Below are 57,006 nucleotides of genomic sequence, written 5' to 3'. Positions count from 1 at the left end.
CTGTCCGCGAATTTTTTCCAGAGGCACAAGCTTGCCGTCCTCCATCTGAAGCAGCGGTTTAATATTCAACAGGCCGCCGACAAAAGCGGACGTTTTGGATATCCGGCCGCCCCTCGCGAGATATGTTAAGTCATCAACGGTAAAAATGTGTTCAAGCTGGCTGCAAAAGTTCTTTACAGACGTTTCAATTTCTTGTATTGTATTCCCGTTGATACAGAGATCGGCAGCATGCCGGACAGCCAGACCGTATCCTAATGAAGCGCATTTGGAATCAATGACCCGCAAATCGAAATCGGGGAATTCCTCCTTCACTTCATTGGCGATCATTACAGCTGTCTGATACGTGCCGGAGAGACCTGAGGAAAAGGCAATGTAAAGAGCGGGATCACCTGTTTCGGCATATTGCAAAAACACATTTTTAATCGTTTGCGGTGAGGCTTGGGACGTCTTAGGCGTTTCTCCATTTTGCATCGCTTCAAATATTTGATCCGCATGAATTGTGACTGCATCTTCGAATTCTTTATCGCCGAGAGAAACCCTGAGCGGAATAAAGCCAATGCCTTTTTCTTCAAAATAAGAACGAGGCAAATCAGTGGCGCTGTCAGCGATGAGATGAACTGTCATATTGCTTCCCTTCTTTCCGTTATCGCTCGTTATCATGAGAGTTAAGCCAACTATATCATATTAATTTGCCAAAATCGTGTTCAAATATTTGTTTTAAGGGAAAACATAATAAAGAAGAAAGAGCGGAGGAACATGCCATGGTACTAGATCAAACAAAAAAATTACTCATCGTCATCATCGGCGCTTTACTAAATGCTGCCGGGCTGAACTTATTTTTGATACCTGCAGATGTATATGCCAGCGGATTTACAGGTGTTGCCCAGCTTTTATCAAGCGTCGTTGATCAATATGCCCCCTTTTACATATCGACGGGAACGCTCTTGTTCCTCTTAAACATTCCGGTCGGTATTTTAGGATGGCTGAAGGTCGGCAAATCGTTTACAGTGTACAGCATTTTAAGTGTCGCACTCACTACTCTGTTTATGGGGATCCTGCCGGAAACAAGCCTGTCACATGACATTTTGCTGAACGCGGTGTTCGGCGGCGTCATTTCCGCAGTCGGTATCGGCTTAACATTAAAATACGGAGCTTCGACAGGCGGGCTTGATATCGTCGCCATGGTGCTTGCAAAGTGGAAGGATAAACCCGTCGGCACGTATTTCTTCATTCTGAACGGGATTATCATCTTGACGGCAGGATTATTGCAAGGTTGGGAGAAAGCATTATATACCCTGGTTACGCTGTATGTGACAACGAGGGTGATCGACGCCATTCACACTCGCCACATGAAGCTCACGGCAATGATCGTGACGAAAAAAGCGGACGAAATCAAGGAAGCCATTTACGGAAAAATGGTGCGCGGCATCACAACTGTTCCGGCAAAAGGAGCTTTTACGAACGAACAGAAAGAAATGATGATTATCGTCATCACGAGGTATGAACTGTACGATTTAGAAAAGATCGTCAAAGAAGTTGATCCGAAAGCATTTACGAACATCGTTCAAACGACAGGGATTTTTGGTTTCTTTAGAAAAGACTGACGAAAGCAGGTGGAAGTCGTGAAACGGCTGCTTGTGATGCTCCTCCCCGTGCTGCTTTTGATAGGCTGCGGGAAAGATGAGCAGACAGAACCCGATAAGGAGGTATCAGGCGGAATGGAGAATCAAGAGGTTGTTTTATCTATTGACGCAATTCAGGAGCCTGAACAAATCAAGTTTAACATGTCGCTGAAGAACCAAAGCGAACGTGCTGTTGAGTTTCAATTCAGCACAGGACAAAAATTTGAACTTGTCGTGTATGATTCTGAGCACAAAGAAAGATACCGTTATTCGAAAGACAAAATGTTTACGCAGGCTTTTCAAAACCTGACGCTTGAATCTGGAGAAACATATGATTTCTCTGATGTGTGGAAGGAAGTCCCGGAGCCCGGAACCTATGAGGTAAAGGTGACATTTAAGGGCAGGGCGGAAAATCTCAAGCAGGTTCAGGCTGTTCAGCAGTTTGAAGTCAAATAAGAGGCTATGGCGAGTCGCCATAGCCTTTTTTTATTGGAGTTTGTCCAGCTGATTTTGAAATTGATGCAGCTGTTGACGTTCCGCATCTGTCGAATTGGCATACGCAGAAGATACAGCATTTTTGGCTCTCAGAATCGCTTGCTCCTGATCGCCTTCCTCAAAGCCGTTTGTCACCATGACCGCCTGTTGAACAAATGATTTTGCCTGCTGAAACAGTTCATTTCTCATTTAATATTCAACCTGGCTTTCGGCCGAGTCTCGTGCCGCGGCATGCTGGTGAGCTTCTTCTAAAGTAGACCGATATGGAAATCTTGCGGCGTGTAGCCCGATGGAGTCTTTACCCTGCTGAATAAACCTTCTGGATTTGCTTCGTTTACCCATTTTGAGACTGCCCCCTTCCATACTTTGACGAGATGAGTCGTCTTCAATAGTATGGTGGGGCAAAGTAAGGTTTATGAGTGGGAAAAATTAATAAGGACCTTCTTTAAAGTGAGAAATATTCTTTCAAAAACCTTGCAACGCCGTCCTCTTCATTTGTAGCCGTTGTTCGGTTGGCAATCTGCTTGACCGCGTCAATTCCATTTCCCATTGCAACGCCGCAGCCTGCAAATTCAAGCATTTCCAAATCGTTATCCTCATCCCCGAAAGCAATGATCCGCTCCCTCGGCACGCCGTAATAATCGCTGATTTTCTGCAGGCCGACCGCTTTATTCATGCCGCTTTTGATAATTTCAATGACATGCCACGGTGCGGCCCATCTTCTATGGTCGATTACCTCGGCATGCACATCCGATAAATATGAGCGTATTGCCGGCACATCCTCTTCTTTTGCATGTATGAGTACAGACGTCACATCTTCACCAAGTTTTTCCCTCAAGTCTCCGACCGTTACATTTGTTGTGTTCATGTTAAAGGCATCTATCAGGTGCTCATCATGGTAATGAAAGTATACGTCGTCAATCACTTCAGCAAGCACGTTATGTACGTTGTAGCTCTCGCTGATATCCACGAGCTGTTTGACAACATCAAGCGGCAGTGACGTATGATACCGTCCCCAGCTGTCGTCTTGCGGATGATGGACAAATGCTCCGTTAAAATTGACAATTGGCGTTGTCAGCTCCATCTGCTGGTAGTACATGGAACTTGAACGATGCGGACGGCCTGTTGAGATGCAGACATAATGCCCGTCATCTTTTAGGCGCTGTATCGTATGAAGGGTGTTTTCAGATATGGTTTTATCATCCTTTAATAATGTTCCATCTAAATCTAATGCGATTAAATAGGGTTTTGTCTCCATGAAAAGCTCCTTTAACCTTAGATTTTGCTTGTTTTGCCTTACTTACAGTGTAGCTTTTTACCATCTTTATTGTCTACATGTTACACTTATGATTATGGTTATCCTAAGGAGGGGCACATTGTGATACAAATTGAGAATCAAACCGTTTCCGGTATTCCGTTTTTACATATTGTAAAGGAAGAGAACAGGCACCGCGCTGTTCCTCTCGTGATCTTTATACATGGTTTTACAAGCGCGAAGGAACACAACCTTCATATTGCTTATCTGCTTGCGGAGAAGGGTTTTAGAGCCGTTCTGCCGGAGGCTTTGCACCATGGGGAACGGGGAGAAGAAATGGCTGTCGAAGAGCTGGCGGGGCATTTTTGGGATATCGTCCTTAACGAGATTGAAGAGATCGGCGTACTTAAAAACCATTTTGAAAAAGAGGGCCTGATAGACGGCGGCCGCATCGGTCTCGCAGGCACGTCAATGGGCGGCATCACAACGCTTGGCGCTTTGACTGCATATGATTGGATAAAAGCCGGCGTCAGCCTGATGGGAAGCCCCAATTACGTGGAGCTGTTTCAGCAGCAGATTGACCATATTCAATCTCAGGGCATTGAAATCGATGTGCCGGAAGAGAAGGTACAGGAGCTGATGAAACGTCTCGAATTGCGGGATCTCAGCCTTCAGCCGGAGAAACTGCAACAGCGCCCGCTTTTATTTTGGCACGGCGCAAAAGATAAGGTCGTGCCTTACGCGCCGACCCGGAAATTTTATGACACGATCAAATCCCATTACAGCGAGCAGCCGGAACGCCTGCAATTTATCGGAGATGAAAACGCTGACCATAAAGTCCCGCGGGCAGCTGTGTTAAAAACGATTGAATGGTTTGAAACGTACTTATAAAGCACTAAGTTATTAACAAGAGCTGAATTTACGTTATACTGTAGAAAAAAGGAGTGAGGGAACGTGGAAGAAGCATTAAAAGAAAACATCATGGGCGCCCTGGAACAGGTTGTCGATCCTGAGCTTGGCGTTGATATCGTGAACCTTGGTTTGGTATACGATGTTGACATGGATGAAGACGGCTTAACGCACGTGACGATGACACTGACATCAATGGGATGCCCTTTAGCGCCGATTATCGTGGATGAGGTGAAAAAAGCATTAGCGGACCTTCCTGAAGTGAAAGACACAGAGGTTCACATTGTATGGAATCCGCCTTGGACTAGGGATAAAATGTCCAGATACGCAAAAATTGCGCTTGGCATTCAATAAAACAAAAAAGGACAGCCTGACATGTGAGGCTGTCCTTTTTTACAGCTGAAAGGAGTGAAAGGAAATGATGTACCTGCTGGCAGTTTTATGCCCGCCGCTTGCTGTTTTGTTTTCGGGAAAACCGTTTCAGGCCTTGCTGAATCTCATATTGACCTGTATCTTTTGGCTGCCGGGCGCGATTCACGCCTGCTTTATCGTCGCCGACCGCCGTGCCGAAAAACGGGCAAGAAGATAATTTGGAAAAATGAGGACGCAGTCATGGTATAATGGTCATAAAAAACAGCAGGGAGAGCACTATGAAAAAGAAATTGCTTGCATTCGCGCTTTGTACTGGCGCGTATGCGGCCCTGTTTGCGTACTCTGTGAACTCAGAGCAAAAAACAGCCACAAGCGAGATGACGGATGTCAGCCGCCTGATGCCTGTAAAAATAAAGCAGACAGTGAAAGGGCAGGAAGAGGAAACGCTCATTGACACAGTCAAAGAGGCAAATCGAAAAAACATAAAAATTTCAATCGCCGGGGCCCAGCACTCCATGGGCGGCCATACATATTATGAGGACGGCATCGTTCTCGACATGACGGGCTACAACAAAATCCTGTCACTCGATCAAGAGAAGAAAACCATCAGGGTGCAAAGCGGTGCAACGTGGAATGATATCCAGAAATACGTGAATCCATACGGACTCGCGGTAAAAGTCATGCAGTCACAAAACATTTTTACAATCGGCGGATCTCTCAGCGCAAATGCACACGGACGTGATATTCGCTACGGCTCGCTGATTGATACAGTCAAATCATTTCGGCTTTTAAAAGCTGACGGGACGATTATCACTGTCACTCCAAAAGATGATTTGTTTACGGCGGTCATCGGAGGGTACGGCCTTTTTGGCGTGATTCTTGATGTAACGCTTGAGCTGACAGATGATGAGCTGTATGTCATGAAGACAGAAAAAATGAATTACAGCACATACGCAGACTATTTTTCAAAGCATGTAAAAGGAAATCCAAATGTCCGAATGCATCTGGCGCGAATTTCAACAGCGAAAAAAGGATTTCTGAAAGACATGTATGTCACAAATTACGTATTGGCTGATCATCAGGATCAACTGCCATCATACAGCGATCTCAAAGAAGATGAGTATACGGGAGCCACAAAGTTTGCACTCGGTTTGTCAAGACGGTATGAATGGGGCAGGAATTGGCTGTGGGACACACAGCAATCCTATTTCCTGAGCCAAAACGGCACAGAGATTTCACGCAATAACGTCATGCGGTCCGAATCAAAGTTTCTTGAGTATGAAAACAATGACAACACAGATGTTTTGCAAGAATACTTTGTGCCCGTGAAGGAGTATGGGTCCTATATTGATGACCTGAGACAAACGCTGTCGGACGAAGATCTGAACCTGCTGAACATTACGATCCGCTACGTGCAGAAAAATGAAAAGGCCGACCTTTCCTATGCGAAGGACGATATGTTTTCGCTCGTGCTATTAATAAACGAGGGCTTTTCAAAAGAAGACCAGGCAGATACTGCCCGAATCATCAGGCGCATGACAGACGTTGCCATCAAGCACGGCGGCAGCTATTATCTGCCTTATATGACCTACCAGACAAAAGAGCAAATGAGACAGGCATATCCGAAAAGTGAAGCGTTTTTTCAGAAAAAACGAACCTATGACCCGGATGAGCGCTTTATGAATTACTTTTATCAGAGGTATAAATAATGGGGAAAAACAAATTAAAATGGCTGACATTATCACAAAGCAGCGTGTTTTTCGCAAGCAGCTTAATCTTTCCGTTTTATATTCTGTTTGTGAAAAATATCGGCTCAAGCTACACACAGTTCGGTTTTTCCTACGGATTGTTCGGGTTGAGCGGAGCGCTCATTTACCCGCTCCTCGGACGGCTGTCTGAAAGGTTTGACAGCCGTTATTTTCTGCTTCTGAACTCGTGGGGGATGGCTGTTCTGCTTTTATATGTCCCGCATATCGGAAGCGTCGTTCAAGTGTATATCGTCCAAGTGCTGTTAGGGCTCTTTGGAGCGATGCAAAAGCATGGAGAAAAAGTGCTGATCGCTGATTTTACAGACAGCGGAGAGCGTGGAAAAAAGATTGGAAATTACCATTTTTGGACAGCTGTCTTTTCAGCAGCAGCCATTATGCTCGGGGGCTTTCTCGCTGACTTTTTTACAGTGCAAATGATTTTTTATGCAAGCTCTATTCTATATTTTTTGAGTGGATTGATGATGATGAAAACAGGCTGACGCGGTCAGCCTGTTTTTTTATGCGGCTGAAATGCGGCGCCGCATCAACGTTTTTGTGCTGGAGTTGTGCTGATTTTTTTGAGCGGAATTTCCATTGAACAGAAAATTTATAAATGAATAAAAATATTAAATATACGATTGAATTAATTTTTATTCATGTTATAATGTTAAATAATTTCACAAAGACCAAGAGGGTGAACTTGTTTTGAAAATAGGAATTGTAGGTGCTACAGGATATGGAGGCACCGAACTTGTCAGGATTCTCTCGCATCATCCTCATGCAGAGGAATGCATACTTTATTCATCTAGCGGAGAAGGGAATGTCTATAGCGAGGGTTATCCTCATCTTACCGGCTTAGCGGATCAGAAGCTGAAGCCGATTGATATGAATACGATCAAACACGAAATAGATATCATGTTTCTCGCTGCGCCGCCCGGAGTCTCAAGTGAATTGACTCCAAAGCTGGCAGATGCGGGAATTCCGGTTATTGATCTGTCAGGTGATCTGAGGATACAAGAACCGGCTGAATATGAAAAATGGTATAAACGGACAGCGGCACCGAAGGCGGTGATTCAAGAGGCGGTATACGGTCTGGCAGAACTGAATCAACAGCAAATTCAACAGGCGAAACTCATTGCCAATCCAGGCTGTTTTCCAACAGCTGTTTTGCTTGGCCTCGCGCCATTGGCTCAAAAGAAACTGCTCGATGAATCTTTTGTTATCGTTGACGCGAAGACCGGTGTTTCCGGAGCGGGAAGAAAAGCATCCATGGGAACTCATTTTTCTGAGCTGAACGACAATTTTAAAATTTATAAAGTCAATGAACATCAGCACACGCCGGAAATTGAGCAGGCGCTGAATGAATGGCAGCCAGGTCTCGGGCCCATTACATTTTCGGCTCACTTGGTTCCGATGACAAGGGGCATCATGGCGACGATGTATACCAGATTAACCTGTGATCTATCCGCAGATGGCCTGCATGATTTATATTCGGAATTTTACCAAGATTCATATTTTGTGAGAGTGAGGCCAAAAGGTCAGTACCCGCAAACGAAAGAAGTGTACGGCAGCAATTTCTGTGATATCGCCGTGACCCTCGATGAGAGAACGAACAGAGTCACGATCGTCTCGGTAATCGATAATTTAATGAAGGGTGCCGCCGGTCAGGCAGTGCAAAACTTTAATTTGATGAATGGCTGGAATGAAGAAACTGGACTCACCATCACGCCAATTTATCCATAGAACGGGAGAGAATCGAACCATGATTCAGTTAAGTGAAGATCAAATTGTAAAAGTAACAGGTGATGTATCCTCGCCAAAAGGGTTTCAGGCAAAGGGTGTGCATTGCGGGCTGCGCTACTCGAAAAAAGACCTCGGCGTCATTATCAGCGAGACACCGGCTGTGAGTGCAGCAGTTTATACCCAAAGCCACTTTCAGGCTGCTCCGATCAAAGTGACACAAGACAGCTTAAAGCACGGACCGACACTGAAAGCCGTCATCGTCAACAGCGCCATTGCCAACGCCTGCACGGGAGAACAGGGCCTAAAGGACGCATACACAATGCGGGAGAGCTTTGCTTCACAGCTTGGCATTGAGCCGGAGCTTGTCGCTGTTTCATCAACGGGTGTCATCGGCGAGCATTTAGACATGGAAAAAATCCACGCGGGGATCGAGCTGCTGAAAGAAACACCTGCGGGATCAGGCGATTTTGAGGAAGCGATTTTAACAACTGATACGGTAATCAAACAGACGTGCTATGAGCTGGCAATCGGCGGCAAAACAGTCACGATCGGCGGAGCGGCTAAAGGCTCAGGGATGATACACCCGAACATGGCCACGATGCTGGGATTTGTGACAACTGACGCGGCAATCGAAGAAAAAGCGCTGCAAAAGGCGCTTCGGGAAATCACTGACGTTTCATTTAACCAAATCACAGTTGACGGAGAAACATCCACGAACGATATGGTATTAGTTATGGCGAATGGCTGCGCCGAAAACGAGTGCCTGACAGAAGACCATCCAGACTGGCCGGTCTTTAAAAAAGCGCTCTTGCTCACTTGTGAGGATCTGGCTAAAGAGATTGCCAGAGACGGAGAAGGCGCGACAAAACTAATTGAAGCCCAAGTGCAGGGAGCGAAAAACAATCTTGATGCAAACGTCATTGCCAAAAAGATTGTTGGCTCAAATCTTGTAAAAACGGCAGTATACGGAACAGATGCCAACTGGGGGCGGATCATCGGAGCCATCGGACACTCCGCAGCACAGGTGACTGCAGAAGAAGTAGAGGTTTATCTTGGCGGCCAATGCCTGTTTAAGAATAACGAACCTCAGCCATTCTCTGAATCTATCGCCAAGGAATACCTTGAAGAAGATGAAATCACCATTGTCATCAAGATGGATGAAGGGGACGGAAACGGGAGAGCGTGGGGCTGTGACCTGACCTATGACTATATCAAAATTAACGCGAGCTATCGCACGTAATAAAGGGGAGCGAAATGAAGAAAACAATCGTTTTTAAATGCGGGGGAAGTGTCATCCGTGAGCTGTCGGAGGAATTTTTTCAAAATCTGAAAGAGCTGATGGCATCAGGCTGGAAGCTGTCGATCGTACATGGCGGGGGACCGGAAATCACAAATATGCTGAAACGGTTAAATATCAAGACAGAGTTTTCGGGCGGACAGAGGAAAACAACGAAGCCGGTGCTGGAAGTGGCGGAAATGGTTTTATCCGGTTCTGTCAATAAATTTTTCGTTGCTGAGCTTGCCAAACACGGACTGCGAGCCGCAGGCATTTCTGGTAAGGATGGAGGTCTTTTGGAGGCTGATTATCTAGATCCGGAAACATACGGAGAAGTGGGAGAAATCAAAAAAGTCGATGCGTCCATGGTGAACGCGCTGATGGAAAATGGCATCATCCCCGTTATTGCGCCGCTGTCTATGACAAGCGACTGCAAAACGCTGAATGTAAATGCTGATCTGGCTGCTTCAGCAGTCGCCGGAGCGCTTGAAGCCGATAAGCTGATGTTCGTCACGGATGTCGATGGAATCATGAAGGAAAAGCAACGTCTGGACGTCCTGACCCCTAAGGAGATTCAGATGCTGATCAAGCAGGAAGTGATCACAGGAGGGATGATCCCGAAGGTCAATTCAGCCTTGTCAGCTTTATCAGATCAGGTGTCTGAAGTCATGATCGTAAACGGAAAAGGATCATTCTTCGCAGAACAAACCTTTCAAGGGACAAAAATCGTCAAAGCAAAGGAGGCTGTTTCATGAGCAGCTTGTTTCAAACCTACGGCCGTTGGGATATTGACATCAAAAAAGCAAAGGGAACGTACGTTGAGGATCAAAACGGCAAAACGTACCTCGATTTCATTCAGGGGATTGCGGTATCAAATCTAGGACACTGCCATGAAGCGGTGACAGAGGCAGTCAAAAAACAGCTTGACAGCGTATGGCACGTATCCAACCTGTTTCAAAACAGTCTCCAAGAGCAAGCGGCGCAGAAGCTGGCAGCGCATAGTGCAGGAGATCTTGTCTTTTTCTGCAACAGCGGCGCAGAGGCGAATGAAGGTGCGATAAAGCTTGCCCGAAAAGCAACTGGAAAAACAAAAATCATCACTTTTCTTCAGTCGTTCCATGGCCGCACGTATGCAGGGATGGCTGCGACCGGACAGGATAAAATCAAAACAGGCTTCGGCCCGATGCTTGAAGGCTTTCACTATCTGCCATACAATGATCCTTCCGTTTTTAAAGCTCTTGGGGAGGAAGGCGATATTGCCGCGGTGATGCTTGAAACAGTGCAGGGAGAAGGAGGAGTCAATCCGGCAAGTGCTGAATTTTTATCAGCCGTACAGTCGTTTTGTAAGGAAAAGCAAGCCCTTCTCATCATTGATGAAATCCAGACCGGCATCGGACGGACGGGAAAAGGCTTCGCATATGAGCACTTCGGACTCTCACCGGATATCATCACAGTCGCCAAAGGATTGGGAAACGGCTTTCCGGTCGGCGCTGTCATCGGAAAGAAACAGCTTGGAGAAGCGTTTACCCCTGGTTCTCACGGAACGACTTTCGGAGGAAACATGCTGGCGATGGCTGCTGTGAATGCCACATTGCAAATTGTATTCCAGCCTGATTTTTTGCAAGAGGCTGCTGACAAAGGAGCGTTTTTAAAAGGACAGCTTGAGGCAGAGCTAAAGAGCCCTTTTGTTAAACAAATCCGAGGTAAAGGATTAATGCTTGGAATTGAGTGTGATGGCCCGGTTGCTGACATTATTGCTGAATTGCAGACATTAGGCTTGCTTGTATTGCCGGCCGGCCCGAACGTGATTCGGCTGCTGCCGCCGCTCACCGTGACTAAGGATGAAATAGCAGAAGCCGTCAGCAAGCTGAAACAGGCAATCGCTCATCATTCCGCTGTAAACCAGTGATTTTTTTTCGATATAAAGGCATAAAAATTCATTTTTATAATTAATTATTCATCAAGAGGTGGGCTGTTAGATGGAAGGTTATTTAGTGTTAGAAGATGGGACATCGTTCAGCGGCGAGCTGGACGGTCATGAAAACTGTACGGGAGAAGCTGTTTTTTTCACAGGAATGACAGGCTACCAGGAAGTGCTGACAGATCCATCGTATAAGGGACAGATTATTGTATTTACCTACCCGCTGATTGGCAACTACGGCATAAATGAAAAGGATTTTGAAAGTAAGAAACCGCAAGTAAAAGCAGCGGTTGTCTATGAGGCGTGTGATCACTTTTCTCATTATGAAGCGGTATACAGCCTCAAGGAGTATTTACAGAAATGGAACATTCCGCTGTTAACCCATGTTGATACGAGGGCTGTCGTGAAGAAAATCCGGGCAAACGGGACGATGGGTGCAACAGTCACAGCCTCTAAAGAAGGAGCTGAGATGGCCCTTCAATCAGAGAATGTGGCAGAGCAGGCTTCAGCCCAGGAAATCAGCACATTCGGCGACGGGAATAAACATATCGCTCTCATTGATTTTGGCTATAAAAAGTCAATCGCATCATCACTTGTCAAAAGAGGCTGCAAGGTTACTGTGGTGCCATACCAGCAAATGGAGGCCGTATACAACATCAAACCCGATGGCATTGTGCTATCGAACGGACCTGGAGATCCGAAAGCAATCCAGCCATATTTAGGAAAGATCAAAAGCATCATCAGCCGCTTTCCGACTCTCGGCATTTGTCTCGGACATCAGCTGATCGCGCTCGCGTTCGGAGGGAATACTTTTAAGCTGCCATTCGGACACAGGGGAGCTAATCATCCGGTCATCGACCGTGAGACGAAACGGGTCTTTATGACAAGCCAAAACCACAGCTATGTGGTTGATGAACAGTCGATTAATGAAGAAGAGCTCACGATCAGGTTTCATCATGTCAATGATACGTCAGTTGAAGGGCTTGCCCATAAAAAACTGCCTGTCATGAGTGTTCAATTCCACCCGGAAGCCCATCCCGGACCTGCGGAAAGCGAATGGATTTTTGATGATTATTTAAAGAATGTGATACCAGCAAGGAGAGAAATCGCGCATGCCTAAAGACACCAGTATTTCAAGCATATTAGTAATCGGCTCAGGTCCGATCATCATCGGGCAGGCGGCAGAATTTGATTATTCAGGCACTCAAGGGTGCATCGCGCTGAAGGAGGAGGGCTACCGGGTAATTCTCGTCAACAGCAATCCGGCGACAATTATGACTGATGAAGCCTTCGCTGATGAAATTTATTTTGAGCCTCTGACAGCAGAAAGCCTGACAGCCATCATTAAGAAAGAACGGCCTGATGGGCTTCTTGCCAATTTAGGCGGTCAGACCGCGTTGAATTTAGCGGTGGAGCTTGAAGAAACGGGTGTTTTAAAGGAGCACGGCGTCAAGCTTCTCGGCACATCTGTTGAAACGATACAAAAAGGAGAAGACCGGGAAAAATTCCGTTCGTTAATGAATGAATTAAAACAGCCCGTGCCGGAGAGTGAAATTGTTGATAACGAGGCCGATGCCCTCCATTTTGCGGAATCCATCGGTTTTCCTGTTATTATCAGACCGGCTTACACATTAGGCGGAAAGGGCGGAGGAATCGCCCCTGATAAAGAAGCCTTTACAGCTATGATTAAGCAGGCGCTATTAGCAAGCCCGATCAATCAATGCCTTGTCGAAAAAAGCATTGCCGGCTTTAAAGAAATTGAATATGAAGTCATGCGTGACAGCAATAACACATGCATTACCGTCTGCAATATGGAAAATATCGATCCGGTCGGCGTGCATACAGGTGACTCTATTGTTGTGGCGCCGTCACAAACATTGACAGACGAAGACTATCAAATGCTGCGGACAGCAAGTCTGACGATCATCTCAGCACTTGATGTCGTAGGCGGCTGCAACATTCAATTCGCGCTTGATCCATTCAGCAAGCAATATTACGTCATTGAAGTGAATCCGCGTGTAAGCCGGTCATCGGCTCTCGCATCTAAAGCGACCGGTTATCCGATTGCGAAGATGGCCGCGAAACTGGCAGTCGGATACACCCTTGACGAGCTGAAAAATCCGCTCACAGGCTCGACTTACGCAAGCTTTGAACCGGCACTGGACTATGTGATCGTCAAATTTCCGCGCTGGCCGTTTGATAAATTCAAAAACGCAGACCGCAAGCTTGGCACAAAAATGAAAGCCACCGGTGAAGTGATGGCGATTGAACGGAATTTAGAAGCGGCGATACAAAAGGCAGCCGCGTCGCTTGAATTAAAAAATATCGGGACACACCTTCCAGAGCTCAGCGGGTTGTCAATTGATACGCTATGGGATTTGGCAATCACTCCGGATGACCGCAGATTTTTCGTTGTCATGGAGCTGTTGAGCCGCAGCGTCTCGATTGATGACATCCATGAAAAAACAAAAATTGATCCGTTTTTCCTTCATACCTTTGACAACATCATCAAATTGGAAAACCGCCTGATGGAAGCAGGGAGCGATCTCTCTTTCGAATTATTGAAGAAAGCAAAGGAAAAGGGATTCTCAGACGCAACGATTGCCTCGCTGATCAGCAAAACAGAAGAAGAGGTGCGCGCGCTTCGCAAGGAGATGGGCATTACGCCTTCCTTTAAAATCGTAGATACATGCGCGGCAGAGTTTGATGCGAAAACAAACTATTTTTACTCCACATATTTCGGAGAGACCGATGGAGACATCAGCCGCAAAGAGAAAAAACGCGCGCTCATTATCGGATCAGGCCCGATTCGGATCGGCCAAGGCGTTGAATTTGATTACAGTGCTGTTCACGGTGTGCTGACACTGCAAGAGCTTGGATTCGAAACCATCATGATTAACAATAACCCGGAAACAGTCAGCACCGATTATGAAATTGCGGACCGCCTGTATTTTGAACCGATGACAACGGAGCATATTGTAAACGTGGCAGAGCAGGAAAATATTGATTTTGCAATTGTGCAATTCGGCGGCCAAACTGCAATCAATGCTGCTGAAGCGCTCGAAAAAGCCGGCATTACTCTTCTTGGCACATCATTTCAAACGCTCGACGTGTTAGAGGATCGGGATCAATTCTATCAGCTTCTTGACGAGCTGGGATTGAAGCACGCAAAAGGAGAAATTGCTTATACAAAAGAAGAAGCCGCTTCAAAAGCGAGTGAGATCGGCTATCCGGTGTTAATCCGCCCATCTTACGTTATCGGCGGAATGGGCATGATCATTGTTGACTCGCAAGACCAGCTTACTCAGCTGCTGAATGATGAGGACAGCATGCCATACCCGATTTTGATTGATCAGTATGTGTCTGGAAAGGAAGTCGAAATTGATTTGATTTCCGACGGCGAGGATGTCTTTATCCCGACATATACCGAGCATATTGAACGGGCAGGTGTCCATTCAGGGGACAGCTTTGCCATTCTTCCCGGACCGTCCATCACGAGCGGGCTGCAGCAGGGCATGAAAGATGCGGCACAAAAAATTGCCCGAAAACTTTCATTTAAAGGCATCATGAACATTCAATTTGTGATCGACAATGGAAACATACTCGTTCTTGAAGTGAATCCGAGAGCGAGCCGCACGGTTCCAGTCGTCAGCAAAGTAATGGGCGTTCCGATGATTCCGCTCGCCACACGTCTGCTGGCGGGAGCGTCCTTAAAAGATATAAATCCGGCAGTTCAAAATCATCATGGAGTTGCAGTGAAGTTCCCTGTTTTTTCTTCTCATGCGATCCAGGATGTGGATGTCAAGCTTGGGCCGGAAATGAAATCAACGGGAGAAGGCATGTGTGTCGCATATGATTCTAACAGCGCCTTGAAAAAAATCTATACAAGAGTCTGGAGTCAAAAAGGAAGCATTTATTTGCAAAACGTTCCGGAAGATGTGAAGGAGTTAGCAGAAAACGCAGGTTTTACAATTCATGAAGGGACATTTGCCTCATGGATGGAACAGGAAGGAAAATCGCTCCACATCAATCTGAGCGGTTCTGAAGAAGCATGCAAAGAACGTTTGGAAGCCATGACGCACGGCATCCCCGTCTTTACAGAAGAAGAAACTGTGCGGGCGTTTTTACAAAGCGGTTCAGGCCATCCGCAGCCTGTATCTCTCAAAGACCTCTATAAAAAGGAAGTGGCATCATGCACACAGTGACGCAAACCAGTTTATACGGAAAAGATTTATTAACGTTAAAGGACCTTAGTGAAGAGGATATAAATGCCTTGCTCGCAGAAGCCGGTGAGCTGAAACAAAACAAAATTCAGCCTATATTCCATGGCAAAACCTTGGCGATGATTTTTGAAAAATCATCAACGCGGACACGTGTTTCATTTGAAGCGGGCATGGCGCAGCTTGGCGGGAACGCCCTCTTTCTAAGCCAGAAAGATCTGCAGCTGGGGCGCGGTGAGACTGTCGCTGATACGGCAAAAGTGCTGTCAGGCTATGTGGATGCCATCATGATCCGGACCTTTGAACATGAAAAGGTGGAGGAACTTGCCAAAGAAGCTGACATTCCGGTGATCAATGGACTTACCGATAAATACCACCCATGCCAGGCGCTGGCGGATCTCTTGACGATTAAGGAGATAAAAGGGAAGCTTAAAGGCGTAAAAGTCGCATACATCGGTGACGGAAATAACGTGGCGCACTCCTTGATGATCGGCTGCGCGAAAATGGGCTGTGATATCTCGATCGCTTCGCCAAAGGGATATGAAGTGTTAGATGAAGCAGCTGAAGCGGCAAAGACATATGCACTTCAATCCGGCTCTTCTGTCACGCTGACAGATGATCCGATTGAAGCTGTAAAAGACGCGGACGTGATTTATTCTGATGTGTTTACAAGCATGGGGCAGGAAGCGGAAGAGCAAGAACGTCTTGCTGTCTTTGCGCCTTATCAGGTAAATGCGGCGCTGGTCAGCCATGCCAAGCCTGACTATACATTTTTACATTGTCTCCCTGCGCATCGTGAGGAAGAAGTGACTGCAGAGGTTATTGACGGGCCGAACTCTGCAGTGTTCCAGCAGGCGGAAAACCGTCTTCATGTGCAAAAAGCACTGCTGAAGGCCATTTTATACAAAGGGGAATCATCAAAAAACTGCTGAGCCAAACTCAGCAGTTTTTTTGATGGCAACATATTCACAGCCGCTTAGGCGCATACTACAGCAAAAAGGAAAAGGAGGAAAAACAGTGGGACAGCAGCACCAATTCCGGCCCGGACAGAAAGCGCCTAATAACGGTGTCTACGTAGAAATCGGCGAGACAGGGAGCATGGTTAAAAACCCTCAAAAGGTCCATCTGTCAGCAGGGGAAATGTTCCCCGAAACATCAAACCACAACCGGCTGTGGACCTACAAAAGAAAGCCGTGACCACAAAAAAACCCAAAACAATAAATGTTTTGGGTTTTTTGGCTTTTTAATGCTGGCTTGCATTTTTGTTCATAGGCATGATTTCTGCTAAAACCATGATTAAGACATACAGTACAACAGCAATGACAGATGATGTTTTGAAATTATACGTAACGCTGTTCATGCTTGCAACCAAGTAGCATGCCATATGTGATAAAAGGAACGTCCAAATAAAGGCAATAATATATCGCACGTTTCCACCTCGTCCTTCTCATTCTATTCTAAAAGTTATCATACCATACAAAAAGCGAAGGGGGAATCCAATTTTAGCAGAAAGTGAGGTGACAAAAGAGTCTGATTCGTCACACTTTAATGGTAAAATATAAAAAACGTCAATCAGTATAATAGCCAAAAATGTAAAAGGCTAGGACTTTACCTTATTCGTTTCTTTTCTATTTACATAAGATAGCGTGAGATGAAGTGTGAAAGGAGGCGGGCAAGCGATGGGAATAACGGAAAGATACTTTCAACTGGGAACGGAGCATAATGTCATTCATCTGCCCTATCGCCCGAACGGCTTCGGCATCTTTATCTTGGGGGACAGAACCCACTTTGTCGGACATGATTCAAGCTTTTGGCAGCAGCATTACGGCAGAAATCAGCTTCTGAGCATGTTGATGAATGAAGGATATACTCTTTTTAACAGCAATCTGTTCGGAAGGCATTGGGGGGCGGAAAAAGCAGTCACTTATGCCAAACAGCTGATACATTCTGTGCTGAAGCAGGAAATCCTCAATCCGAAGATTCATATTTTAGCAGAAGGCATGGGTGCTCTCGTGGCCGATGAACTGCTTCGTTTTTCCCCGGATCATATCCGCTCAGCCGCAATGTTGAATCCTTGTCTCGATCTTCAGGCACATTATGAATCGGAAAAAGAAAATAAATTTTTCTATAAGCAATTTTTGAAAGAAGTATCGAAAAGCTACGGAATTTCTGAAAAAGAAGCGGAAGCGATTCGTTATAAAACAATTCAAAGCTACCCGAGCGGCGTACCGGTTCATATATGGCAGCGTATGACCGGAGCTCCATATCCCTACAGCGTACATGCGGAAGTTTTCAAGGAAAAACAGCAAAAGCAAGGCTCACCGGTCGACATGACATTTCATTTATTTGAGCATCCAAGCAGAATTTATGCATCAATTTGCAAATTCTTTCACAGTCATGAAAAAGAATTATAGAGAATATAATGACAACAGCCTTCTCTTTTGCGGAGGCTGTTTTGTTTTGGGAAATGAAAAACCGGAAGGGCGGCAGATGCAATGGAATCAACGCTGATTGTAGGTGCGGACGAATTTTTCGGCCTTTCATTATGTGAGCGAATGATGGATGAAGGCATACATGTTGACGTTGTTCTGGCGGAAACAGAAGATAAAATGAGACAAATGTACTTAGAAGAAAGACTCATGTGGCTTGGGAGAAATGAACTCTTTCGCCAGCTTGAACACATTGGAGACCAAAATTATGATACAATTTGTATCCAGTTCGGAAGTTTTTTGCCTTTAGACCAATGTGATTCTCCTTATATTTTAGTATATGAAAAAGACCGAAAAGAATGGGAAAAACGTGAAAAAACAGGCTCGGAAAAAACCGTGATCCTGCCGAAAATGTATGGGCCATGGAAAGAAGAAACAGAGGAAGACGGTTATTACACAAACGACGTCGCTGACGAGTTGCTGAGATTCCTGTTAGAACCAAGCCGTCATAGCAAAGATCAGCTTTTTGAATTGCAAGTCACAGAGAAAACCTCAAAAGAAGAAGCAAAAACAAAAATTATCGAGTGGAAAAGACAATTTTCATCAATTTTCGACAAATATTAAGAAAAACCTTCCATGTTTCGAGTTTTCTAGATACAATAAACGTATAAAAATAATACATGTTATAGCTTGTCAAAAGGAGTTGAACATGACTTGATCACAAGGCTTGTCATGATCTTTTCTGTCCTCCTTTTATTGAGTGGATGTGGACAAACTCCGTTCAAAGGAAAAATTGAGAAGGTCGGCATGCTCTTTCCTGATACGATTAATGACCTCGTATGGGGCACAAAAGGGTATAAAGGATTACTGAATATACAATCCAAATACAATGTGGACGTCTATTATAAAGAAGGCGTTAAAACAGAAGAAGATATCATAAATGCGATTGAGGATTTTCATAAGAGGGGCGTCAATCTGCTCTACGGCCATGGGAGTGAATATGCTGAGGTGTTTAACTTGGTCGGCGAAGATTATCCAGATATGGAATTCGTCATTTCCAATGCGAAAGCGAAAGCTGATAATGTAACGAGTGTCCATTTTAGCGGGGAAGCAATGGGCTTTTTTGGAGGAATGACTGCTGCCCATATGTCGAAAACGAATCAGGTCGGTGTAATTGCTTCCTTTACGTGGCAGCCTGAGGTTGACGGTTTTATCAAAGGGGCCAAGTATGAAAATCCGGATATAGAGGTAAATACGAAATATACGGATCATTGGGATGATGATACAACAGCAGTAAAGCTTTATCAGAAAATGAAGAACGAAGGCGCGGATGTTGTGTATCCCGCCGGAGACGGGTATAATGTTCCTGTTATTCAGCAAATCAAAAAAGACGGTCTTTATGCCATTGGCTACGTCACAGATCAATCGGATCTGGGCGAGAATACCGTATTAACCAGCACGGTGCAAAATGTGGACAAGGCCTATGAAATCATTGCTGAACAATTTAATAAAGGCACCCTTGAGGGCGGCGATCATTACTACGACCTGAATACGGGAGTCGTTGAGATGGGAACATTCAGCCCGCTCGTCGACAAAGACTTTCAGCAAAGAATCGCCAAGCTGATCAAAACATACAACAAAACAGGCGAGCTGCCAAAAAACGAATAATGGAGTGACGTCACATGCAGCACGAAAAATCACTTGAATTCTTGCAAATTGCCATGAAATATCTCCCTGAAGCGAAAGAACAGCTTGAGAAATCAGGCATTGAGCTCTCAATGGAGGCCATCCAGCCGTTTATGAATCTATTTACAACGGTAATGGCGGAAGCTTATGAGCTTGGCAAGTCTGACGCTAAATCTGAAACAGAATAAGAAGAAGCCACTTTTTTGAAAGTGGCTTTTCACATGATTTTCTTTTTAATAGCGGAGAGCATAGGCGCAAGCTCCTTTAAAGCGGGCTTGATTTGATCAAGAGAGTTCATAATTGAACCGATTTGGTCCATAATATGCATGTAATTAATCGTCTCTTCGTCGTTTGTCTGAGAAACCTGAGAAACCTCCTCTTGCTGTTCCTCCTTCTCTTCTGTTGGTTTTGCTGCATCGCCGAACATCATTCTTGAAAACACATCCAACTGCATACGCCTCCTTTCCATATACCATACTCTATGAGTAAGATGAACTGATAGTTTAGACGAATATATTGCCATGTGAAAAAAAATAGGATAGAATTAGTACCTGATACTAATAATTGATCACAACCTGATTGATCTTCTAAATTTAAGATATAAAGGAGTCTTCCCTTATGAAAGCTGGAATACTTGGTGTTGGACGTTACATTCCTGAGAAGGTTTTAACAAATCATGATCTTGAAAAAATGGTTGAAACTTCTGACGAGTGGATTCGTACAAGAACAGGAATAGAAGAAAGAAGAATCGCAGCAGATGATGTGTTTTCATCACATATGGCTGTTGCAGCAGCGAAAAATGCGCTGGAACAAGCTGAAGTGGCTGCTGAGGATCTGGATATGATCTTGGTTGCAACTGTTACACCTGATCAGTCATTTCCTACGGTCTCTTGTATGATTCAAGAACAGCTCGGCGCGAAGAAAGCGTGTGCTATGGATATCAGCGCGGCTTGTGCGGGCTTCATGTACGGGGTTGTAACCGGTAAACAATTTATTGAATCCGGAACCTACAAGCATGTTCTAGTTGTCGGTGTAGAGAAGCTCTCAAGCATTACCGACTGGGAAGACCGCAATACAGCCGTTCTGTTTGGAGACGGAGCAGGCGCTGCGGTAGTCGGGCCAGTCAGTGATGACAGAGGAATCCTTTCATTTGAACTAGGAGCCGACGGCACAGGCGGTCAGCACTTGTATCTGAATGAAAAACGACATACAATCATGAATGGACGAGAAGTTTTCAAATTTGCAGTCCGCCAAATGGGAGAATCATGCGTAAATGTCATTGAAAAAGCCGGACTTTCAAAAGAGGATGTCGACTTTTTGATTCCGCATCAGGCGAACATCCGTATCATGGAAGCTGCTCGCGAGCGTTTAGAGCTTCCTGTCGAAAAGATGTCTAAAACTGTTCATAAATATGGAAATACTTCTGCCGCATCAATTCCGATCTCTCTTGTAGAAGAATTGGAAGCCGGTAAAATCAAAGACGGCGATGTGGTCGTTATGGTAGGGTTCGGCGGAGGACTAACATGGGGCGCCATTGCAATCCGCTGGGGCCGATAAAAAAAGGTGAGGTGCACACAAGATGACTAAAAAAAGAGTAGTTGTTACAGGACTTGGAGCATTATCTCCACTTGGCAACGACGTCGATACAAGTTGGAATAACGCAATCAACGGTGTGTCCGGAATCGGTCCGATCACTCGTGTTGACGCTGAAGAATATCCGGCAAAAGTTGCCGCTGAATTAAAAGATTTTAATGTTGAAGATTATATGGATAAAAAAGAAGCCAGAAAAATGGACCGCTTTACACAATATGCGGTTGTGGCTGCGAAAATGGCGGTTGAAGACGCAGATCTTAACATTACCGATGAGATCGCACCGAGAGTCGGTGTTTGGGTAGGCTCCGGTATCGGAGGACTTGAAACACTAGAGTCTCAATTTGAAATCTTCTTAACAAAAGGCCCAAGACGGGTAAGCCCGTTTTTCGTGCCAATGATGATTCCTGACATGGCGACAGGCCAGATTTCTATTGCATTAGGAGCAAAAGGGGTGAACTCTTGTACGGTTACAGCATGTGCTACAGGAACGAACTCCATCGGTGACGCGTTTAAGGTTATTCAGCGCGGTGATGCAGACGTGATGGTCACAGGCGGAACAGAAGCGCCGCTGACAAGAATGTCATTCGCCGGCTTTAGTGCCAACAAAGCGCTGTCTACTAATCCAGATCCGAAAACAGCGAGCCGCCCGTTTGATAAAAACCGTGATGGCTTTGTCATGGGGGAAGGTGCAGGGATTATCGTTCTTGAAGAACTTGAGCATGCCCTGGCCCGCGGCGCTAAAATTTACGGAGAAATTGTCGGCTACGGCTCAACCGGAGACGCTTATCATATCACAGCGCCGGCCCAAGACGGTGAAGGCGGAGCGAGAGCGATGCAAGAAGCCATTAAAGATGCAGGCATTGCACCTGAAGAAATTGATTACATCAATGCTCACGGGACAAGCACGTATTACAACGACAAATACGAAACAATGGCGATTAAGACCGTTTTTGGCGAGCATGCGCATAAACTTGCGGTAAGCTCTACAAAATCGATGACAGGCCATCTCTTAGGAGCAGCCGGCGGTATTGAAGCCATTTTCTCTATCCTGGCCATTAAAGAAGGCGTGATTCCGCCGACAATCAATATTCAAACACCTGACGAAGAATGCGATTTGGATTATGTGCCTGATGAAGCCCGCAGACAGGAACTTAATTATGTTCTCAGCAACTCATTAGGATTCGGCGGACACAACGCAACATTAATCTTTAAGAAATATCAATCATAATCAAGCCAAACCGGCTGCCCTTAAAGGGTAGCCGGTTTTTTTTGTGTGCATAGGATTAAAAGAGGAGGCGATCACATGAGTGTAGAACAAACATATAGCTGGCTCAGGAAGGCTGATTCAATAGATGATTTGGCGCATTACATTATCCCGCTTTTTTCAGGTGCGGAGAAAAAGAACTGGAAAGGCATTCTGGGGCATCTTCAGCATCATGGGATGTTTAAAAACATAAAAGAGGGTATTCAGACTGTTTCCAAGCTGAAGGAAAAAGGTTTTTACGGACATATCCAAAAGGAAGAACAGTACCTCAAAAACAAATGGCAAGGTCCTGATGTACCAATTGTCACGCTGCCGGTTGATGAACGAAACAGGAGAATCCGTTTAGAATTCGGATCAAAATCAGGACTCGCCTTTCAAGACAAAATGTTCCTTTTTCTTTCGTCAGATTTAGATTTTGGGTCGGTATCTGCCCTTATGACGCATGAGTATCATCACGTTTGCCGGTTAGGTCATCTGACAAAAGAGGAAAAGGATGTCACATTACTTGATACAATCATCATGGAAGGGCTGGCGGAATATGCTGTTTATGAGAGGTTCGGCCGAAGTCAAACGGCTGAGTGGACGACTTGGTATACACCGGAGCAGCTTCAGACTTTATATGAAAAAAAGATTGTGCCCCATCAGGATATCAAACGGGATAATCGATTATTTCCCCAGCTGTTATTCGGCAAAGGATATCAGCCAAAAATGCTTGGATACGCAGTTGGATTCAATATTGTAAAAAAATATTTAACCGCCAGCAAGGCAAGCGCCGCAGACGGACTGTCCATTCCTGCTGAAACCTTTTTGGATGCAATGCTTTAAAAGGATAAAATAATGGAATTTCATTAATAATATTACATTTATCCTAAAAAATTCTTGATTTTGCAAAATGATTGTAATAATATACAACTATAAAATTTTTCGATAATTCAATATTATTTATTATTTCTGAATAAAGGGATTGCTTTCTCTTGAAAACGTTTGACAACAAGAGGGGGGAAAGGGGAGCTAGCATGAGCACACTTTTAGAAGTGAATAATTTAAAGACTTATTTTTTCAGGAAAAAGGAGCCGATCCCTGCGGTTGACGGAGTCGATTTTCACATCAGCAAAGGCGAAACCGTCGCGCTTGTAGGTGAATCGGGCTCCGGAAAAAGCATTACTTCTTTATCAATTATGGGCCTCGTCCAAAGCTCAGGCGGAAAAATCATGGACGGCTCTATTAAACTCGAAGACAAAGACCTCACCTCATTCACTGAAAACGATTATTGCAAAATCCGCGGTAACGAAGTATCCATGATCTTTCAGGAACCAATGACCTCCCTTAATCCGGTGTTAACAATCGGAGAACAAATTACCGAAGTGCTGATTTACCATAAAAATATGAAGAAAAAAGAAGCCCGTCAACGAGCTGTTGAACTCTTGCAGATGGTCGGTTTCTCCCGGGCGGAGCAAATTATGAAGGAGTACCCGCATCGGCTGTCCGGCGGTATGAGACAGAGGGTGATGATTGCCATCGCACTGAGCTGTAATCCTAAACTGCTCATTGCCGATGAACCAACGACAGCGCTGGATGTGACAATACAAGCCCAGGTGCTGGAGCTCATGAAAGATCTCTGTCAGAAGTTCAATACATCGATTCTTCTCATCACACACGACTTAGGTGTCGTGTCTGAGGCTGCTGATAGAGTAATTGTCATGTACTGCGGACAAGTCGTAGAAAATGCTACCGTTGATGACTTATTTTTAGAACCGCTTCATCCGTATACAGAAGGCCTGCTTACGTCAATTCCTGTTATAGATGGAGAGATTGATAAATTAAATGCGATTAAAGGCAGTGTGCCTACACCGGATAATCTGCCGCCGGGATGCCGTTTTGCCCCAAGGTGCCCGAAAGCTATGGATAAGTGCTGGACAAATCAGCCTTCGCTTTTGACACACAAAAGCGGAAGAACGGTGAGATGCTTTTTATATGAGGAAGAGGGTGCCGAACAATCATGACAGCAGCTAATCAAGAAACAATCTTAGAGCTTCGTGACGTAAAAAAATACTTTCCGATCCGCTCAGGCCTTTTTCAAAGAAAAGTCGGTGATGTAAAAGCGGTGGATGGTGTTTCATTTTCGTTAAAAAAAGGAGAAACACTCGGAATCGTTGGAGAGTCGGGCTGCGGAAAATCGACTGCCGGCAGAACGATGATCAGACTGTACAAACCGACAGAGGGCCAAATTCTTTTTAAAGGGCAGGATATTTCCAATCTGTCAGAGGAGAAGCTGCGGAAGAGTGTCCGCAAAAATATTCAAATGGTTTTCCAAGATCCATTTGCTTCGTTAAACCCGAGAAAGACCCTGCGTTCCATCATAAAGGAGCCGTTTAATACGCACAACATGTATACCATGCGTGAACGAAACGAAAAAGTTGAAGAGCTGCTTGCAAGAGTAGGGCTTCACCCGTCGTTTGCCAGCCGTTATCCCCATGAGTTTTCCGGCGGCCAGCGTCAGCGGATCGGCATTGCCAGAGCACTCACTTTGAATCCAGAGCTGATCATTGCAGATGAGCCGGTTTCCGCACTTGATGTATCCATTCAGGCCCAAGTGATTAACTTGATGGAGGAATTACAGGAAGAATTTAATCTTACGTATCTATTTATCTCTCATGATCTGAGTGTCGTCCGCCATATCAGCGACAGAGTCGGAGTAATGTATCTTGGCAAAATGATGGAGCTGACCGGCAAGCATGAGCTTTATGACAACCCGCTTCACCCATATACCCAAGCGCTTTTATCCTCCGTTCCGGTTACAAGAAAAAGAGGATCTGTCAAACGTGAACGCATTGTCCTGAAGGGAGAACTGCCTAGTCCGGCCAACCCGCCAAAAGGCTGCGTATTCCACACAAGATGTCCTGTTGCAAAACCGATATGCAAGGAACAAATACCAGAATTTAAAGAAGCTGCTCCCAGCCACTTTGTGGCTTGTCACCTTTATAGCTAATGTTGCCCGCACAGCTTTGAGAGGGGGTATGCACACTACATAAACAACAGCTGAGAAGAACGAACATTTCAAGAGGGGGAATATCTAATGAAAAGACGGAAAACCGCACTGATGATGCTAAGTGTATTGATGGTTCTGGCCATCTTTTTATCAGCCTGCTCGGGATCAAAATCAAGCAACAGCAGCGCGAAAAAATCAGCAGGCAAACCGCAGCAAGGCGGGGATTTGGTTGTTGGTTCAATCGGAGCGCCAACACTTTTCAACTCATTATATTCAACAGATGAATCAAGTACAGATATTGAACAAATGATTTACAGCTTTTTAACGAAAACCGATGAAAACTTAAATGTCAAAATGTCACTGGCGGAAAGTGTGAAAGAGCTGGATGGCGGATTGAAATATGACGTAAAAATCAAAAAAGGCGTTAAGTTCCATGACGGAGAAGAGCTTACTGCCGATGATGTTGTCTTTACGTACAGCATTCCGCTTAACAAGGATTACAAAGGAGAGCGCGGCTCTAACTTTGAAATGCTGAAATCAGTAGAGAAAAAGGGAGATTATGAGGTTTTATTTACGCTGAAATACAAAGACCCTAACTTCTATAACAATACGTTAGACAGCTACGGGATTCTGCCTGAGCACATTTTAAAAGATGTACCGGTTGCAGAGCTTGAAGATAACGAATTTAATAGAAAAAACCCAATCGGCTCAGGGCCTTTCAAATTTAAAGAATGGAAAGACGGACAATACGTGAAGCTTGTTGCTAATGATGACTACTATGACGGCCGTCCGTATTTAGACAGTGTCACGTATAAAATCATTCCTGACGCCAATGCAGCAGTTGCCCAGCTTCAGGCCGGAGATATTGATTTCTTTAACGTGCCGTCAACTGACTATAAGACAGCTGAATCGTTTAATAATGTCAAAGTCGTAACAGATTTAGCGTTAAGCTATACGTATATCGGCTGGAATGAGAAAAATGAGCTGTTTAAAGACAAAAAAGTGCGCCAGGCGCTTACGACAGCTTTAGACCGTGAAACAATGGTGCAAACCGTATTAGATGGGGACGGGAAGGTCGCTTACATCCCTGAAAGCCCGGTTTCATGGAACTATCCGAAAGATATAGAGGTTCCTAAATTTGAATACAACGTCAAAAAAGCGAAGAAGATGCTGAAAGAAGCCGGCTGGGAAGATACTGACGGTGACGGCATACTAGATAAAGACGGTAAAAAATTCGAGTTTACACTGAAAACGAATCAAGGAAATAAAGTTCGTGAAGACATTGCAGTTGTTGTTCAAGAACAATTGAAGAAAGTCGGGATTAAGGTAACGCCGCAAATCGTTGAGTGGAGTGCATTAGTAGAACAGACAAATCCACCTAATTGGGACTATGACGCAATGGTTTTAGGATGGAGTTTATCAACGTTCCCAGACCATTACGATATCTTCCATTCTAGCCAGTCTGAAAAAGGCTTAAATAACATGTGGTACAAAAACCCTGAAGTTGATAAGCTTCTCAAAGATGCAAAATCAATCAGTGACCGTAACGAATACTCAAAAGCTTACGAAAAGATTTACCAAAAACTTGCTGAAGATCAGCCGTATACCTTCCTTTACTATCCGAACAACCATATGGCGATGCCGGCTAACTTAGAGGGTTATGTGTATCATCCAAAACGCGAGTTGTACCAAATTGAAAAATGGTGGCTTGCCCAATAATTTTCCCTTGCAGGGGAGGGAGTGCGTTTCCTTCCCCTTTGAATTTGAAAAAGAACAACGAAGGGGACAAGAATATGGTTACATATATTATTCGAAGAACGTTATCTTCGATTCCTATTCTTTTGGGAATTACAATTTTGTCTTTCATTATTATGAAAGCCGCTCCAGGGGACCCGATGACACTTATGATGGATCCTACGATCAGCCAGGCAGACAGGGCTCAGTTTATTGAAAAGTACGGTCTCAATGACCCTGAGTATGTTCAATATTTAAAATGGCTGGGCAATATGGTTCAAGGTGATTTCGGCACATCCATCATCAGAAAAGGGACGCCTGTTTCAGAACTGATTTTAGCACGGCTGCCCAACACACTCCTCTTGATGCTGGTGTCAACAATTTTGGCGCTGATCATTTCCATCCCATTCGGGGTAATTTCTGCAAAAAAACCTTATTCGAAGCTGGACTACGGCATTACATTTACTTCATTTATCGGTTTGGCAATCCCGAATTTTTGGTTCGGTTTGATTTTAATCATGGTGTTTGCCGTGAATCTCGGCTGGTTTCCAACCGGGGGAGTCGCCACCCTTAACTCAGATTTCAGTATAGTAGACCGGATTCATCATTTGCTTTTACCCGCTTTTGTGCTGGCGACAGCTGATATGGCAGGCTTAACGAGATATACAAGATCCAATATGCTTGATGTTTTAAATCAAGATTATATCCGGACTGCCAGATCAAAAGGTTTCAAAGAGAATCGAGTATTATTTAAGCACGGCTTGCGAAATGCATTATTGCCTGTTATTACGATTTTTGGCTTAATGATTCCTTCCTTTATTGGCGGAGCGGTTGTCGTAGAGCAGATTTTCACTTGGCCGGGATTAGGAAAGCTGTTTGTCGATTCAGCATTCCAGCGCGATTATCCGGTTATCATGGCAATGACTGTGATCTCGGCGGTTCTTGTCGTTGTCGGAAACCTCATTGCAGACATCCTTTACGCGATTGTTGACCCGCGGATCGAATATTAAAAGGAGGGAAACAGAGATGTCAGAGCTGCAAACAACTCCCTCGCCGGAGATCAGGCTGAAAGAAAATATTTCGAAAAAGCCAGAAACAATGACAAAGATTTTCTGGGAAAAATTCTCGAAAAACAAACTGGCCATTTTAGGTGCCGTTATTCTTTTTATCATTATTATGTCGGCTGTTTTCGCCCCTTTAATTGCACCTTATCCCCAAGAGCAGCAAAGCCTGCTTGATAAATATAAGGCGCCGGGCCTTGAACATCTGATGGGAACGGATAAATTTGGACGTGATATTTTCAGCCGGATCCTATATGGAGCGCGTGTCTCTTTATTGGTTGGATTTGCGTCCGTAGTCGGTTCGATTTTGATCGGAACGGTTTTAGGAGCATTAGCTGGATATTTCAGAGGAATAGTGGATGCTGTCATTATGCGTGTAGTTGACATTGTGTTATCCATTCCTGATATTTTCTTGTTGATCACGCTGGTCACCATCTTCAAGCCGGGTGTGGACAAACTGATTTTAATTTTCTGTCTCACAGGATGGACCACAACAGCACGATTAGTAAGGGGAGAATTCTTGTCGCTCCGTTCAAGGGAATATGTTCTTGCTGCTAAAACAATTGGAACAAAAACGCACAAAATTATTTTTTCTCATATCCTGCCCAATGCGTTAGGGCCGATTATTGTGTCAGCTACGCTGAAAGTAGGGTCTGTTATTCTAGCTGAATCGGCGCTAAGCTACTTGGGCTTTGGAATCCAGCCGCCAATCGCTAGCTGGGGGAACATGCTTCAAGACGCACAGAATTTCACAGTAATGATTCAAGCATGGTGGTACCCGTTATTTCCCGGGCTATTTATTTTAATGACCGTTTTATGCTTCAACTTTGTCGGCGATGGTCTGCGGGATGCGCTTGATCCGAAAAATATTAAATAAAAATGAATATCATATCTGTGATAAAATATCACCAAATCAGAAAAAAAGCAGGTCTCCTTTTGTCAGAAAATATACAAAGAGATCTGCTTTTTGTGATTCTTACATAAATCCAGTGATTCCAGATTTCCTCAATCTCTTTGGAATAATTTCTCTATCCCTTGCCTATACTGTGGACAACAGTTTTTATAAAAGTGAGGGGTTAGAGATGTTATTTCTTCATGATGTGTGGGTCAATTGGTTTGAAGGGGAAGAAAATGGCTACAATGTATGCCACTTTCACGAATGGCGCAAGGAAGATACGGTTGAGCTTTTGGATCAGGTGCCGCTGTTAAGAGTGCCGTCAGTACTGTTTCATTACATAGAAAACGATTTGTCAGAGCTTCCGAAAGGTTTGCTTGAAGACGTACATCAGAAATCGTACATTCGGAAAAATCATGAGCGGACAAAGCTTGAGTATTGTTTTGTCGTAACAGACGGAATCGGCATTTTAGCTGTCGACACGATCGGCTACACGATCCCTGTCAGAAAAAGCCGTCTGATCCCAAGACAGGAGCAGCTCGTTTATGAAATGGTAAAAGATGTAGAGCCTGAAACATATGAATTTGAGCCAAAGAAGCTGGAATCCTCCAAGGAATATCACATCTTATCATTAGCACCAGAACATGTCAGAGGACTGACAAGAAAAGAACGGCAAATCAAGCAGCTGATGTTTATGGCGCTTGACCAATTAAAAGGGCTGAAAAACCGGGCGGAAATTGGCTACTGGTACACAGAGTGGAATCCGCATATGTATGAACAAATCAAAAGGATGAGCTTTGAAGAGATTTGGGACATGCTGTATAACGAAACAATTGAAGGCTGGTCGGACAAGCACCTAGCTTTTTGCGAAAACCTAATAAAAGGACAGCCTTTTTTCGAAAAGCTATGGGAAATGGAAAACGAATCAAAGGTAAACTGAAAAAAACCGCTCTTTGCAAAGAGCGGTTTTTTGATCAGCGTCTTTTTCTTCCAAGACCCATGGCATTCTCCATTTTTTTCAGCATTTTGTTTGCTGTCCGGTTCGCCCGTTCCGCGCCTTCATCAAGAATCCGGTCTAATTCTTCAGATTCTATCAGCTCATAATAGCGGTCCTGGATCGGTTTTAATGCGTTCACCACGACTTCTGCCAAATCACCTTTAAACTCGCCGTAGCCTTTTCCTTCGTACTTTGCTTCAAGCTCTTCAATTGTCGTATTGCCGAGGATTGAATAAATTGTAAGAAGGTTAGAAACGCCCGGTTTGTTTTCCTTGTCAAATTTCACAATGCCTTCAGAATCTGTCACAGCGCTTTTGATTTTCTTTTCAAGAAGCTTGGGTTCATCCAGCAGGGTAATATAAGCTTTCTGATTCGGATCAGATTTGCTCATTTTCTTCAGCGGATCATTCAGAGACATGATACGTGCACCGACTTTTGGAATTTTCACTTCCGGAATCGTAAAGATGTCGTTGTATTTTTTGTTGAAGCGTTCTGCAAGATTCCGCGTCAGCTCAAGGTGCTGCTTTTGATCCTCGCCGACAGGTACAAGATCCGTTCCGTACAGCAGAATATCAGCGGCCATCAGCGGCGGATATGTTAACAGGCCGGAGACGACAGCTTCATTGCCTTTGGATTTGTCCTTAAATTGAGTCATCCGCTCAAGCTCGCCGATATAAGCGACACACTGCATCATCCATCCGGCCTGCGCATGCGCGGGAACCTCGGACTGAATAAACAATGTTGCTTTTTCTGGATCAAGTCCGACAGCTAAGTAAAGCGCCGCGAGATTGCGGATATTCTTTCTAAGCTCAAGCCGGTCTTGAGGAACAGTTATCGCATGCTGATCGACGATGCAAAAATAGCTGTTATAATCATGCTGCAGTTCGACAAACTGCTTCATTGCACCGATATAGTTGCCGAGCGTCACTGAGCCGCTTGGCTGAATGCCTGAAAAAATCGTTTGTTTCATGAAAACATCAACCTCATTTCTTAAAACATAATAAAAAAGGCTCATTCTTCCCCTGTAAAAAAGGGACGAATGAACCGTGGTACCACCCTGATTATTCCATTAAAATGGAATCACTCTGACGTTTGTAACGGAGACTGCTCCGGCTGAGCCTACTTTTTTCCAGTTCGGTCAGCTGCTCCAAAGTCCATTCCACATTGCCCGTTATCTGCTCCCAGCACCGCAGACTCTCTTCAAACAGGTGAAATGTGTACTACTCTTTTTCATAGCAAGCTTTTCTTTTGATTGCTTCATTATAAATCAATTATAACCAATTGTCATCATGAAAAAACATTCTTTTTTCCAGTAAAATTGTAATAATATAAATAACACGAGTGCTGTAAAATCCTTAAATGATAACTGCTATCAGCGTAAAAACAGGCAGATATTATATGTAAAAAGCAATATGGGCAGAAAACACATGAAAAAGTTTTTAATCAATTTATGCTTTAAATGGTAGAAGGATATTATGTTCATGGAAGAAAAACTAACGAAGTTTAAATATTTTAAATTGATAAAATAATATTGCAATAAATTATTTGTTTCATTATAATGAACTTGTTCACTCTATTGTTACAGCTTTTTTACAAAAATAATCAGAAAAGACGGAACAGAATAAAAGTTGTGGAAACTCAGGTTCATTTGTCTGATATTTCTGAGGATTTAGCCGTAAGGAGCTGAAAATTATTATTAGGGGGTTTGCGAATATGAAAAAACGTTGGTCGATTGTCACGTTGATGCTCATTTTCACTCTCGTGCTGAGCGCGTGCGGCTTTGGCGGCAGCGGATCAAACGGTGAGGGGAAAAAGGACAGTAAAGGAAAGACGACACTTAACATTAATATTAAAACTGAGCCGTTTTCCTTACATCCGGGATTGGCAAATGATTCAGTATCAGGCGGTGTCATCCGTCAGACTTTTGAAGGATTGACACGTATCAATGCAGATGGTGAGCCTGAAGAAGGCATGGCTTCTAAAATTGAAACGAGCAAGGACGGAAAGACATATACATTTACCATTCGTGATGGTGTGAAATGGTCTAATGGAGACCCTGTAACAGCACAAGATTTTGAATATGCTTGGAAATGGGCGCTTGATCCTAATAACGAATCGCAATACGCTTACCAGCTCTACTACATAAAAGGTGCTGAAGCGGCGAATACCGGCAAAGGCAGCCTAGATGATGTGGCAGTAAAAGCTGTGAATGACAAAACGCTGAAGGTTGAATTAAATAACCCGACTCCATATTTCACTGAATTAACTGCGTTCTATACGTATATGCCGATCAACAAGAAAATTGCAGAGAAAAATAAAAAGTGGAATACAAATGCCGGAGATGATTATGTATCAAACGGGCCGTTCAAAATGACGGCATGGAAACACAGCGGCTCTATTACTCTCGAAAAAAATGACCAGTATTGGGATAAAGACAAAGTCAAACTGAAGAAAATCGATATGGTTATGATCAACAATAACAATACGGAACTGAAAAAATTCCAAGCTGGCGAACTTGATTGGGCCGGTATGCCGCTCGGACAGCTTCCGACAGAATCCCTGCCGACCCTGAAAAAAGACGGTTCTTTACATGTTGAGCCGATTGCAGGTGTGTATTGGTACAAATTCAACACTGAAGCTAAGCCGTTAGACAACGTAAATATCCGTAAAGCTTTAACATATTCGCTTGACCGTCAGTCGATTGTTAAAAACGTTACGCAAGGAGAGCAAATCCCGGCAATGGCTGCAGTGCCGCCTACAATGAAGGGATTTGAGGATAATAAAGAAGGATACTTCAAAGACAATGATGTCAAAACAGCAAAAGAATACCTTGATAAAGGCCTAAAAGAAATGGGCTTAAGCAAGGCATCTGATTTGCCAAAAATCAAATTGTCTTACAACACTGATGACGCACACGCGAAAATCGCTCAAGCAGTACAAGAAATGTGGAAGAAAAATTTAGGCGTTGATGTTGAGCTTGATAACTCAGAGTGGAATGTCTATATTGATAAGCTCCACAGCCAAGATTATCAAATCGGCCGTATGGGCTGGCTCGGCGACTTCAATGATCCTATCAACTTCCTTGAATTGTTCCGTGACAAAAACGGAGGAAATAACGATACAGGCTGGGAAAATCCAGAATTCAAAAAGCTTCTGAATCAGTCACAAACTGAAACAGATAAAACAAAACGTGCAGAGCTGCTGAAAAAAGCAGAAGGTATTTTCATTGATGAAATGCCGGTTGCCCCAATCTATTTCTATACTGATACTTGGGTACAGGATGAAAACCTAAAAGGTGTTATCATGCCAGGTACTGGTGAGGTTTATTTCAGAAACGCATATTTTAAATAAGGCTACGTCTGAAAATAAAAGACCTCAAGGTATATGGGGAGAAAAGCCCCATATACCTTTCTTACTGATGGAGTATAAAAATGTAAAAACCATGGAGGTGTTCCCCCTTGCTAAAATATATCGGAAGACGCTTAGTCTATATGATTATCACACTATTTGTGATTGTAACTGTGACATTCTTCTTAATGCAAGCAGCACCGGGCGGGCCATTTTCAGGTGAGAAAAAGCTTCCGCCTGAAATTGAAGCAAATTTAAATGCGCATTATGGCTTGGACAAGCCGCTGTTTGTACAATATGTCAGTTATTTGAAATCAGTTGCAATGTGGGATTTCGGACCGTCATTTAAATATAAAGGTCAGAGTGTTAACGACCTGATCAGTTCAGGTTTCCCCGTTTCATTTACTCTTGGAGCAGAAGCTATTCTCCTCGCTTTAGCGTTAGGTGTATTGTTTGGGGTCATTGCAGCCCTTTACCATAATAAGTGGCAGGATTATACCGTCGCGATTTTAACGATATTTGGTATTTCGGTTCCGAGCTTTATCATGGCGGCTGTTCTGCAATATGTGTTCTCCATGAAGCTTGGGCTGTTTCCGGTCGCGGGGTGGGATTCCTGGGCATACACCTTTTTGCCTTCAATCGCACTTGCTTCCATGCCGATGGCGTTTATTGCCAGACTTTCCCGTTCAAGCATGATCGAAGTGTTAAACAGTGATTATATCCGCACAGCGAAAGCGAAAGGGCTGTCCCGCCCAGCGGTTACAGTGCGGCACGCCATTCGAAACGCGCTTTTGCCGGTTGTTACATATATGGGCCCGATGGCCGCACAGGTCTTAACGGGGAGCTTCATTATTGAAACCATTTTTGGGATCCCGGGGCTTGGTGCACACTTCGTCAACAGTATTACAAACCGTGATTATACGGTCATTATGGGTGTAACGGTGTTCTTCAGTGTCATCCTGCTATTGTGTGTATTAATCGTAGATGTGTTATACGGCATTATTGATCCAAGAATCAAGCTTTCCAAAGCAAAGAAAGGAGCCTAGGCCATGCAGAACATTCCAAAAAACATGTTTGAACCAGCCGCAGCGAATGCCGGCGATGCAGAAAAAATAAGTAAAAAGAGCCTTTCCCTCTGGAAAGATGCGATGCTTCGCTTCCGCAGCAATAAGCTTGCAATGGTCGGGCTTATCATTATCGTACTTATTATCCTTATGGCAATTTTTGCGCCGATGTTCTCAAGGTATGATTATTCAACTACTAATCTCTTAAATGCGGATAAGCCGCCTTCAAAAGATCACTGGTTCGGAACAGATGATCTTGGGCGGGACATTTTCGTCCGTACATGGGTAGGGGCGCGAATCTCAATCTTTATCGGTGTTGCAGCTGCTGTTCTTGATTTGCTGATCGGCGTCATTTGGGGGAGCATTTCAGGCTTCCGCGGAGGCAGAACGGACGAAATCATGATGCGTATCGCTGATATCCTTTGGGCAGTTCCTTCATTATTAATGGTTATCTTACTGATGGTTGTTCTTCCGAAAGGTCTATTTACGATTATTATTGCCATGACGATTACAGGCTGGATTAATATGGCCAGAATCGTGCGCGGACAAGTGCTGCAGCTGAAGAATCAGGAGTATGTGCTTGCTTCACAGACACTGGGTGCAAAAACATCCCGTCTTCTGTTTAAACATATCGTGCCAAACGCAATGGGTTCTATTTTGGTCACGATGACACTGACAGTTCCTACTGCGATTTTTACAGAAGCCTTTTTAAGCTATTTGGGACTCGGTGTTCCGGCTCCGCTGGCAAGCTGGGGAACGATGGCTTCTGACGGATTGCCTGCATTGACCTATTATCCGTGGCGTTTATTCTTCCCTGCCGGATTTATCTGCATTACAATGTTTGGCTTTAACGTTGTCGGCGACGGATTAAGAGACGCATTGGATCCTAAGTTACGTAAATAAGGGAGTGATACGGGTGACACGCCTATTAGAAGTAAAAGATTTAGCAATTTCATTTAAAACATATGGCGGAGAGGTCCAAGCGATCCGCGGAGTGAATTTCCATCTGGATAAAGGAGAGACGCTGGCTATCGTCGGCGAATCAGGGTCCGGAAAAAGTGTAACCTCTCAGGCAATCATGAAGCTGATTCCAATGCCTCCGGGTTATTTCAAACGCGGTGAGATCCTGTTTGAAGGAAAGGATCTGGTGCCGCTGTCCGAAAAAGAAATGCAAAATGTCCGGGGAAAAGAGATCGGCATGATATTCCAAGATCCGATGACCTCTTTAAATCCAACGATGAAGGTCGGTAAACAAATTACGGAAGTGCTTTTTAAACACGAAAAGATCTCGAAGGAAGCGGCTAAAAAACGCGCGGTTGAACTGCTGGAATTAGTCGGTATCCCAATGCCGGAAAAGCGGGTGAACCAATTTCCGCACGAATTTTCAGGCGGTATGAGGCAGCGGGTTGTCATTGCGATGGCGCTTGCGGCGAATCCGAAGCTTCTGATCGCCGACGAGCCGACCACTGCACTTGATGTAACGATTCAAGCGCAAATTCTGGAATTGATGAAGGATTTGCAAAAGAAAATTGACACGTCCATCATCTTTATCACACACGATCTTGGTGTTGTGGCTAACGTTGCTGACCGGGTCGCTGTCATGTACGCGGGACAGATTGTAGAAACCGGTACGGTAGACGAAATTTTCTACGATCCGAGACATCCGTATACTTGGGGGCTTCTTGCATCCATGCCGACACTGGAAAGTTCAGGAGAGGAAGAGCTGACTGCCATTCCGGGCACACCGCCTGATTTGACAAACCCGCCAAAAGGAGATGCTTTTGCCCTGCGGAGCCCTTATGCGATGAAAATCGATTTTGAACAGGAGCCGCCAATGTTTAAGGTATCTGATACTCATTATGTCAAATCGTGGCTGCTTCATCCCGACGCGCCAAAGGTAGAGCCGCCTGAAGCGGTAAAAGCGAAAATGCGTAAACTGGCAAACACGTTTGAAAAACCTGTCTTAGTGAGAGAAGGTGAATGAATTGACTGAAAAACTATTAGAAATCAAACATTTAAAACAGCACTTTGTCACGCCGAGGGGAACGGTTAAGGCTGTAGATGATTTATCATTTGATATCTATAAAGGTGAAACATTAGGGCTGGTTGGTGAATCTGGCTGCGGTAAATCGACAACAGGCCGAAGCATTATCCGGCTGTACGAAGCAACCGATGGTGAGGTTCTGTTTAACGGTGAAAATGTGCACGGGAGAAAATCGCGGAAAAAGCTGCTGGAATTCAACCGCAAAATGCAGATGATTTTCCAAGACCCCTATGCATCCCTAAATCCGAGAATGACAGTTGCTGATATTATTGCTGAAGGCCTTGATATTCATAAGCTGGCGAAAACGAAAAAAGAGCGGATGCAGCGAGTTCATGAACTATTGGAAACAGTTGGTTTAAACAAGGAACACGCGAACCGCTATCCGCATGAATTTTCCGGCGGCCAGCGCCAAAGAATCGGGATTGCCAGAGCTCTTGCTGTTGATCCGGAATTCATTATCGCGGATGAGCCGATTTCCGCTTTGGATGTATCCATTCAAGCGCAGGTCGTGAATTTAATGAAAGAACTGCAAAAAGAAAAAGGGCTCACATACCTGTTTATTGCCCACGATTTATCGATGGTCAAATACATCAGTGACCGCATTGGAGTCATGTATTTCGGGAAACTGGTTGAGCTTGCGCCGGCAGATGAGCTGTATGAGAATCCGCTTCACCCGTATACAAAATCATTGCTTTCTGCGATTCCGCTTCCTGATCCGGACTATGAGAGAAATCGCGTTCGCCAGAAATATGATCCGTCTGTTCATCAATTAAAGGATGGGGAAACGATGGAATTCCGTGAAGTCAAACCGGGACATTTTGTGATGTGCACGGAAGCCGAATTTAAAGCTTTTTCATGATTTATCAATCCTTCAAGAGAAATCTCTTGAAGGATTTTTTTACGGCATCATAGAAAGTGAGAATGATGACATTTACAATTAGAGGAAAAAAGCGGAGGCGAAATACAATTCAATTTCTGCATAACAAAAATGTTTTTGCGCTATTGCTGTCTCAATCTCTTCAATCTTTAGCAGGAGTCCTCGTCACAATCGTTTTAATGGTCCGGGTCTATCAAATGACTGACTCCGTTTTTTTGGCAAGCCTTATTTTATCGTTCATGTCGTTTGCGAGTATAGCAGCAAGCTTTTGCGTCTCTCCGGTGCTTCGCATTCTCGGTTTTAAAAAGGTGCTTGCGGGAGCGAATCTGCTGAGAGCGGTCTTTACAATACTGATGGCATACAGCGTCACTCATCACGGACAGGCATTCTTTTGGATTACGCTGCTGTTTGTGTTTTGTTTTTCCTTCGCGGGCGCTTTTTTTCAGCCGGCAAGATTTGCGCTGCTGCCGATTATTGTTCCAAAGAAGCAATATGTAAAAGCAAATGGTGTGATCTCCCTCTCGAATCAATTGTTCTTAACAGCAGGCTGGGGCCTTGGAGGCCTTCTAACGTACGCTGTCCCTTTTGAACTCGTTGTCGGCGCTGCCATTTGCCTGTTTGTTCTATCGGGAGCTTCCATCAGTATGCTGCATGTAAATGAAGAAGAGGCTGTAGGAACTGCTGAAACAGCATCTGCCAGAAGTATATGGAAGGATTTAATGATCATCCCTATTGTAAGAGACATTACTGTAATGGACATGATAGAACCTTTGGCGGGTTCCGTATGGTCATCTGCTATTCTCCTCGCATTTACTGCGGCTGTTTTGCATGAAACAGAGGTGTGGTGGGGGATGTTTAACGCTTCCTATTTTATAGGCGCAATTGTCGGCAGTGTGATTGCCATTCGTTTTTCTTCTTTTTTTGAGCGGAACATGGGCTATGCCATTATGTTCAGCTCGCTTGTAATGTCGGCGCTGACCCTTTTGTTTTCATTTTCTCCAGTCCCATTTTTATGCGCTCTGGCTTGTGCTGCAATGGGGCCTTTTTATCAGGTGCGTGATATTTGCCAGGAAACCATGCTGCAGGAGGTTATTCCCGAGCAGAAACGAATCGGAATCATGGCTGCAAAAAATGCGATTTTGACTCCTTGGTCAGGCGTCACCTACTCCATTATGGGGCTAGTGGCTGATGCTGCTGGTGCGAAAATAGCTTTTATCGCGGCTGCTGCATTATATATCATGACATTTCTGATTGCACTGGCGCAGCCCCGCCTGATTCATTACAGGCGGGAAAATCGAGTTCAATGAGAAACAATTCAAAATGAACGGAGCAGCTGGCTCCGTTTTTGCTGAAAAAAAAATGAAACCATGGCGGAAGTTCGCACGTCTTTATAGATGTAAGGCTGTTTAAACAAGAAGAAATGGGGTATATCTAAAAGTATGAAGACAACGAACTCATAAGGAGCAAATCAATGAACTGGTATGAAAAGCTTAGCGAGTACTTTCCAATTGAAGAAATGAAATCAAAAGCGCATATGGAAGCTCTTCTGAAAGAGCGAAGCGATATTTATCATAAAGATGAAGGCAAACATCATATTTTAATGTTTGCGGAATTCGATTCTTTTATCTTCGTTGATTATCTGTATGTGTCTAAGGATGCAAGAGGGCAGGGGCTTGGCGGCAAATTGATCGCGAAGCTGAAAAAGAAAAATAAGCCCATATTGCTCGAGGTGGAACCTGTGGATGAAGATGATACTGATACAGAAAAACGCCTGAGGTTTTATCAAAGAGAGCATTTCAAGCATGCTCAGTCAATTGGGTACCGGCGCCGGTCATTGGCTACGAATGAAGTAAACAAGATGGAGATTCTGTACTGGTCACCAAAAACAGAATCAGAAGAAGAAATTCTTGAAGCCATGAAACAGACATATGAAAACATTCATACTTATAAAGACGAGAAATGGTACGGGGAATCGTACGAAAAAACGGATGAAGTCCTGAAACTCATTGATGAAGAGAAACAAAAAAATATTTTCGATCAGTTAAGCTAATTGAGAATTGGAACATATCATGAACATTAAAAATTTGCTGGATTGACACATTTTTTTCTTAGGATACTGTTCACACTTACTTTTTTATAGTATAATACCTGTAAAGATTCCTTTTTTAGAGTAATTTCAATTTAAGAATAAAATAGATGTTCATCCTACTAATTAGAGGAGTGAAGATGAATGGTTACACTATACACATCACCAAGCTGTACTTCATGCAGAAAGGCGAGAGCGTGGCTCGAGGAGCACGATATTCCATTTGTAGAAAGAAACATTTTCTCTGAACCTTTATCAATTGATGAAATAAAACAAATTCTTCGAATGACTGAGGATGGAACAGATGAAATCATCTCAACCCGTTCAAAAGTATTCCAAAAACTGAATGTGAACGTTGAATCTATGCCGCTGCAAGATTTATACCGCTTGATCAACGAGCATCCAGGTTTGCTTCGCCGTCCGATCATCATTGACGAAAAACGTTTGCAGGTCGGATATAACGAAGACGAAATCAGACGTTTCCTGCCAAGAAAAGTTCGCTCTTTCCAATTAAGAGAAGCACAGCGTTTGGCAAACTAATAGATCGTATCATCAAAAGAAGGCTGAGTGATCAGCCTTCTTTTATTTTTCAACCTGCTGGTAATAAATGCTCGCAAGGATGACAAACGCAACCGTCAAAATGGGGAGGAGCGTTTCGACTGTGTCGTGCTGCGCCATAAAAAGCGACAGCTTTTTGTCTCTGACAATCATTTCTCCGCCAGTATAAGCAAGCAGCCCGCTTCCCGCGTAAATCAGAAGCGGTATTTTCTCTAGTGCAATATGGATGAGTTTGCTGCCCCAAATAATAACCGGAACCGATACACACAAACCTATAACAACGAGAGAAAACTCACCGTGTGATGCTCCCGCAACTGCGATGACGTTGTCCAGCGACATAAAGAGATCTGCAAGCACAATCGTTCGTATCGCTCTCCACAGGGAGGTGCTGCTTTTAATGTGTTTCGTGTCTTTTTTTTCAATCAGCAGCTGATATCCTAAATATAGCAGGAAAATTCCGCCGGCGCACTGCAAGAACGGAATGTTCAAAAGATATACTGCTGCACTTGTTAATCCGATTCTCATAGCAACGGCAATAAATGTTCCGAGAATAATGGCTTGCTGTCTTTGCTTGTCCGGCAAATGTCTGCTGGCCATGGCAATAACAACCGCGTTATCTCCGCCGAGGATCAGGTCAATCCCAACAATGACAAGCAGAGAAATCAGATAGTCATGCTCCATGAAGCGGCACCTCGCTTTCAGTCCTTCGCTTGTACTACTACTATATGAGACAGGTTGTATTTTATGATATCAGCCGCCTGAACTGCCGTTTTTTAGGCAAAGGTGCATTTTTATTTCTTTTGTGACTGTTTTATCATAAAATAGAAATACAAAGGAATTCACACTGGCCTTGGTTAAGGTTAAGATGTGGACGGAATGGGTAAAGTGTAGTAAAGTACAATTAATCGGGAGCTTAGATGTCCCTTCAACATCTTATATAGAAGGGAAGGTTGGCAAATGGAAATTGAAAGAATTAACGAGCATACAGTAAAATTTTATATGTCTTACGGAGATATTGAAGATCGCGGTTTTGACAGAGAAGAAATTTGGTATAACCGTGAGCGCAGTGAAGAACTTTTCTGGGAAGTCATGGATGAAGTTCATGAAGAAGAGGAATTCGCTGTGGAAGGCCCACTTTGGATTCAAGTTCAGGCACTGGACAAAGGATTAGAAATCATCGTCACAAAAGCCCAGCTTTCCAAAGACGGACAAAAGCTCGAACTGCCGATTCCTGAGGATAAAAAGCAAGAACCAGCATCTGAGGATCTTGACGCCTTGCTGGATGATTTCCAGAAAGAAGAGCAAGCCGTCAATCAGGAAGAGAAGGAGCAAAAGCTTCAATTTGTCTTGCGATTTGGCGATTTTGAGGATGTTATTTCTCTATCTAATTTGAACGTTAACGGAAGCAAAACGACTTTATATTCGTTTGAGAACCGATATTATTTATATGTAGATTTTTGCAATATGACTGATGAAGAGGTTGAAAATCAGCTAAGCATCCTGCTGGAGTACGCAACTGAATCCTCAATCAGCATACACCGTCTTGAAGAGTACGGCAAGCTGATTATTTCAGAGCATGCTCTAGAAACGATAAAAAAACACTTTGCATCATAGCAAACCGATTTCCTTCCGGAAATCGGTTTTTTTTATGCACGAAAATGCCATTTTAGAGATGTGAAAAATCAAAAACATATAGACAAGCAGAAAATACAGCGAACAGGAGTTGATCATCTTTTCCAGAAAGTATACTTCATCTGGAAAGGAGAGATGACAATTGTTTAGTGCTGTGACTGAAGACGGCCAAATGTTTCACCTTCTAGGCGCTCAGCAAAACCAGAAATTAAAGCGGAGACGGTTCTTCTGTCCGGTATGCGGAGGAGAGCTAGCTGTGAAGCTCGGACTTCAAAAAGCGCCGCATTTTGCCCATAAACAGAACAAGTCCTGCTCCATAGACATCGAACCGGAAAGCGCCTACCACTTAGAAGGAAAAAGACAGCTGTATGTATGGCTGAAAACACAACGGGCTTCACCAATATTGGAGCCGTATATAAGGACAATCAACCAAAGACCGGACGTCATGGCAAGGATCAAGGAGCATATGCTTGCTGTTGAATATCAATGCGCCACTATCGCTCCAGATGTCTTTCAAAAGCGGACAGAGGGCTTCAAACAAGAAGGAATCATCCCGCAGTGGATTATGGGATACAGCCGCTTAAAACGGACTGCTTCGTCCTTTTATCAGCTTTCAGCTTTTCATTGGCAGTTTATCAATGCAAGTCCATACAGAGAGCTGATATGTTATTGTCCTGAAAGGCGTTCTTTTCTCCGGCTCAGCCACATCATTCCATTCTACACAAACCATTCTTATTCCTCAGTCCAAACGATCCCTATCCATCGGGCAGGTGTAGACGATCTTTTTTTCACTGAACCGAAACCCTCAATTCAATATTCAGGCTGGACGAAAGCGATTCACCGTTTTCGCCATAAACCCCATCGGTTTAACTCAAAGGAAACAAATCGCCTTAGGCTGCTGTTTTATGAGAAACGGCAGACGCCTTTTTCTTTTCTGCCGACTGAAGTGTTTGTTCCTGTTAGAAAAGGGGCAGTTTTTAAGAGTCCGGTTTTTGTGTGGCAGGGGTTTCTTTATTTGTTTATGACGGATCTTGGAGGTAAACGTGCGCCAATTCGTTTTTCAGCCGTTTTGCAGCAGTGCAAACTGCACATTCATAATAAGAACATTGCACTCAGGTTTGAATGCAGCGAAGAGTGTCTTTCAGAAGCGGTTAAACAGTATATTGATTTTTTGTGCAAGAAGGGATTTTTAAGGGAGACTCAGAAAGAAGTATATGTGCTGAATCAGCCTGCAGGCGGCATACACTCCATGCAGGATCTTATAGAAAGAGACCGCAGCTGTTTTATAGAATGAGTTTGTCTTATTTGGCTCACCCTAAGACAAAGGTGGTGGGCAGGCTGTGAAAGGCACAAAAGGAAAGGTTTTTCGTGTTTTTACTGCTTTTTTGGCATTCGTTCTCTTCATTACTGCATATGATTTGACAAAAGGCAGTGAAAAACCGGAAGATATTCACAACACAAGTTTATTGAGAAACAGCTGTTTTTTCAATTGGCTTGAATCAAAGAAGACGAGGGGGATCACCATGGCTGAGGAAAAAAAAGCAAACCAACTGCCTGACAGAAGTGAGGTAAAGGCAGAAGACACATGGAGACTTGAGGATATTTTTCCTAGTGATGAGGCCTGGAATAAAGAATTTCAAGCTGTAAAAGAATTAATTCCGAATTTATCTAAGTATAAAGGAAAGCTGGCAGATTCAGCTGATCATTTATACGAGGCTCTTACGTATCAAGATAAAGTGATGGAGCGGCTGGGTAGGCTGTACACATATGCGCATATGCGCTCTGACCAGGATACTGGGAACTCCTTTTACCAGGGGCTGAATGACAAGGCGGGAAACCTGTATACACAGGCCGCAAGCGCGACAGCTTATTTGGTTCCGGAGATTTTATCCATAGAAGAAGACAAACTGCAGCAGTTCATTCTTGAAAAAGAAGAATTGAAGCTGTACTCTCATGCGATTGAGGAGATTACAAAGGAACGTCCGCATGTGCTGAGCGAGAAGGAAGAGGCGCTGCTTGCTGAAGCCTCCGAGGTACTGGGGTCATCTTCAAATACATTCAGCGTGTTAAATAACGCAGATATTACGTTTCCGTCCATTAAAGACGAAGATGGGAATGAGAAACAGATCACCCACGGCAACTTTATTAATTTCTTGGAAAGTGAAAACCGTGAAGTCCGCAAAAATGCGTTTGACGCAGTGTATAAAACGTACGGACAATATAAAAACACAATGGCCACGACGCTTAGCGGCACTGTGAAAAAGGACAACTTCTACGCGAGAGTGAAAAAGTACAAGTCCGCGCGTGAGGCTGCGCTTTCTAACAACAGTATTCCTGAGGAAGTATACGATAACCTTGTTAAGACGATTAATAAGCATTTGCCGCTCCTGCACCGCTATATTGCGCTAAGAAAGAAAGTGCTTGAGCTTGATGAAGTGCATATCTATGACCTGTATACACCGCTTGTGAAAGATGCTGGGATGAAGGTGACATACGAGGAAGCCAAAGATTACATGCTGAAAGGCCTTGCACCTTTAGGGGAAGAATATGCCTCTATCCTAAAAGAAGGACTGGAAAACCGCTGGGTGGACGTTTACGAAAATAAAGGCAAACGCAATGGGGCTTATTCATCAGGAGCTTACGGCACGAATCCGTATATTTTGATGAACTGGCATAATAACGTCAATAATCTCTTTACGCTCGTGCACGAGTTTGGACATTCCGTACACAGCTACTATACGAGAAAGCACCAGCCTTATCCATATGGCAATTACAGCATCTTTGTCGCGGAAGTTGCCTCTACGACAAATGAAGCGCTCCTTGGCGAATATCTGCTGAACAATTTAGAGGATGAAAAACAGCGCTTATATATTCTCAACCATATGCTTGAGGGCTTCAGGGGAACGGTTTTCAGACAAACGATGTTCGCTGAATTTGAACATCTGATCCATACAAAGGCGCAAGAAGGCGAGCCGCTTACACCTGAGCTTCTGACAAATGTCTATTACGACCTGAATAAAAAGTATTTTGGAGACGGCATGGTGATTGATAAGGAAATCGGCCTTGAATGGTCGCGAATTCCGCACTTCTATTACAATTACTATGTGTATCAGTATGCGACAGGGTACAGCGCTGCCCAAGCATTAAGCAGCCAGATTTTGAAGGAAGGAAAGCCGGCGGTTGACCGTTATATTGACTTCCTGAAAGCGGGAAGCTCACAATACCCGATTGATGTCCTGAAAAAAGCGGGTGTTGATATGACGTCTCCAGAGCCAATCGAAGCCGCGTGCAAAATGTTTGAAGAAAAACTTGATGAAATGGAAGAGCTGCTGATGAAAGTCAAGCAGTCTTAAAAAAGTAAGCCTGTGCGGAAATGACGCACAGGCTTTTTTAAAACCCTTTAAAGGTTTTCCGGTGATTCAAGCGATAGAGGGTAAACAAAATAGACAGAAACAGCAGAGGAGAGGTAATATAAAGCGGCAGCATATGCATCATGCCTAAGATATTCAGACAGAAAAAAACGGCAATGCACACAATTGAGATCAAAGTAGACATCATGGCGATCCTCCTCGTCCTTTTTCCTTATAAGGATATGAGTGAATGCACTTCGTTATGTTTTGTGACAAAAATATGAACATTAAGCATAGAGGTTGTCAAAAGTCGACATCTTTTGTTATCATAAGGATGTGAAATTGATCACAAACAAACATTACCCCTTTGTTTGACCGTGAAAAATTTCTCCCATCCCCTTTGTTGTCGTTAAGACATATGAAACCGCGCTTATCCCGGCGCGGTTTCTTTAGCGTTAAAATTAGAACGTATGTTTGGTTCAGGGCGTAAAAAAACAGCCTCAAGCATATGCACGCCTGCGGCTATTTTTCACATGATTGATATTCATCAGAATAAGTGCTGAGAGACTTCCAAAACATTCCGTGTTTGGCTTCCACTTTGGCAACCTTTTTAGCAAACGCCAGTTTTTTCATTTCTTTTTCTACCTCTTCCAAGCTCAGGTCATATACAAGAGCAATTTCCTTCGAGGCAACGAAGCGGAAATATTCAATAAAACATTCTAAAGGCGGTGTTTCCGACGGCTTCGGCTCGTCGCCAAGCATCTCAAATAAAATTTCTTCATATACATCATATGAGTAGCTGCCAGGAACTTTAAGCCCTTCATCCTCATGCTGCGTATTAAAAAACGTCAGTGTCGGATTAACAGAAACATCCATCTCAGCAGCAATTTTCATGTCACATTGAAGCGCCTTGACCGCGCTTTGAGAATGCAGATCTTTTTTGAATTCTTCAAGATCGAGACTTGTATTTTCAGCAATCTCCAAAAGCACGTTTTCATCCGTAATATTTTTCTTTGAAACAAATAGGCTCTCCTGCATATTTCTGAGAAATTGCATGCCGGCTTTTCGTCCTTGCAATTCGGCTGCTTTAAAAGCGAGAGCAGCCATATAAGGCGATGAAAGCGGCTGTTCCTGTTCGAACCAGACATTGCCGTCACATGACATGCCAGAGCGGCTCGCGATCTTTTCCCATGCTTCTGCGAGAAGATGCTTTTTTCGCTTTTTATTTAAAGCGGTAAGGCTTGCGGAAGCGATAATGCGTAAGGTGAAAAAACGTCCGTATCTGATTTTCAGCTTTTTGATGACGGGCTCTAAGGACCAGCATTCAGGACATAAAGGGTCTACAAACATATAAATTTCAAGCGGTTTTTTTGGATGACCGTGGCAATGGGCGAAGTATAGCTCATGCTGATAGTTTGTCAAGATGATCGATCCTCCGCTTCCGTTTGATTCACCATATGCCTTGCTGTCAACTCCAGCCGGCCAAACAAAAACTCACGAATTTCGCCCTCCAGCCCTACATGGTCCATTGCGTCCTTCATACAGCTGAGCCACGCATCAGCTCTCTCGTTTGTAATTGGAAAGGGAAGATGCCTTGCTCTGAGCATAGGATGGCCGTGTTCCTCAGTATAAAGAGGAGGCCCGCCTAAATACTGAGTTAAGAATTGCTTCTGTTTCCTGGCGGTTTCTGTCAAATCGCTTGGAAAAATCGGCTTCAGCAAAGGATGAGACGCGACACGCTCATAAAAAGTATCAACAAGTTGCGATAGAAGTTCCTCTCCAATCGCTTCATAAGGTGCGTTAAACGATTGTCCCATGTTGACTACTCCTTTAAATATGGCTAATAGGAATCATAAATCCTATTGCAAAAAGTAATTTTCTGTATTTCATTGTTTCATCTAGGTTTATTTTAGCAACAAGGCATCATTTCTACAAACAAACTGCCTTTTTTGCGTATGATGACTCATTTCGGCTGACAGCCGGGGTTTGTATTTCATATCATATCACATAAAAATCAGGAATGCGTAAGATTTCACTTCGCAAAAAAACCAGAGGGGAAGCCCTCTGGTTACGCGTAATAAGCTGAAGTTATTTTTTTTACATAGTTTTGCGTTTCTTGAAAAGGAGGAATGCCTCCGTATCGGTCAACATTCCCCGGTCCGGCGTTGTAAGCCGCTAATGCCATAGACACATTGCCGTCGTATTTATCCAGCATTTGTTTTAAATATTTCGTTCCGCCTTCCACATTTTGTTGTGGATCAAGCGGATTGGAAACGCCAAGTGAGCTTGCTGTTGACGGCATCAGCTGCATGAGGCCCATCGCACCTGCTCCGCTGACCGCTTTTGCATTAAAGCCTGATTCTTGTTTGATGACGGCACGGATCAGTTTTTCATCAACGCCATATTTATCAGCGGCTTTTTTAATCGCACTGTCAATAGAAAAGTCTCCCGAACTAATCTGATTTGCTTCGTGTTTGTTTGAAGCTGAATCTGCAGCAGCTGTTTTAGTGCTTTCTGCCGCTTTTGTGATTGAACCTGAATTGCTGCTCGTATATGAGTTAAGCCCATACGCTGAAAGCAGTGACGGCGCTGTTGTATTCGCGCTGTTCAGCATGCTGAGCGGGCTTGGCGATGAAGAAGGTGCTGATTGCTGAGATGTCAGACCGTTTGTATATTGGCTGAGCAAAGAACTGAAACTTGAAAGCGGGCTTTCCGTATTCTGAGTGTCCGTGCTGCTGCGTGCATTAGATATGGACTGTAGTGCCTGAAGCTGAAGTAAAGCTGCCCAATTCGTTACATTCACGATGTCATTCCACCTTATATAGACTTTCGTTTTTCTTCATAAAAACGCAGAATTTTATTTTTGGTTTCGCGCTGAGGAATGCTGAATTGCTGAAGCAGCTTCTCGAAGGCTTGTCTGCCCTCATGCCAATCCGCCGCCTCAAATTCAATTTCATAGTCCTCTTTATTTAAATATCGGCTGTGGTCTAAAACTATTAAGCCTTTTTCTGTTTCTTTTTCCGCACGGTTTGTTGCTAAAGATCCAAAGTATTGAATGGCATCCGTATCGATCTGAAGCTTGTGCAGCTGGTCCTTCACGGGGCCCTCGGGAACTGAAAATCCAGCGAGATCTGATACCTCTGAAAGCTGCTGGTGCGTTTCCAGAAGCCCCACATCAGCCGGCTCCTTTAATGTAAGAACATACTTTCCGTTTTTTCTGCGGATACGAAGCGCAGCATGTTTTTGTTTCAGCGCGAAGCTGTCTGTATCAAAATAATGATTCTTTTGATCTGTAAAATCTTTTTCTGTCAGCTGGAGTGCCGCTGCTATGTTTTTGAATTCTTGTTTGGTCAGCATGTTTTTAAATTCGATTTCAATTTCTTGGCTCATGATGCTCTTCCTTTCCGCCCTGTAAATCTTATTTTTACTATTATCTCTTTAGATGTTAGGTTTATCAATATCGAGCTCGATATGATAAAATGAATCTGTACTTTGTTTAAAAAAGGAGAGCATTATGCAAAACAGAATCGAAATTTTGAATGCAACATTATCGGATGATCAGCTTCGCCTTGCCTGTCAGACAGAAGGAAACGAAGCGGAACGCAAGCCGTCAGGTCAAATGCTTGTTGATTCTGACCACTTTGCTTTTGTATACATACTTGAATTAGCTGATTCTTTTGAATATGTCATTATAAAGGAACATGTATGGCCGGAACTGAAGCAGGCCCATGCACAAAAAATACCGGTTGTTTTAGAGGCAGGAGACCAAACAATTGAACTGGCAGGCCTGCATGAGGAGCTGGAATATCTTTTAGAAAATATAAAAGATAACGCAAACTATGGAGAAGAAATGGAAGAAAAAGTGAAACGCGTGTTTTTATAGAAACTGGTTCGGAATTGGGGGATGTATGATGGATGACAAACAATGGGAGCGTTTTTTAGTGCCGTACCGCCAGGCTGTCGAAGAGTTGAAAGTGAAGCTCAAGGGGATCCGCACACTATATGAATACGAGGACGACCATTCACCGATCGAATTTGTGACCGGACGCGTCAAGCCTGTGGCGAGCATACTTGAAAAAGCGAGACGGAAAAGCATACCGCTGCATGAAATTGAAACCATGCAGGACATTGCTGGCCTTAGAATCATGTGCCAATTTGTCGATGACATCCAAATCGTAAAAGAGATGCTTTTTGCCAGAAAAGATTTCACCGTTGTGGATCAGAGGGATTATATTGCGGAACATAAAGAGAGCGGATACCGGTCATACCATCTTGTTGTGCTGTACCCTTTGCAGACGGTATCCGGAGAAAAGCATGTTCTCGTAGAAATACAGATCCGTACACTGGCGATGAATTTTTGGGCGACCATTGAGCATTCATTGAATTATAAATACAGCGGAAACATTCCTGAAAAAGTAAAACTAAGGCTTCAGCGCGCTTCTGAAGCGGCTTCCCGGCTTGATGAAGAGATGTCGGAGATCAGGGGTGAAGTACAGGAAGCTCAAGCTGCCTTTTCAAGAAAGAAAAAAGGAAGCGAGCAACAATAGGTAAAGGGGAAGAAGAGCATGAAATTTGCCGTATCATCAAAAGGAGATCAAGTTTCTGATACGCTGAAAAGCAAAATACAGGCGTATTTATTGGATTTTGATATGGAACTGGATGAAAATGAACCGGAAATCGTTATTTCAGTCGGAGGCGACGGAACGCTTTTGTATGCTTTTCACAGATACAGCGACCGCTTGGACAAAACAGCATTTGTCGGCGTTCACACAGGTCATCTGGGTTTTTATGCCGACTGGGTTCCTCATGAAATTGAAAAACTTGTTCTTGCCATCGCGAAAACGCCGTATCATACAGTCGAATATCCGCTTCTCGAAGTCATTGTGACCTATCACGAAAACGAGCGGGAAGAAAGATACTTAGCTTTGAATGAATGTACGATTAAAAGCATCGAAGGAAGCCTTGTTGCAGATGTGGAAATCAAAGGGCAGCTCTTTGAAACCTTCCGGGGCGACGGCCTCTGCCTGTCAACTCCATCAGGCAGCACAGCCTACAATAAGGCGCTGGGCGGAGCGATTATCCATCCCTCTATCAGGGCGATCCAGCTTGCGGAAATGGCTTCAATTAATAACCGCGTGTTCCGTACGGTCGGGTCACCTCTGCTTCTCCCATCCCATCATGATTGCATGATTAAGCCGAGAAACGAAGTTGACTTTCAAGTGACGATTGACCATTTAACCCTTCTCCATAAAGATGTAAAGTCGATCCGCTGCCAGGTTGCATCCGAAAAAGTGCGGTTTGCGAGATTCCGTCCGTTTCCATTTTGGAAAAGAGTCCAGGATTCGTTTATTGGAAAAGGTGAATAGAAAGAGGACATATCGTGGAGCATTTTTTTATCAGAAAGAACATTACTTCCGCTGAGGACGGGATGACTGTAAAAGAATATGCCGGTGAACTGGGAATTTCGAAACGTCTGCTGACCGATATTAAGTTTGGCGGGGGAGACCTGCAGATTAACGGTGAGCATGTGACGGTCAAATACGTTTTGAAAGAGGGAGATCTTCTTATCGTGAAGTTTCCTGAGGAACAGGTGAGCGAGACGCTGTTGGCAGAGCCTGTTCCGCTCGATATCCTTTATGAGGATGAACATGTGCTTGTGATAAACAAGCAGCCGTATGTGTCATCAATCCCTTCGAGAGAGCACCCCTCCGGCAGCATTGCCAATGGAATTATTGATCATTATCAAAAAAACGGAGTGAGGGCGACAGTACATCTTGTCACCCGGCTAGACCGGGATACATCAGGTGTCATGCTTGTTGCCAAGCATCGATTTGCCCACTCCATATTATCGTCTGCGCAAAAAAACGGCCTTGTGAAACGCCGGTATGCGGCAGTGGTTCACGGGCGGATGGCACAGATGGAGGGAACAGTCGATGCTCCGATTGGCAGACATCCTGACAGTATTATTGAACGGACGGTAACGCCAGACGGCCAAAAGGCTGTTACTCATTTTTACGTCACATGTGCAAATGACGACATGACCTCGGTGGCATTGCAGCTTGAGACTGGACGAACCCATCAAATTCGTGTTCATATGAGCTATCTCGGGCACCCGTTGTGCGGCGATACACTGTACGGCGGAACGAGACAGGAAATTGGCCGACAGGCTCTGCACAGCGAGCATCTTTCGTTTATCCATCCGCTGACACAGGAGAACATGACGTTTCATGCTCCACTGCCTCAGGACATGAGAAAACTGATAAAAGGAGAGAATCATTGATTCTCTCCTTTTTTATATGGGGCGAAATCTTGATTCGTCGTAAGGCAGGGAGCTTGGAACAGAGACGGTTTCTATTTCTGGAAAGCGAAAGCCTGTCAGTTGATTTCCGAACACGCAGCCTGTATCAATGTTGATGGTGCGATTGACCTTCCGAGGCTCTTTCACAGGTGTATGACCGTATACCACCCAAGCCTTTCCATTATAGGCTGCCGCCCAATCACGTCTGACGGGTCTGCCGTCCGGATATGTTTCACCCGTCACGTCACCGTAAAGCACAAAGTCCTTCACTCTGCGGGTATATTTGCCGATATCGTCAGCTCTTATGCCAGCATGGGCGACAACTAATTCTCCATTATGTAAGATGTCGTAAAGCGGCGCTGTTTCGTACAGCTTCATAAACTGTTCGCTGACTGATTTTCTCTCATCCTTGGAAAGTTCCTCAAGCTCTGCCGCTGTAGTTTCGAGACCATGCATCACTTTTACCGGATTTCCTTTTAAGTAACGATATAATTTATTGCAATGGTTTCCCGGGACATAACGTACAGCGCCTTTTTCGTAAGCGCCGGCTACAAATCGGATGACCTCTATCGATTTAGGCCCTCTGTCAGTTAAATCTCCGGCAAAAACAAGCACCCTGCCTTCTTCGTGGACAGGTACTCCATTTTTGATTGTATAGCCAAGCTTTTGGATTAATGCAGTCATTTCGTCATAGCAGCCATGAATATCGCTGATGATATCGTAAGCCATGCGGTATCCTCCTTACCAATTGTTTTATTTATTATGAAGCAAAGTGGTGTGAGTCATCACAAGCTTTTATGTGCAAATTATAGAAGAATCATTTTCTAAACAGGATTAAGACCTTATCACTTTATTTTTCATCATCACCCTTGTTAAAATCGCGTTATGTTTTTTAAAAATGAGGTTTTGTTCTCTGAGTGAGAACTAGCATAACCCTGACTTAAAAAGGAGGTTCTGATTATGGCGCATACATCTGTCGCATCATTAGTTGTTGTACTTATCGTTGCATTTTTGACACCCATCCTTTTGCATCGGTTTAAACTCAGCATCCCGGTTGTTGTTGCTGAAATCATTATGGGGCTGATTATTGGGAAAAGCGGCCTTAATTTAGTTGTGGAGGGTGACACCTGGCTCCAAACACTCTCTATGCTCGGATTTATCTTTTTGATGTTTTTAAGCGGGCTTGAAATTGATTTTTCGTCGTTTGAGAAAGGAAAGAAAAAGCAGTTCCTGCCGAATGGCAAGGAAGCGCCGAATACGTTTGCTGCGGCATCTGTTATTTTCGTCGGTATTTTTATTTTATCATTGCTCTTGTCCTATGGGTTCGTCTTGGCCGGATTTATCCAAAATGCATTTTTGATGACCCTGATTATTTCAACGATTTCATTAGGCGTTGTCGTTCCAACATTAAAAGAAGAACGGATCATGAATTCGAATATCGGGCAGATTATTTTGCTTGTTGCTGTTATTGCTGATTTGGCCACGATGATTCTTCTTGCTGTTTTTTCTTCTTTATACGGAGAGGACAGCGGAAACATGTGGCTCCTGATGATCCTGTTTGCGGTCGGAGTGGTGCTTTACTTTTTCGGCCGGGTCTTTAAACATCGCTCTTTTGTTCAGTCCATGTCAAAAGGGACGATCCAGATCGGGACGCGTGCCATTTTTACGTTAATTATTGTACTCGTTGCCCTGTCTGAATCACTTGGGGCGGAAAATATTCTCGGCGCTTTCTTGGCGGGGGTACTTGTTTCCCTGCTTTCGCCAAACAAAGAACTTGTTCAGCAGCTGGATTCATTTGGTTATGGGTTCTTAATACCGATTTTCTTTGTGATGGTCGGTGTGAAGCTGGATATTTGGACTCTTTTTCAGGATAAAACAATTTTAATCATGATTCCGCTTCTGCTGCTGGCGCTGTTAGTCAGCAAAATCATTCCTGTCATGTACTTAAAGAAATGGTATGATAACCGAACCATTTTCGCGTCTGGTTTCTTGCTGACATCAACGCTTTCGCTCGTGATTGCCGCTGCAACAATCGGCCAGCAGCTTCACGTGATCAGCGCAAATATGTCAGGAGCGCTCATTTTAGTAGCCGTCATTGCAAGTATTTTTACGCCGATCTGTTTTAAAAAATTATACAAACGGGAAGAGCAGCCGGAGGAGAAAAAGACGATTACGTTCATCGGCGCCAATCAAATGACTTTGCCTGTTACACTTGAATTGCCAGAGGAAGAGTATGACGTGCGTGTTGTACACGTCTACCAAGAGAATGCGGAGGAAAAGCTGTCAGAATCAGTGTTTGCTGTTGAAACAATTTCTGACTATGAACATGAGACGCTTGGATCACTCGGCATTTTTGATACGGATATCCTCGTTGTGGCGACCGGGAATGAAGATATGAATGCAGACATTGCATTACTTGCAAAAGAAAAAGGCACAGAAAGAGTCATTGCAAGCGTAGGATCACCGGAGCATGAAGCAGTTCTGAAGGAGCAGGGAATCAGCATCTTTTCTATTCTGCTGTCGACAAAAACGCTGCTTCGCGCACTGATTGAAGCCCCTGGCGTCATGAAGCTGCTCACGAACCAGGAGTCTTCGCTGTATCAAATTAATATGGAGAACAGTAAATACGACGGTGTGATTTTACGGGAATTCCCTTTAACAGGTGACGTCATCTTTGTCAGGATCTTCAGAGGTGTGGACAGCATCGTTCCTCATGGGGATACAAGGCTGAAACTTGGAGACCGTTTAATTGTCACCGGATCTCGGGGATACGTAACGGATCTTAAGAAAACATTGGAAGGATAAATCTTGACCAAATAAGGATTCGTGTTAATATAGAGGTGCAGAACAATTCAATATGTATTCGTTTAACCACTAGGGGTGTCCTTCATAAGGGCTGAGATAAAAGTGTGACTTTTAGACCCTCATAACTTGAACAGGTTCAGACCTGCGTAGGGAAGTGGAACGGTATTTGTGTTATTTTACTATGCCAATTCCAAACCACTTTTCCTTGCGGGAAAGTGGTTTTTTTATTTTCAGAGGGGGAATGATTTGTGAAGTTTTCAGAAGAATGCCGCAGCGCAGCCGCAGAATGGTGGGAGGGGAGCTTTGTCCATCCGTTCGTTCAAGGAATCGGTGACGGAACGCTTCCGATTGACCGTTTTAAATACTACGTCCTTCAGGATTCCTATTATTTAACGCATTTTGCAAAGGTGCAGTCATTTGGCGCAGCTTATGCGAAGGACCTTTTTACAACGGGGCGGATGGCAAGCCATGCCCAAGGTACATATGAGGCGGAAATGGCGCTTCATCGCGAGTTTGCCGAGCTGTTGGAAATCAGCGAGGAAGAGCGTAAGGCGTTTAAGCCGTCTCCTACAGCGTACTCTTATACATCCCATATGTACCGTTCGGTTTTGAGCGGGAATTTCGCAGAAATCTTAGCGGCCCTGCTGCCATGCTACTGGCTTTATTACGAGGTTGGTGAGAAATTGCTGCATTGCGATCCTGGGCATCCGATTTATCAAAAGTGGATTGGGACGTACGGCGGTGACTGGTTTAGACAACAGGTTGAGGAGCAAATCAACCGCTTTGATGAGCTGGCGGAAAACAGCACGGAGGAAGTGCGTGCCAAGATGAAAGAGAATTTTGTCATCTCCAGCTACTATGAATATCAATTTTGGGGAATGGCCTATCGAAAAGAAGGCTGGTCTGACAGCGCCATAAAAGAGGTGGAGGAATGTGGAGCTTCACGCCATAACGGATGACAGCAAGCCGGTAGAAGAGCTAGCGAGAATCATCATTACGATTCAGAATGAAGTTGATTTTATTCATATTCGGGAACGCTCAAAATCGGCGGCGGATATTTTGAAACTGCTCGAGCTTATTTTTGAAGGCGGTATAGATAAACGAAAGCTGGTGATGAACGGGCGCGTGGATATTGCACTTTTCTCTACTATTCACCGCGTGCAGCTGCCAAGCGGCAGCTTTTCACCGAAGCAGGTCAGAGCCAGATTTCCACACCTTCATATCGGGAGGTCGGTGCATTCACTGGAGGAAGCGGTTCAAGCAGAAAAGGAAGACGCGGACTACGTGCTGTTCGGCCATGTGTTTGAAACGGATTGCAAAAAGGGTCTTGAAGGCAGAGGAGTATCTTTGCTGTCAGATATCAAACAGCGGATTTCCATCCCGGTTATAGCCATCGGGGGGATGACGCCGGACAGGTTAAGAGACGTAAAACAAGCAGGGGCAGACGGCATCGCTGTTATGTCAGGAATTTTCTCTTCCGCTGAGCCCTTGGAAGCAGCCAGACGATATTCCCGCAAGCTAAAGGAGATGCGCTATGAAAAGGCATTATGAAGCAGTGGTGATTGGAGGCGGAATTATCGGTTCCGCGATTGCTTATTATTTGGCAAAGGAAAACAAAAGCACCGCATTGTTTGAAAGCGGAACAATGGGCGGCAGAACGACAAGTGCCGCTGCCGGAATGCTGGGCGCCCATGCCGAATGCGAGGAACGTGACGCGTTTTTTGATTTCGCCATGCACAGCCAGCGTCTGTACAAAGGTCTTGGAGAAGAGCTTTATGCATTATCCGGTGTGGATATCAGGCAGCATAACGGCGGTATGTTTAAGCTTGCATTTTCTGAAGAAGATGTGCTGCAGCTGAGACAGATGGACGATTTGGACTCTGTCAGCTGGTATTCAAAAGAAGAGGTGTTAGAAAAAGAGCCGTATGCGTCTGGTGACATCTTTGGTGCATCTTTTATTCAGGATGATGTGCATGTGGAGCCTTATTTTGTTTGCAAGGCATATGTGAAAGCAGCAAAAATGCTTGGGGCGGAGATTTTTGAGCATACGCCTGTCCTGCATGTCGAACGTGACGGTGAAGCCCTGTTCATCAAGACCCCTAGCGGAGACGTATGGGCTAATCATGTTGTCGTTGCCAGCGGGGTGTGGAGCGGGATGTTTTTTAAACAGCTCGGACTGAACAATGCTTTTCTCCCTGTAAAAGGGGAGTGCCTGTCCGTTTGGAATGATGATATCCCGCTGACAAAAACGCTTTACCATGATCACTGCTATATCGTATCGAGAAAAAGCGGCAAACTGGTTGTCGGCGCGACAATGAAGCCGGGAGACTGGAGTGAAACACCGGATCTTGGCGGATTGGAATCGGTTATGAAAAAAGCAAAAACGATGCTGCCGGCTATACAGAATATGAAGGTGGATCGTTTTTGGGCGGGACTCCGGCCGGGAACAAAGGATGGAAAACCGTACATCGGCAGACATCCTGAGGACAGCCGTATTTTATTTGCGGCGGGCCATTTCAGAAATGGGATCCTGCTTGCTCCCGCAACGGGCGCTTTGATCAGTGATCTCATCATGAATAAAGAGGTCAACCAAGACTGGCTGCACGCATTCCGAATTGATCGCAAGGAGGCGGTTCAGATATGATCCTACAGCTGAACGGTAAAGACGTGAAGTGGGAAAAAGACACAGGTACAATTCAAGACCTGCTGGCGTCGTATCAGCTTGAAAATAAAAT

The 57,006-nt window shown here is 44.3% G+C and carries 64 protein-coding genes, 1 riboswitch and 1 other annotated feature (2 of these 66 cut by a window edge); of the genes, 49 read left to right on the top strand and 15 right to left on the bottom strand.

Annotation, left to right across the window (positions count from 1 at the left end):
- A protein-coding gene (locus ACZ07B_RS10730) for a DegV family protein (protein ID WP_003245785.1) crosses the window boundary here: on the bottom strand, positions 1-624 show its 5' portion. 228 nt of this gene lie to the left of the window's left edge; only the first 624 of its 852 coding nucleotides appear in the window; the start codon lies at positions 622-624; the stop codon falls past the left edge of the window.
- A 137-nt stretch (positions 625-761) separates the two neighbouring features.
- On the opposite strand from ACZ07B_RS10730, the gene ACZ07B_RS10725 reads away from it, so the two are divergent.
- Positions 762-1,604 carry a YitT family protein gene (locus ACZ07B_RS10725; protein WP_003245017.1) on the top strand — a complete coding sequence of 281 codons (843 nt, stop codon included), beginning with the start codon at positions 762-764 and terminating at the stop codon, positions 1,602-1,604.
- A gap of 18 nt (positions 1,605-1,622) precedes the next feature.
- Positions 1,623-2,078, top strand: coding sequence for a BsuPI-related putative proteinase inhibitor (locus tag ACZ07B_RS10720; protein ID WP_069322520.1), 456 nt, complete (start codon positions 1,623-1,625; stop codon positions 2,076-2,078).
- A 30-nt stretch (positions 2,079-2,108) separates the two neighbouring features.
- Here ACZ07B_RS10720 and ACZ07B_RS10715 read toward each other — a convergent pair whose 3' ends face one another.
- From ACZ07B_RS10715 to yitU, 3 genes are all read right to left on the bottom strand, one after another.
- A complete protein-coding gene (locus ACZ07B_RS10715; protein ID WP_003245613.1) occupies positions 2,109-2,306 on the bottom strand; it encodes a DUF3813 domain-containing protein in 198 nt (65 codons plus the stop codon).
- Positions 2,307-2,459 (bottom strand): hypothetical protein, encoded by a 153-nt coding sequence (locus ACZ07B_RS10710; RefSeq protein WP_017695668.1) that lies wholly within the window; start codon positions 2,457-2,459, stop codon positions 2,307-2,309.
- A gap of 103 nt (positions 2,460-2,562) precedes the next feature.
- Entirely contained in the window at positions 2,563-3,375 is an 813-nt protein-coding gene (gene yitU / locus ACZ07B_RS10705; protein WP_464877171.1) for a 5-amino-6-(5-phospho-D-ribitylamino)uracil phosphatase YitU, read from the bottom strand.
- A gap of 120 nt (positions 3,376-3,495) precedes the next feature.
- Here yitU and ACZ07B_RS10700 point away from each other — a divergent pair, with 120 nt between their 5' ends.
- The 13 genes from ACZ07B_RS10700 (at position 3,496) to ACZ07B_RS10640 (ending at position 16,758) form a co-directional block, all read left to right on the top strand.
- A complete protein-coding gene (locus ACZ07B_RS10700; protein ID WP_046380924.1) occupies positions 3,496-4,263 on the top strand; it encodes a prolyl oligopeptidase family serine peptidase in 768 nt (255 codons plus the stop codon).
- Positions 4,264-4,326: 63 nt separating this feature from the next.
- Positions 4,327-4,635: a metal-sulfur cluster assembly factor gene (locus tag ACZ07B_RS10695; RefSeq protein ID WP_014479422.1), complete on the top strand. Its 309-nt coding sequence runs from the start codon at positions 4,327-4,329 to the stop codon at positions 4,633-4,635.
- A 64-nt stretch (positions 4,636-4,699) separates the two neighbouring features.
- Entirely contained in the window at positions 4,700-4,870 is a 171-nt protein-coding gene (locus ACZ07B_RS10690) for a YqaE/Pmp3 family membrane protein (RefSeq protein ID WP_003232996.1), read from the top strand.
- Between the two features lie 61 nt (positions 4,871-4,931).
- A complete protein-coding gene (locus ACZ07B_RS10685) occupies positions 4,932-6,362 on the top strand; it encodes an FAD-binding protein (protein ID WP_464877170.1) in 1,431 nt (476 codons plus the stop codon).
- Entirely contained in the window at positions 6,362-6,901 is a 540-nt protein-coding gene (locus ACZ07B_RS10680; RefSeq protein WP_214286525.1) for an MFS transporter, read from the top strand. Before ACZ07B_RS10685 ends, ACZ07B_RS10680 begins: the two co-directional genes overlap by 1 nt.
- Positions 6,902-7,106: 205 nt before the next feature.
- Positions 7,107-8,144 carry an N-acetyl-gamma-glutamyl-phosphate reductase gene (gene argC / locus ACZ07B_RS10675; protein WP_185184217.1) on the top strand — a complete coding sequence of 346 codons (1,038 nt, stop codon included), beginning with the start codon at positions 7,107-7,109 and terminating at the stop codon, positions 8,142-8,144.
- A 19-nt stretch (positions 8,145-8,163) separates the two neighbouring features.
- Entirely contained in the window at positions 8,164-9,384 is a 1,221-nt protein-coding gene (gene argJ, locus ACZ07B_RS10670) for a bifunctional ornithine acetyltransferase/N-acetylglutamate synthase (RefSeq protein WP_086343697.1), read from the top strand.
- 14 nt (positions 9,385-9,398) lie between these two features.
- Entirely contained in the window at positions 9,399-10,175 is a 777-nt protein-coding gene (gene argB, locus ACZ07B_RS10665) for an acetylglutamate kinase (protein ID WP_185184218.1), read from the top strand.
- Positions 10,172-11,329 (top strand): acetylornithine transaminase, encoded by a 1,158-nt coding sequence (locus tag ACZ07B_RS10660; protein ID WP_283857252.1) that lies wholly within the window; start codon positions 10,172-10,174, stop codon positions 11,327-11,329. Before argB ends, ACZ07B_RS10660 begins: the two co-directional genes overlap by 4 nt.
- Before the next feature lie 70 nt (positions 11,330-11,399).
- Entirely contained in the window at positions 11,400-12,461 is a 1,062-nt protein-coding gene (locus ACZ07B_RS10655) for a carbamoyl phosphate synthase small subunit (protein ID WP_464877169.1), read from the top strand.
- Complete coding sequence (locus tag ACZ07B_RS10650; protein WP_134155145.1) at positions 12,454-15,546, top strand: carbamoyl phosphate synthase large subunit; 3,093 nt, start codon at positions 12,454-12,456, stop codon at positions 15,544-15,546. Before ACZ07B_RS10655 ends, ACZ07B_RS10650 begins: the two co-directional genes overlap by 8 nt.
- Positions 15,534-16,493 (top strand): ornithine carbamoyltransferase, encoded by a 960-nt coding sequence (gene argF / locus ACZ07B_RS10645; protein WP_076457865.1) that lies wholly within the window; start codon positions 15,534-15,536, stop codon positions 16,491-16,493. The genes ACZ07B_RS10650 and argF overlap by 13 nt, the downstream gene beginning before the upstream one ends.
- Positions 16,494-16,578: 85 nt before the next feature.
- On the top strand, positions 16,579-16,758 hold the full coding sequence (locus tag ACZ07B_RS10640) for a YjzC family protein (RefSeq protein WP_003245356.1): 180 nt from the start codon (positions 16,579-16,581) through the stop codon (positions 16,756-16,758).
- A 46-nt stretch (positions 16,759-16,804) separates the two neighbouring features.
- Here the strand turns inward: ACZ07B_RS10640 and ACZ07B_RS10635 are convergent, their stop codons facing one another.
- Positions 16,805-16,990, bottom strand: a complete 186-nt coding sequence (locus ACZ07B_RS10635; RefSeq protein WP_003245236.1) for a YjzD family protein — start codon at positions 16,988-16,990, stop codon at positions 16,805-16,807.
- 250 nt (positions 16,991-17,240) lie between these two features.
- On the opposite strand from ACZ07B_RS10635, the gene ACZ07B_RS10630 reads away from it, so the two are divergent.
- From ACZ07B_RS10630 to comZ, 4 genes are all read left to right on the top strand, one after another.
- Positions 17,241-17,975: a hypothetical protein gene (locus ACZ07B_RS10630; RefSeq protein ID WP_003245223.1), complete on the top strand. Its 735-nt coding sequence runs from the start codon at positions 17,241-17,243 to the stop codon at positions 17,973-17,975.
- Positions 17,976-18,056: 81 nt separating this feature from the next.
- Positions 18,057-18,614 (top strand): hypothetical protein, encoded by a 558-nt coding sequence (locus tag ACZ07B_RS10625; RefSeq protein WP_077670616.1) that lies wholly within the window; start codon positions 18,057-18,059, stop codon positions 18,612-18,614.
- Between the two features lie 90 nt (positions 18,615-18,704).
- A complete protein-coding gene (gene med, locus ACZ07B_RS10620) occupies positions 18,705-19,658 on the top strand; it encodes a transcriptional regulator Med (protein ID WP_014476425.1) in 954 nt (317 codons plus the stop codon).
- Between the two features lie 14 nt (positions 19,659-19,672).
- Complete coding sequence (gene comZ / locus ACZ07B_RS10615; RefSeq protein ID WP_003224559.1) at positions 19,673-19,864, top strand: ComG operon transcriptional repressor ComZ; 192 nt, start codon at positions 19,673-19,675, stop codon at positions 19,862-19,864.
- 29 nt (positions 19,865-19,893) lie between these two features.
- On the opposite strand, the gene yjzB is transcribed toward comZ, so the two are convergent.
- Positions 19,894-20,130 (bottom strand): spore coat protein YjzB, encoded by a 237-nt coding sequence (yjzB, locus tag ACZ07B_RS10610; protein WP_015383342.1) that lies wholly within the window; start codon positions 20,128-20,130, stop codon positions 19,894-19,896.
- A gap of 164 nt (positions 20,131-20,294) precedes the next feature.
- Between yjzB and fabH the strand changes: the two genes are divergently transcribed.
- The 9 genes from fabH (at position 20,295) to ACZ07B_RS10565 (ending at position 30,152) form a co-directional block, all read left to right on the top strand.
- A complete protein-coding gene (gene fabH / locus ACZ07B_RS10605) occupies positions 20,295-21,233 on the top strand; it encodes a beta-ketoacyl-ACP synthase III (RefSeq protein WP_003232971.1) in 939 nt (312 codons plus the stop codon).
- 22 nt (positions 21,234-21,255) lie between these two features.
- Positions 21,256-22,497 carry a beta-ketoacyl-ACP synthase II gene (fabF, locus tag ACZ07B_RS10600; protein ID WP_003244890.1) on the top strand — a complete coding sequence of 414 codons (1,242 nt, stop codon included), beginning with the start codon at positions 21,256-21,258 and terminating at the stop codon, positions 22,495-22,497.
- 75 nt (positions 22,498-22,572) lie between these two features.
- The gene (locus tag ACZ07B_RS10595) at positions 22,573-23,358 is read left to right on the top strand and encodes a DUF2268 domain-containing putative Zn-dependent protease (RefSeq protein ID WP_217019729.1); all 786 of its coding nucleotides are present in this window, start codon (positions 22,573-22,575) and stop codon (positions 23,356-23,358) included.
- Between the two features lie 191 nt (positions 23,359-23,549).
- On the top strand, positions 23,550-24,536 hold the full coding sequence (gene appD / locus ACZ07B_RS10590) for an oligopeptide ABC transporter ATP-binding protein AppD (RefSeq protein ID WP_003232965.1): 987 nt from the start codon (positions 23,550-23,552) through the stop codon (positions 24,534-24,536).
- Entirely contained in the window at positions 24,533-25,522 is a 990-nt protein-coding gene (gene appF, locus ACZ07B_RS10585; protein WP_014476428.1) for an oligopeptide ABC transporter ATP-binding protein AppF, read from the top strand. The genes appD and appF overlap by 4 nt, the downstream gene beginning before the upstream one ends.
- An 87-nt stretch (positions 25,523-25,609) precedes the next feature.
- Entirely contained in the window at positions 25,610-27,241 is a 1,632-nt protein-coding gene (locus tag ACZ07B_RS10580) for a peptide-binding protein (RefSeq protein WP_032725394.1), read from the top strand.
- Positions 27,242-27,315: 74 nt separating this feature from the next.
- Positions 27,316-28,266: an ABC transporter permease gene (locus ACZ07B_RS10575; RefSeq protein ID WP_014476430.1), complete on the top strand. Its 951-nt coding sequence runs from the start codon at positions 27,316-27,318 to the stop codon at positions 28,264-28,266.
- 16 nt (positions 28,267-28,282) lie between these two features.
- On the top strand, positions 28,283-29,194 hold the full coding sequence (gene appC, locus ACZ07B_RS10570) for an oligopeptide ABC transporter permease AppC (RefSeq protein WP_003232961.1): 912 nt from the start codon (positions 28,283-28,285) through the stop codon (positions 29,192-29,194).
- 205 nt (positions 29,195-29,399) lie between these two features.
- Positions 29,400-30,152: a YjbA family protein gene (locus ACZ07B_RS10565; RefSeq protein WP_003239298.1), complete on the top strand. Its 753-nt coding sequence runs from the start codon at positions 29,400-29,402 to the stop codon at positions 30,150-30,152.
- Positions 30,153-30,186: 34 nt separating this feature from the next.
- Here ACZ07B_RS10565 and trpS read toward each other — a convergent pair whose 3' ends face one another.
- Complete coding sequence (gene trpS / locus ACZ07B_RS10560; protein WP_015483084.1) at positions 30,187-31,179, bottom strand: tryptophan--tRNA ligase; 993 nt, start codon at positions 31,177-31,179, stop codon at positions 30,187-30,189.
- Between the two features lie 58 nt (positions 31,180-31,237).
- Positions 31,238-31,452, bottom strand: a binding site (T-box leader).
- Between the two features lie 470 nt (positions 31,453-31,922).
- Between trpS and oppA the strand changes: the two genes are divergently transcribed.
- From oppA to spx, 8 genes are all read left to right on the top strand, one after another.
- Positions 31,923-33,560, top strand: a complete 1,638-nt coding sequence (oppA, locus tag ACZ07B_RS10555; protein WP_015252360.1) for an oligopeptide ABC transporter substrate-binding protein OppA — start codon at positions 31,923-31,925, stop codon at positions 33,558-33,560.
- 107 nt (positions 33,561-33,667) lie between these two features.
- Complete coding sequence (gene oppB, locus ACZ07B_RS10550; protein WP_003245554.1) at positions 33,668-34,603, top strand: oligopeptide ABC transporter permease OppB; 936 nt, start codon at positions 33,668-33,670, stop codon at positions 34,601-34,603.
- A gap of 3 nt (positions 34,604-34,606) precedes the next feature.
- A complete protein-coding gene (oppC, locus tag ACZ07B_RS10545; protein ID WP_003232954.1) occupies positions 34,607-35,524 on the top strand; it encodes an oligopeptide ABC transporter permease OppC in 918 nt (305 codons plus the stop codon).
- Between the two features lie 4 nt (positions 35,525-35,528).
- A complete protein-coding gene (oppD, locus tag ACZ07B_RS10540; protein WP_072173823.1) occupies positions 35,529-36,605 on the top strand; it encodes an oligopeptide ABC transporter ATP-binding protein OppD in 1,077 nt (358 codons plus the stop codon).
- Between the two features lies 1 nt (position 36,606).
- Positions 36,607-37,524 (top strand): oligopeptide ABC transporter ATP-binding protein OppF, encoded by a 918-nt coding sequence (gene oppF, locus ACZ07B_RS10535; RefSeq protein ID WP_003245567.1) that lies wholly within the window; start codon positions 36,607-36,609, stop codon positions 37,522-37,524.
- Between the two features lie 107 nt (positions 37,525-37,631).
- Positions 37,632-38,849, top strand: a complete 1,218-nt coding sequence (locus tag ACZ07B_RS10530; RefSeq protein ID WP_464877224.1) for an MFS transporter — start codon at positions 37,632-37,634, stop codon at positions 38,847-38,849.
- Between the two features lie 164 nt (positions 38,850-39,013).
- Positions 39,014-39,592, top strand: a complete 579-nt coding sequence (locus ACZ07B_RS10525; protein WP_003224597.1) for a GNAT family N-acetyltransferase — start codon at positions 39,014-39,016, stop codon at positions 39,590-39,592.
- A 180-nt stretch (positions 39,593-39,772) separates the two neighbouring features.
- Positions 39,773-40,168, top strand: coding sequence for a transcriptional regulator Spx (gene spx, locus ACZ07B_RS10520; RefSeq protein WP_014476435.1), 396 nt, complete (start codon positions 39,773-39,775; stop codon positions 40,166-40,168).
- A gap of 42 nt (positions 40,169-40,210) precedes the next feature.
- On the opposite strand, the gene ACZ07B_RS10515 is transcribed toward spx, so the two are convergent.
- A complete protein-coding gene (locus ACZ07B_RS10515; RefSeq protein WP_038828809.1) occupies positions 40,211-40,867 on the bottom strand; it encodes a TerC family protein in 657 nt (218 codons plus the stop codon).
- A 169-nt stretch (positions 40,868-41,036) separates the two neighbouring features.
- Between ACZ07B_RS10515 and ACZ07B_RS10510 the strand changes: the two genes are divergently transcribed.
- A complete protein-coding gene (locus tag ACZ07B_RS10510) occupies positions 41,037-41,177 on the top strand; it encodes a hypothetical protein (protein WP_119122854.1) in 141 nt (46 codons plus the stop codon).
- A complete protein-coding gene (gene mecA / locus ACZ07B_RS10505; RefSeq protein WP_015383354.1) occupies positions 41,144-41,800 on the top strand; it encodes an adaptor protein MecA in 657 nt (218 codons plus the stop codon). Before ACZ07B_RS10510 ends, mecA begins: the two co-directional genes overlap by 34 nt.
- Here the strand turns inward: mecA and ACZ07B_RS10500 are convergent.
- Positions 41,795-41,917: a hypothetical protein gene (locus ACZ07B_RS10500; RefSeq protein ID WP_003245684.1), complete on the bottom strand. Its 123-nt coding sequence runs from the start codon at positions 41,915-41,917 to the stop codon at positions 41,795-41,797. The two genes, mecA and ACZ07B_RS10500, sit on opposite strands and share 6 nt — an antisense overlap.
- Before the next feature lie 73 nt (positions 41,918-41,990).
- On the opposite strand from ACZ07B_RS10500, the gene coiA reads away from it, so the two are divergent.
- Both coiA and pepF read left to right on the top strand, forming a co-directional pair.
- Positions 41,991-43,112: a competence protein CoiA gene (gene coiA / locus ACZ07B_RS10495; protein ID WP_254150283.1), complete on the top strand. Its 1,122-nt coding sequence runs from the start codon at positions 41,991-41,993 to the stop codon at positions 43,110-43,112.
- Between the two features lie 229 nt (positions 43,113-43,341).
- Positions 43,342-45,171: an oligoendopeptidase F gene (gene pepF / locus ACZ07B_RS10490; protein ID WP_003245178.1), complete on the top strand. Its 1,830-nt coding sequence runs from the start codon at positions 43,342-43,344 to the stop codon at positions 45,169-45,171.
- Positions 45,172-45,208: 37 nt separating this feature from the next.
- Here the strand turns inward: pepF and ACZ07B_RS10485 are convergent, their stop codons facing one another.
- From ACZ07B_RS10485 to ACZ07B_RS10465, 5 genes are all read right to left on the bottom strand, one after another.
- Positions 45,209-45,376 carry a hypothetical protein gene (locus tag ACZ07B_RS10485; protein WP_003244944.1) on the bottom strand — a complete coding sequence of 56 codons (168 nt, stop codon included), beginning with the start codon at positions 45,374-45,376 and terminating at the stop codon, positions 45,209-45,211.
- Between the two features lie 314 nt (positions 45,377-45,690).
- Complete coding sequence (spxH, locus tag ACZ07B_RS10480; RefSeq protein WP_024573348.1) at positions 45,691-46,590, bottom strand: protease adaptor protein SpxH; 900 nt, start codon at positions 46,588-46,590, stop codon at positions 45,691-45,693.
- Positions 46,587-46,985 carry a globin domain-containing protein gene (locus ACZ07B_RS10475; RefSeq protein ID WP_003232928.1) on the bottom strand — a complete coding sequence of 133 codons (399 nt, stop codon included), beginning with the start codon at positions 46,983-46,985 and terminating at the stop codon, positions 46,587-46,589. The genes spxH and ACZ07B_RS10475 overlap by 4 nt, the downstream gene beginning before the upstream one ends.
- Before the next feature lie 251 nt (positions 46,986-47,236).
- Positions 47,237-47,971, bottom strand: a complete 735-nt coding sequence (cwlQ, locus tag ACZ07B_RS10470; protein WP_024573347.1) for a bifunctional muramidase/murein lytic transglycosylase — start codon at positions 47,969-47,971, stop codon at positions 47,237-47,239.
- Positions 47,972-47,985: 14 nt separating this feature from the next.
- The gene (locus tag ACZ07B_RS10465) at positions 47,986-48,558 is read right to left on the bottom strand and encodes a CYTH domain-containing protein (protein ID WP_015252351.1); all 573 of its coding nucleotides are present in this window, start codon (positions 48,556-48,558) and stop codon (positions 47,986-47,988) included.
- A gap of 124 nt (positions 48,559-48,682) precedes the next feature.
- Here ACZ07B_RS10465 and ACZ07B_RS10460 point away from each other — a divergent pair, with 124 nt between their 5' ends.
- The 4 genes from ACZ07B_RS10460 to ACZ07B_RS10445 are packed head-to-tail and all read left to right on the top strand — an operon-like array spanning position 48,683 to position 51,448.
- The gene (locus ACZ07B_RS10460; protein WP_003232922.1) at positions 48,683-49,051 is read left to right on the top strand and encodes a UPF0738 family protein; all 369 of its coding nucleotides are present in this window, start codon (positions 48,683-48,685) and stop codon (positions 49,049-49,051) included.
- A gap of 28 nt (positions 49,052-49,079) precedes the next feature.
- Positions 49,080-49,715 (top strand): GTP diphosphokinase, encoded by a 636-nt coding sequence (yjbM, locus tag ACZ07B_RS10455; protein ID WP_003245294.1) that lies wholly within the window; start codon positions 49,080-49,082, stop codon positions 49,713-49,715.
- Between the two features lie 18 nt (positions 49,716-49,733).
- Complete coding sequence (locus ACZ07B_RS10450; RefSeq protein WP_003232918.1) at positions 49,734-50,534, top strand: NAD kinase; 801 nt, start codon at positions 49,734-49,736, stop codon at positions 50,532-50,534.
- 14 nt (positions 50,535-50,548) lie between these two features.
- Entirely contained in the window at positions 50,549-51,448 is a 900-nt protein-coding gene (locus ACZ07B_RS10445) for an RluA family pseudouridine synthase (RefSeq protein ID WP_015383360.1), read from the top strand.
- Positions 51,449-51,460: 12 nt separating this feature from the next.
- Here ACZ07B_RS10445 and prpE read toward each other — a convergent pair whose 3' ends face one another.
- A complete protein-coding gene (prpE, locus tag ACZ07B_RS10440; protein ID WP_024573345.1) occupies positions 51,461-52,195 on the bottom strand; it encodes a bis(5'-nucleosyl)-tetraphosphatase PrpE in 735 nt (244 codons plus the stop codon).
- A gap of 231 nt (positions 52,196-52,426) precedes the next feature.
- Between prpE and ACZ07B_RS10435 the strand changes: the two genes are divergently transcribed.
- From ACZ07B_RS10435 to thiS, 5 genes are all read left to right on the top strand, one after another.
- Positions 52,427-54,271: a monovalent cation:proton antiporter family protein gene (locus tag ACZ07B_RS10435; RefSeq protein ID WP_464877168.1), complete on the top strand. Its 1,845-nt coding sequence runs from the start codon at positions 52,427-52,429 to the stop codon at positions 54,269-54,271.
- 61 nt (positions 54,272-54,332) lie between these two features.
- Positions 54,333-54,441, top strand: a riboswitch (TPP riboswitch).
- A gap of 78 nt (positions 54,442-54,519) precedes the next feature.
- Positions 54,520-55,230 carry a thiaminase II gene (tenA, locus tag ACZ07B_RS10430; protein ID WP_014476446.1) on the top strand — a complete coding sequence of 237 codons (711 nt, stop codon included), beginning with the start codon at positions 54,520-54,522 and terminating at the stop codon, positions 55,228-55,230.
- Positions 55,205-55,822 (top strand): thiazole tautomerase TenI, encoded by a 618-nt coding sequence (gene tenI / locus ACZ07B_RS10425; protein ID WP_015715674.1) that lies wholly within the window; start codon positions 55,205-55,207, stop codon positions 55,820-55,822. The genes tenA and tenI overlap by 26 nt, the downstream gene beginning before the upstream one ends.
- Positions 55,806-56,915, top strand: a complete 1,110-nt coding sequence (gene thiO / locus ACZ07B_RS10420) for a glycine oxidase ThiO (protein ID WP_464877167.1) — start codon at positions 55,806-55,808, stop codon at positions 56,913-56,915. The genes tenI and thiO overlap by 17 nt, the downstream gene beginning before the upstream one ends.
- Positions 56,915-57,006: the 5' end (the start) of a sulfur carrier protein ThiS gene (gene thiS, locus ACZ07B_RS10415; RefSeq protein WP_072173897.1), read on the top strand. It continues 109 nt past the right edge of the window; only the first 92 of its 201 coding nucleotides appear in the window; it begins with the start codon at positions 56,915-56,917; its stop codon lies off the right edge, out of view. The genes thiO and thiS overlap by 1 nt, the downstream gene beginning before the upstream one ends.

The sequence above is a fragment of the Bacillus sp. 9.4 genome, from assembly GCF_055486415.1.
The sequence above is the reverse complement of the archived record's forward strand: the minus strand, read 5'-3'. Positions and strand labels throughout refer to the sequence as shown.

Bases quoted from the DNA above. Each gene is read 5' to 3' on its own strand.
- ACZ07B_RS10725 (WP_003245017.1), top strand. From the start codon at position 762: ATGGTACTAGATCAAACAAAAAAATTACTCATCGTCATCATCGGCGCT.
- ACZ07B_RS10715 (WP_003245613.1), bottom strand. From the start codon at position 2,306: ATGAGAAATGAACTGTTTCAGCAGGCAAAATCATTTGTTCAACAGGCG.
- ACZ07B_RS10710 (WP_017695668.1), bottom strand. From the start codon at position 2,459: ATGGGTAAACGAAGCAAATCCAGAAGGTTTATTCAGCAGGGTAAAGAC.
- yitU (WP_464877171.1), bottom strand. From the start codon at position 3,375: ATGGAGACAAAACCCTATTTAATCGCATTAGATTTAGATGGAACATTA.
- ACZ07B_RS10690 (WP_003232996.1), top strand. From the start codon at position 4,700: ATGATGTACCTGCTGGCAGTTTTATGCCCGCCGCTTGCTGTTTTGTTT.
- ACZ07B_RS10685 (WP_464877170.1), top strand. From the start codon at position 4,932: ATGAAAAAGAAATTGCTTGCATTCGCGCTTTGTACTGGCGCGTATGCG.
- ACZ07B_RS10680 (WP_214286525.1), top strand. From the start codon at position 6,362: ATGGGGAAAAACAAATTAAAATGGCTGACATTATCACAAAGCAGCGTG.
- argJ (WP_086343697.1), top strand. From the start codon at position 8,164: ATGATTCAGTTAAGTGAAGATCAAATTGTAAAAGTAACAGGTGATGTA.
- argB (WP_185184218.1), top strand. From the start codon at position 9,399: ATGAAGAAAACAATCGTTTTTAAATGCGGGGGAAGTGTCATCCGTGAG.
- ACZ07B_RS10660 (WP_283857252.1), top strand. From the start codon at position 10,172: ATGAGCAGCTTGTTTCAAACCTACGGCCGTTGGGATATTGACATCAAA.
- ACZ07B_RS10655 (WP_464877169.1), top strand. From the start codon at position 11,400: ATGGAAGGTTATTTAGTGTTAGAAGATGGGACATCGTTCAGCGGCGAG.
- ACZ07B_RS10650 (WP_134155145.1), top strand. From the start codon at position 12,454: ATGCCTAAAGACACCAGTATTTCAAGCATATTAGTAATCGGCTCAGGT.
- argF (WP_076457865.1), top strand. From the start codon at position 15,534: ATGCACACAGTGACGCAAACCAGTTTATACGGAAAAGATTTATTAACG.
- ACZ07B_RS10630 (WP_003245223.1), top strand. From the start codon at position 17,241: ATGGGAATAACGGAAAGATACTTTCAACTGGGAACGGAGCATAATGTC.
- ACZ07B_RS10625 (WP_077670616.1), top strand. From the start codon at position 18,057: ATGGAATCAACGCTGATTGTAGGTGCGGACGAATTTTTCGGCCTTTCA.
- comZ (WP_003224559.1), top strand. From the start codon at position 19,673: ATGCAGCACGAAAAATCACTTGAATTCTTGCAAATTGCCATGAAATAT.
- yjzB (WP_015383342.1), bottom strand. From the start codon at position 20,130: ATGCAGTTGGATGTGTTTTCAAGAATGATGTTCGGCGATGCAGCAAAA.
- fabH (WP_003232971.1), top strand. From the start codon at position 20,295: ATGAAAGCTGGAATACTTGGTGTTGGACGTTACATTCCTGAGAAGGTT.
- fabF (WP_003244890.1), top strand. From the start codon at position 21,256: ATGACTAAAAAAAGAGTAGTTGTTACAGGACTTGGAGCATTATCTCCA.
- ACZ07B_RS10595 (WP_217019729.1), top strand. From the start codon at position 22,573: ATGAGTGTAGAACAAACATATAGCTGGCTCAGGAAGGCTGATTCAATA.
- appD (WP_003232965.1), top strand. From the start codon at position 23,550: ATGAGCACACTTTTAGAAGTGAATAATTTAAAGACTTATTTTTTCAGG.
- appF (WP_014476428.1), top strand. From the start codon at position 24,533: ATGACAGCAGCTAATCAAGAAACAATCTTAGAGCTTCGTGACGTAAAA.
- ACZ07B_RS10580 (WP_032725394.1), top strand. From the start codon at position 25,610: ATGAAAAGACGGAAAACCGCACTGATGATGCTAAGTGTATTGATGGTT.
- ACZ07B_RS10575 (WP_014476430.1), top strand. From the start codon at position 27,316: ATGGTTACATATATTATTCGAAGAACGTTATCTTCGATTCCTATTCTT.
- appC (WP_003232961.1), top strand. From the start codon at position 28,283: ATGTCAGAGCTGCAAACAACTCCCTCGCCGGAGATCAGGCTGAAAGAA.
- ACZ07B_RS10565 (WP_003239298.1), top strand. From the start codon at position 29,400: ATGTTATTTCTTCATGATGTGTGGGTCAATTGGTTTGAAGGGGAAGAA.
- trpS (WP_015483084.1), bottom strand. From the start codon at position 31,179: ATGAAACAAACGATTTTTTCAGGCATTCAGCCAAGCGGCTCAGTGACG.
- oppA (WP_015252360.1), top strand. From the start codon at position 31,923: ATGAAAAAACGTTGGTCGATTGTCACGTTGATGCTCATTTTCACTCTC.
- oppC (WP_003232954.1), top strand. From the start codon at position 34,607: ATGCAGAACATTCCAAAAAACATGTTTGAACCAGCCGCAGCGAATGCC.
- ACZ07B_RS10525 (WP_003224597.1), top strand. From the start codon at position 39,014: ATGAACTGGTATGAAAAGCTTAGCGAGTACTTTCCAATTGAAGAAATG.
- spx (WP_014476435.1), top strand. From the start codon at position 39,773: ATGGTTACACTATACACATCACCAAGCTGTACTTCATGCAGAAAGGCG.
- ACZ07B_RS10515 (WP_038828809.1), bottom strand. From the start codon at position 40,867: ATGGAGCATGACTATCTGATTTCTCTGCTTGTCATTGTTGGGATTGAC.
- mecA (WP_015383354.1), top strand. From the start codon at position 41,144: ATGGAAATTGAAAGAATTAACGAGCATACAGTAAAATTTTATATGTCT.
- ACZ07B_RS10500 (WP_003245684.1), bottom strand. From the start codon at position 41,917: ATGATCAACTCCTGTTCGCTGTATTTTCTGCTTGTCTATATGTTTTTG.
- coiA (WP_254150283.1), top strand. From the start codon at position 41,991: ATGTTTCACCTTCTAGGCGCTCAGCAAAACCAGAAATTAAAGCGGAGA.
- pepF (WP_003245178.1), top strand. From the start codon at position 43,342: ATGGCTGAGGAAAAAAAAGCAAACCAACTGCCTGACAGAAGTGAGGTA.
- ACZ07B_RS10485 (WP_003244944.1), bottom strand. From the start codon at position 45,376: ATGATGTCTACTTTGATCTCAATTGTGTGCATTGCCGTTTTTTTCTGT.
- ACZ07B_RS10475 (WP_003232928.1), bottom strand. From the start codon at position 46,985: ATGGGACAATCGTTTAACGCACCTTATGAAGCGATTGGAGAGGAACTT.
- ACZ07B_RS10465 (WP_015252351.1), bottom strand. From the start codon at position 48,558: ATGAGCCAAGAAATTGAAATCGAATTTAAAAACATGCTGACCAAACAA.
- ACZ07B_RS10460 (WP_003232922.1), top strand. From the start codon at position 48,683: ATGCAAAACAGAATCGAAATTTTGAATGCAACATTATCGGATGATCAG.
- yjbM (WP_003245294.1), top strand. From the start codon at position 49,080: ATGGATGACAAACAATGGGAGCGTTTTTTAGTGCCGTACCGCCAGGCT.
- ACZ07B_RS10450 (WP_003232918.1), top strand. From the start codon at position 49,734: ATGAAATTTGCCGTATCATCAAAAGGAGATCAAGTTTCTGATACGCTG.
- prpE (WP_024573345.1), bottom strand. From the start codon at position 52,195: ATGGCTTACGATATCATCAGCGATATTCATGGCTGCTATGACGAAATG.
- ACZ07B_RS10435 (WP_464877168.1), top strand. From the start codon at position 52,427: ATGGCGCATACATCTGTCGCATCATTAGTTGTTGTACTTATCGTTGCA.
- thiO (WP_464877167.1), top strand. From the start codon at position 55,806: ATGAAAAGGCATTATGAAGCAGTGGTGATTGGAGGCGGAATTATCGGT.